We start from the raw sequence: 51,265 nt of genomic DNA on the forward strand, positions 1-51,265 counted from the left end.
CCTATCCATTAAATCGGCCAGATTGGCGACGGCGGTTTTGAGCGAGTCCATCGCAAAGGCGATATGGCCGCCGTAAAAATGGCCGCCATGCAGGACGCGTTCGCGTTCGGCATCGATGATCGGGTTGTCGTTGGCGCTGTTTAATTCATTTTCGATAAACTGCCGCAGCCAGGGCAAGGAATCTTCCAGCACGCCGATGATATGCGGCGCACACCGCAATGAATACCGATCCTGCAAGCGGGTATCGTGGCGCGGCGCGCTGTGCTTCAACTGCAAATCCTCACGTATCCGCTCGGCGACGCGGTTTTGGCCGGGATGCGGCTTGACCGAAAACAGCTGCTCGTCAAAGTGGTAGGCGTTGCCGTTCAAGGCGACCGAAGCCAGGCTGGTGATGCGCGTAGCCAAGCGGGACAAATATTCGGCGCGTTGGTAGGCCAAGCAGGCGATGCCGGTCATGGCCGCCGTGCCGTTCATAATCGCCAGGCCTTCCTTGGGTTTTAAGGTCAGCGCTTCGATGTTGAGCCCGGCAAAAACCGTTTGCGTGGATTGACGCTGACCCTGATAAAGCACGTCCCGTTCGCCGGCAAGCACAGCAGCAACATAGGACAGCGGCGTCAAATCGCCGCTGGCACCGACCGAACCTTCCTGCGGGATCATCGGCAAAATGTCCAGCTTTAATAACTTCGTCAGCTGTTGCAACAACTTGTAGCGAACGCCCGAGTAACCGCGCGCCAGACTGGTCAGGCGCGCGGCCAGTATGGCCCGGGTTTGCTGGGCATCAAAATGGTTGCCCAATCCGCAGCCGTGAAAGGTATAGAGCTGCTTGGGCAATTGTTCGACCAGATTCAGCGGTATCGAGACTGTGCAGGACTCGCCGTAACCGGTGGTTACGCCGTAGACAAAGCCTTCTTCCTTTAACAAGGTATCGATAAACCGGGCGCCTTTGTTAATGCGCTCAATAAATTTCGGCTGCCTGCCCAATTCAACCTGCGCTTGTTGGTTGGCTATTTGGCAAACCGCTTCAATCGTCAACGGCTTACCATCAAAAACCACGGTATTTTTACTCTTCATGCACTCGCCAAAAATCGAAAAAGTTAAACCATTGTAACGGTTCCATTAAGCAGTAATGCTCCAATCGCCGGGCATAACGCTGTATTGTTTGCTGCATGGCCTGCTCGCGGGTTTTCCTGGGAAACGTCAAGCTGTCACTGAAATGGTCAAAATAGATCACCTGCCTGCCCTGTTGTTTCAGGCAAAACAGCGTGTAAACCGGGCATTTAAGCAGCGAGGCCAGGATAAACGGGCCTTGCGGAAACGAAGCGTCGGCGCCCATGAAGCTGGCCCGGCAAACGCGCGGATTATGGCCGACCGACGTTCTGTCCGCGGTAATAATGACCAACTCGCCGTTGTCGATTTTATCGCTCAACAGCATGGCCGTGGCGGCGCTGATGTCGGTCACCTGGATCAGGTTTAAGCCGCTGTTCTGGTTGGTTTGCCTGAGCAGGCGGTTGAATTTTTCGGCATGCTTGGTGTGTACCAGCACGTTAATGCGCGCCGTCTCGTCCAGATCGGCAATCACCCGGCAGACTTCAAGATTGCCCAGATGCGAGCCCAGCAGGATTGCGCCCCTTCCGGTCTTGACATGAGCCAGCACGCTGTCGCGCCCTCGATAGTCGACTTCCGCAAGCGACAATGCGCCGGACCAGGCCGCCAGTTTGTCGATAATGGCGTTGGCGAAACTGATGAAGTGCCGGTAACTGTCCCGGAGGCTACCGCTTAAATTCGATGACGGCGAAAGCTTCGCAACGCGCTTTAGATAGGCCTGACTGGCCTCCCTGCCCGGCTTGTTCGCCAGCCAGTAATAACTCACCACCGGATATAAAAACCACTGCAACACGGTACGCCCGAGCAGCAGATAAACGCGCAACAAAAAACGCATGCCCCAGACCATGCTCCACTCACCCATATCCGCCCAATGCGACGTTTTCTTCATGGCCTTTGCCTGCTAAGCAGTTGCGGAATACGCATCAGCATGCCGAAAAACAGTTTGGCATGGGTTTTCGAGATCATCAGGTTGTCCCGCCATAACTTAAAATGCGACACGCCGTCATAAGGATAATTCACCCCGGTCGGTATGTTGACGACATCAGCGCCCTGCCAGTACAGGCGCACCAGGATGTCGATATCAAAATCCATGCCTCTGGCTATGGCTGTGCCAGCGGATAACTTCTCGACCGCGGCCAACGGGTACAAGCGAAAACCGCACATGCTGTCTGCAATCGCAAGCGACAAGGTGTTGATCCATACCCACAGATTGGCAATGATTCGGCCGTAAACCCGGCTTTTGGGCGCAGTCTTATCAAACAGAGGCTGGCCCAAAATCAGCGCTTCAGGATGGTGTTTTCCAGCCTCAAGAAACGCGGGAATGTCATTAACGCCATGCTGTCCGTCGGCATCGATCTGGATTGCGTGGCTAAATCCCAAGGCTTGTGCTGCCTTAAAACCGTCCAGTACGGCAGCGCCTTTGCCGCCGTTTTCTGGTCGGTTGATTAAGATAAGCCAATCCGGTTCGCGCTCGGCGCAGTCAGCCAAAATCCGTGAACACAACATTGAACTTCCGTCGTTGATCAGAAAAGTCGGGATTGCGAAGCTTTTTAACCTGGCAAGCACATGGGGAATTGCGGCTTCGTGGTTGTAAACCGGGATGACGATGCAGGGTTTCATTGACTATGAAACCCCAAAAGCAATGTTCACCACGAAGAACACAGACGACTGCATGGATGCAGGAGGTACGACTCCACGGATGGAGGAGGTAGAGCAATGCACGGAGCAATTGCCGAGAGCACCAACAGTAGGCGCTTTAGGCGACGCAGGAGCAGTTGCCGAGAACACGAAGTTTTTAACACATTTCTCTTCGTGTCCTTCGTGCTCTTCGTGGTTATTCATTCTTATGTTGAGTACTTTCATTGGCTTTTACCTTCATAAACCATGCGCCCTGAACTGTATGCGCCGCGCTCCGAGCTGAAATTGAAGTACAGCTTATCGGTTGCCGCTTTCCACTCGATAGCGAGCGTTAATTCAGCGCCGGGCTGGATGACTTTCATAAATTTAATGACTTCCATATGCGAAAACGGTCTATCGATAGCAAAAAACAGCTTGCTGAAATGCTCCACCCAAGCCAGTTGCACTACTCCCGGCAAGACCGGATAGTCGGCAAAATGATCCGGAAAATACAGCAAATTTTCGGGCACTCTAAGACCCAGCCGGACATGGTCGGGAGCCATTTCAAGACTGAGTGTTTGCGGCAATTTTCGATTATCAAAATCCAACAGTGTTTTTAACAGTTGCTGGTCGATTTTACCCTGAGCCGTTAGCGGCATCGTGTTGACAAACAGCCATTTTCTCGGCAACACCACTGGCTCAAACCATGGCTTGAGCGTTATGCGCAGTTGCCTGATCAGCCAGTTTCTGCCCTGGATCGCCAACAGCTCAAAACCCTGTTGGTTTAGCATCACAACCGCTACGACGACATCCCGGCTTCTGGCTATCACCAGCGCGAGGGCTTCATCGACCCACGGTTCGGTCATCAAGCGTTGTTCCAGTTCGGTCAAGGACAGGCGTTTTTCTTCGATCTTGACGATGCGATCCGAACGCCCATGCAGCGTAAAGCGGCCATCAACCAATAAGGTGATTTGATCGTCCAGTTGGAAAGCCCCTGCCCCGGTTTGCAAATAAGGTGAATACAGCAACCACTTTCCGTCAACGCAGCTTAAGCGCATGCCCGTAAATAATGTCCAAGCCTGTTCCTGCTGCCGCCAGGCAATGCCGCCGGTCTCGGAGCTGCCATAGACTTCAATCACCGCCTGCGCGCCGCTGCTTAAAATCTGTTGAGCCGCGCTCTCCGGCAACGCGCCGCCGGAGCTAAAAATCGTTTTTAAAGCGCTAATGCCGTCCCACGGCGACTGCTGATCCAAACGCTTTAAATGCGCAGGGCTGGCGATCCAGTAAGCAGGTTTCTGATGAACCGCATTAACCAGCGTTTCAGGATTGATATAAGCCTGGCTATGAAAACGCCGCCCTGCCGACAACGGCCATAACACGCGAAACAGCAAGCCATAGATATGCTGGTGGCTGACTGTCGCCAACGCCTCGGCATTGCCGAGTTGCTCGCCCCAGCGCTGTTCCAACGTGGCGATTTCAAGCTGAAACTGATTCAGGCATTTGGCTATCGGCTTGGCCTGACCCGTCGAACCGGAGGTAAAAATGACCAGTTGGTTGTCCAAGGGGTTTAGCGGCGATAAAGACCTGCCGGAACACGCCGGCGCATCCAGGTTGTAATCGAAACACTCGCCTTTCTGCCAATCGCCGAGCAACTGACAGTCTAGCGATAACTGCCGTGCTGTGCCGGGGCAATTATTGCCGGGTATCCAGATTTGTTTACCGGCATGCAATAACGCAAACAGCAGCACTGCAAACGGATAGGCGTCTTCAGTGTATAAGGCGTAATGCTGAAATGGCTGCGCTTGCAGCTTGTCGACCCAGTATTTAACCGCGCTCGCAAACTGCCCCGCCGAATAGTGCTGCCCGGCATGATAGGCGACAGGCGTATCAGTCGGCCTGGCATCCATTAAACAGTGCGACAGCGGCAGCAGCTTATCGGACATGCTTTTGGGTTCTCATCCTGACCAGATATTCGGCGGCAAATAATACGCCCATCAGCACGTAGGCGATCAGGCCATTGTATAAACTCCAGACTTCCAGGCTGCACCAAAAGGCCGTTACCCAGGCCAGAACGCCGTTAATAATAAAAAAACCGCACCAGACTTGCGTCACCCGGCGGGTATAAATAACGCCTTCCGGCGGCAAATCGGGGTGCTGTATGCGCGCCAGACGCTCGACCAAACTGGGCGGCGAAAACAGGCTCCAGCCGAAAATCAGCAGCATCAAGCCATTGACCAGAATCGGGTAAACCAGCAATGTGCCGAATTGATTGCTCCACATCGCAAACAGGCAATAGCCGATGCCGGCAACCAATAACGGCGTGCTCCAGTGCTTAACGGAATAGCTGGCTGCCAGTCTGACCAGCAATAATACAATCAATAGCGCGGCTATTTTCCAGGGCTCAAAATAATCTTTGCCGAAAAAAACCGCCAGCGGGTATAACAAGGTTGATAAACCCATCACGCCGTTTATGAACAAGCGCATATTTATCTCGCTCCCACGCGCTGCGTCCAGTGTTTGTAAGGCTGGTATTGATGCACTTTTACGGCTCGCGGCGCAGCGCGCCTTACACGGCATTCCCACGCAGCGCGTGGGAACGAGAAGAAACGGAGAACATAAACCAAGCAACCGGCAGATCAGTCATTAAGCATCTTATAAACGGCTTCGACCACATCGCCAATGGTACGGGCGGTTTTAAAATCTTCCGCTTTGATCGCTTTGCCGGTCATTTCCTTAAGCCTGACTATCATGTCTACCGCGTCGATACTGTCGAAATCCAGGTCTTCGTACAGCTTCGCTTCCAGCGTAATAGCCTGCTCATCCATTTCGAACATTTCGACCATAATCTCTCTGATGGCCGCCAGGATTTCTTCGCGCTCTTTTATCATAAGCACCTCAACCGCGCGCAGATTGAATGTAATCGGCCAACGTTGAAACCGAGGCAAAAATCTTCACCACGTCTTCTTTTTCGGCATCGATTTTTACATTGTATTTCTTGCGGATCGCCAAGCCCAATTCCAGGGCATCAATGGAATCCAGTCCCAAACCGTCGTTAAACAACGGTGCCTGACTGTCTATATCCGCCACGCTGATATCTTCCAGATCCAGCGTATCAATAATGAGTTGTTTTAATTCGTTTTCCATCGTGCTTATAAAGCTCTCTCTGTTGGGTAAAATAATCTTGCTGATAGTGTGTAAAGCGACGTACGGCTACCGATTTTGGGCTGATATCATTAAATTGATCGAGCGCAATATCGTCGCCAACGTGCATGGTCAGATGAAAGCGGCGCTCGGGAATTTGATACCAGCGCTCGGCTTTGGTTAAGGTGCTCGGATTGCAGGTCAGCGTCACCGGGGTCACTATGGCATTCGCCTGCAAAGCAATGGCCGCCGCGCCGCGTTGAAAGTGATACGGTTTGCCCGGCATCGACCGCGTCCCTTCCGGAAAAATAATCATCGATCCGCCTGAGCGCAGCCAGGCAACGCACTCGGCTATCATCTGCTCAGGGTCGCCGTTGCTGATGTATCCGGCATTGAGTATCGGGCCGCGCATGAACGGGTTATGCCACAGCCGGGCTTTGACAATACAACTGGCCTGTTCGATTCGGCTGATCAAAAACACAATATCGACCAGCGTCGGATGGTTGGCGATGATCAACTGGCCGGGACGGTTAAGTTTGTCCAGGCCGGTGATGTCGTAAGTCATCACCCCAAGTCTGTGCATCAAACCAATAAAGACATAAAAACTGTAATGCACCGTTTTTTGGCCGCGGCTGACTTTTTGCCGCGGATTGCCGGGCCACAAAGACAGTACCGGAAATACCAATAGCCACAGCAATATACCGCCGAAACCAAAACTAAAAAAACTTAATCCTGTTGCCAGAAGGCGCCAGCCATAGCTTAATTTTGCTGTTATTTTTTGTGCCATTCCCAGCTATGTCTATGATTGCCCAGTGCCAACGTTTTTCTGTCGGCAACAAGAAACTTGATAAAAGAGAATATCTGCAACGCGTGCTCTCCGTCGTCGCGGTGCGCAGATGATCTGTTAAATTGCAACGCCAAACCGCTCCCGGTTAAAGAAATTTTCAAAGCTAATGCACAAATGGCGGGAGCGTTGAGCGCAAACGGTAACGACGGATAAAAATCCGATAACGGTTCATCATACAAAACCAGCAGCACCTCGTCGGCATGGCGTTCCTGCAAAAGCCCCAGTGCTTCAATAAATGCCGGGGCAATACCGTCCTGGCCCGGCGCAATCACGGTAATTTCCTGATGACAGCCATAGGCCATGGAAAACAATCCCGATATGGCGTTATGCACTGACAGGCTAAAGGCTGTCGGCGAAACATCCTCACCTTTCTGCATGCTTGTAAGCATTTCCAAGGACTTGTTCACTTCGCCATGGGCAGAGCTGAAAATAATCGGCAATGGCTTATCACTATCGATGCAACCGTCCGCGGCATAAAAAACCGCTCTGGCTAACGGGCTTAATCTGCGCTGAAGTGTCTTGGGCACCTTAACAGGTATGGCCGTTTTTTCCGATTGGACAAAGGTCTGATGGTCGAGCCACTTTTGCCAGTCCTCATAATTATTCAATCCCGGCGCCCAGGCATTCCAGCCTCGGACTACAAATTCAGCAGTCATTATATCAATCCGGCTGATCGTTTACACTTGGCGGACAATAAAAAATCAGAAGCCGTTGAATTCATAAGATAAAGGAATTTTTGCAAGTTTAAGGATGGAGTTTATTGAAGATGAATGAAAACTGTCAAAGTAGCGGCATAACGCCCAGCACCGGAGCGTTACTTTTAAATATTGCCCATACTTTCATACCGGGCACAAGCGTCAGGCTTTGAGCGCTTTCCGATGTAATCAAGGCGACCAGCGTTTCGCCGCCGGGCAATAAGACGATCACCTCCGCGTTCACCTCGTCCTGTTGAACGCGAATCACGCTACAGGACAAGCGATTGCATGCCGCATAGCGATTTGGATCGGAATCCATTGATAGCGTTATGTCGGCACTATTGATTAACAATACCGCATCGGCACCGATCTGCAAACCAAGATTACTGAGCGAGGCCTGAGTAATGTTGGTAATGACCTGTTCGCCGCCTTTCAATTTCACGGCAACCTCCGCATTCACCATATCGGCATGAATCTCGGTAATGCTGCCAAAAATCTGGTTGCGAGCGCTGGTTTTCACCACCAATTGCTGCAACAGCAAGACCGTATCGGGATCATCGGCCAAGTTACGGTTGAGCTGTTCAAGAAACTGTCGATGTTGTTGCTCCAGGCGAGTGAACAGCGCCAGCAAAGCTCGCCCTGCCTCGGTCAAGCAAGTACCGCCGCCTTTGCTACCGCCGGTAGCGGTGCTGACCAATGTTTTCGGCGCATTGTTATTAGCTCTTTCAATGACTTGCCAAGCGCCTTTATAGCTCAACCCCACCTGTTTGGCGGCTTGGTTGATCGAACCACTCTGGTCTATCGCCCTCAGCAAGACGATCATGCGCCTGTCCAGGCCGGCTAAACGTAATTCTCCATCGACCCATGCTGTTGAAGTGGTGTTACGGTCAGAACTGTCAGTCATACGTGATTATGGATATTGTAGGGATTGAGCTGAGCGTTATTTCCATTTTTCTTTATTCACCCAACTACATAACGAATTAAAATGAACTCGCTCTCATCCAGAATAAAAGCGCCTAAATCCGACAAACATCAATATGCTGGGTAATGTTCACGATTATAGGCCATTCATAACTATTGATGATAAACATACCTGAATATAAATTTCAAAGCCGGAGTGCGGGCCTTGCCCGCATGAACCTAAAAACGGCAGTTGTCCACGAAAACCAAAAACAGACGCCTCCAGGCGACAGTTAAATATCCGCAATGTCGCCAAGCCTACAAAATCCATCGAAAATGTTCGAAACACGACGTTATTTACCTTTTGACATAACGCTAATAATTTATATAATCGCTACGTGCAATCGCCTAGTCAATAGCTGGCATGGCATTTGCTGTTAAAAAAATAGTCAGTCTTATGTATCTGACTATATAACGAGGCAAACCGGAATCGCTCTTTGCTTTCAGTTATCCCGAATAAGTTCCGTAGCCTCGCTTAAGCGGCGTCGATGCGAACGGCATAATTTTATAGGTCAATGATGATGAAAAAAGCGCTTAGCGACATCACTGCTAGCCATGCACTCAGTCTGCTTGTCGCCGCCAATATTGTTACCGGCATCGCCACTGCTGCCGCGGCGGAAGACAAAAAAACCAGCGCGGCTCCGCCTAAAACCCACACCAGGCCGCCGCTCGCGGCTTTCGAAAGCCAAATGCCCGATGCGCTGTTAGGGGCCGACAAATACGAAAAACCAGTCTGGAATCTGCACGATGCCCTGAACTTGCCGAAATGGCTGTCGCTGTCGGCAGAACAGCGCACGCGCTACGAAACCCTGGACGGCAGTTTCAAAGCGGGCGGCAAAGGCGGCGATCAACAAATTCCGTTGCAAACCGATGTGTTCCTTGAGGCGCGCTTCAATCACCTACGCGCCGGCGCCGAGTTTTTGGATGCCCGGCAGTTCGGCTCCGATAGCGGATCCGGGATCAATAACACCCACGTCGACGAGGCCGATTTTATCCAGGGTTATCTGGCCTGGGCCGATCAGAACGTCGCCTACAGCGGTCTGGGCGCGGAAGTTATCGTCGGTCGTCAATCGCTCAATTTCGGCAGCCGCCGCTTGATTGCCCGGAACGCGATGCGCAACACCATTAATAGTTTCGACGGCGTGCGGCTGCGTTTGCTCGATTATAACAACTGGCAATTCAATGCTTTTGTGACCAAGCCGGTCGGCCGCTATCCGAATAACTCGCAGCAACTGCTCGACGGCTTCCACAGTTTCGACGAACCCGAATACCAAACCTGGTTTTCCGGCGGATTTTTGGAAAGCTATAACATCGCCTGGGGCATTAACGCCGAACTGTATTTGTACCATTTGGACGAAGGCGACCGCAAACGCAACCAGACCGCCAACCGCCGCTATTTTACGCCCGGCATGCGCTTTTACATGAAACCGGCCAAGGGCACATTCGATTTTCAAACCGAAACCATCGGCCAATTCGGCACGGTGCGTTCATCGACCGCCGCCAACAATGGTACGGATTTGGATCACTCCGCCTGGTATCAACACCTGGACGTCGGTTACACCTTCGATATTCCCTGGTCGCCGCGTTTGGCGCTGGAATACGATTACGCCAGCGGCGATCACGATCCCAATGATAAGAAAAACCAGCGTTTCGATACTTTGTATGGCGCGCGGCGCTTCGAGTTCGGTCCGACCGGCATATACGGCGCTTTTGCCCGCAGCAATATCAATACGCCGGGGTTACGGGTTACCGCCGCGCCGCGAAGCGATGTGCAGCTTGGCCTCAGTCACCGGCTCTACTGGCTCGTGGAAGACAAGGATAGTTGGACCTCGGCCAATCTGCGCGATGCCACGGGCAGAACCGATAACTTTATCGGCCAACAACTCGAACTGATGGCGCGCTGGGATGTCAACAGCAGCCTGAATTTCGAAACCGGCTTGGCCCATCTGTTCAAAGACACTTTCGCCAGGGAGACCGCCAATGCGCCGAGTGACAAGGATGACGTCAATTACTTCTATGTGCAAAGCATGTTGCGCTTTTGACGGAACATTGCGTTACGCCCGGAACGATGCGAGTAAGACCTTCCAGGTTTTTAAAACCTGGAAGGTCTATCGTAGCTAATCGGATGACTGACAGGATTTATCAAATCGAAATAGCATCCCACCATTAAATTATTGGAGAATTTTATGTTAGATAATCACTTTTTCCGCTCTCTGTTCGCCGCAGGGCTGCTTTTAATCGCTCCTGCAACCTGGGCCGAAACGGTGCTGGTTGCGGTCGCGGCCAACTTCACCAAGCCGATGGCCGAAATTGCCGCCGCTTTTGAAAAATCCACCGGTCACAGCGCCAGCTTGGCGTTCGGTTCCTCCGGTAAGTTCGTTTCACAATTTGAAAACGGCGGGCCGTTTGAGGTGTTTTTATCAGCCGATGACAAAAGCCCGATCAAGCTTGAGCAAGAGGGCTTGGCGGTGGCCGGCACCCGTTTCACTTACTCGCTGGGCAAATTGGTACTCTGGTCGGCCACGCCGGGTTTAGTCGATGATCAGGGGCAAATCCTGAATAAAGGCGGTTTCAAGCATATCGCGCTGGCCGATCCGAAACTGGCGCCCTACGGCGCGGCGGCGATTGAAGTATTAAAAAAACAGGGCGTGTTCGACAAACTGCAACCGTTGTTCGTACAAGGGGAGAACATCGCGCAAACCCACCAGTTCATCAGCACTGGCAATGCCGAACTGGGTTTTTTAGCGCTGTCGCAAGTGATAGACAACGGCAAGATAGCCGCGGGCTCAGGTTGGATCATTCCTACGGATCGTTATCAGCCGATCCGTCAGGATGCAATACTGATGAAAACCGGCGCCGAAAACCCAGCCGCACCGGCATTGTTGAAATTTTTGAAATCGCCGGAAGCGCTCGCGATTATCAAAAAATACGGTTACGACTTGGCGGAATAGAACTATGTTAAACGCCGCCGATATAGTCACTCTCTCAATAGTTCCCACGCTCCGTCGTGACGCACATTTCGACGCAGGCCGGAATAAGCCGGTCCGCGCCTTAAGCGCAGGACAGGCGTTTCCGGCATTTCTGCGCATCGGGATGCCGGAAACACCCGCTCTTGCAGTCGCCGGGCGGGCTTATTTCGGCCTACATTCTGCGTTCCCATTTATGCCCCAGAGGGTACGCCGGAGCATCGGAACGATAAAACAGGAGTGCAAGCTTTGCTTGCGCTGGCAGGCGAAGCCTGCACTCCAGATTTTTCAGCTGGAAATTTGGCAATCCTCAGGCGGGACATTACCATGCTAACCCCTTCCGATCTCGGCGCATTGTTTTTAACCTTCAAAGTCGCCACCATCGCAACCGTGTTGATGCTGCTGCTCGGCACGCCGCTGGCCTGGTGGCTGGCCCGGACGCGCTCCGCCTGGAAAGGCATTATCAATGCCGTCGTCGCGCTGCCGCTGGTGCTGCCGCCGACTGTCTTGGGCTTTTATTTGCTGGTGCTGATGGGCCCGGCCGGAGCGGTTGGTAAATTCACTACTTGGCTGGGTTTGAGCACATTGCCATTTACTTTTGCCGGCTTGGTGATCGCATCGGTGCTGTATTCATTGCCGTTTGTCGTGCAGCCGTTGCAAGCCTCATTCACGTCTATCGGCGAACAGCCTTTGGAAGCCGCCGCGACTTTGCGCGCGAGTCCGTTGGATACTTTTTTTAGCGTGGTCATGCCGCTGGCGAAGCCCGGTTTTTTGACCGCGGCTATTTTAGGCTTTGCGCATACGGTCGGCGAATTCGGCGTGGTGCTGATGGTCGGCGGCAATATTCCGGACAAAACCCGCGTGGTGTCGGTGCAAATCTATAACCATGTCGAAGCGCTGGAATACGCCGAAGCGCACTGGCTGGCCGGTGGCTTGCTGTTGTTCTCATTCAGCGTGCTGCTGGTGCTGTACACCGCGCTGAAAACACAGCCCGTCGCGCATCCGCTTAAATGATTTTTTTTGTCAATTTATAGCCACGGATCAATACGGATAAGACGAAAGACGAAAGGCGAAAAAAAGAGCGTCGGACACACTGCCGCCCTTCGCCCTCAATGCCGTTGACTTAAGAGTACGAGCTCCTTCTCCCTGAGGGAGAAGGTTGGGATGAGGGGGATAAAATAAGCTTTTTTCCTTATTTTGCTTTCCCCTCGGCAACTGCTCCCTGCGTTGCTCTACCTCCTGCATCCTTGCAGTCGTCACCCAACCCTCTCCCTCTGGAGAGGGCTTTGTACCGCTTAAGTCAACAGTATTACCCTTTGTCTTGTGCCTTGCACCAATCTGTAGCTGAATAATTAATATGTAGATAACCCAAAATGACAACAATCCAAGCCCGCTTCCAACTCGACTACGGCGACTTTAAACTGGACGTCGATTTAAAACTGCCCGGCACCGGCATTACCGTATTGTTCGGCCACTCCGGCTCAGGCAAAACCACGCTGCTGCGCTGCATCGCCGGGCTGCAACATGCGCCGCAAGGTTTACTGACAATCAACGGCCATATCTGGCAGGACAGCGAACGCAATATCTTTTTATCCACCCATCAACGATCGCTCGGCTATGTGTTTCAGGAAGCCAACCTGTTTCCGCATTTGACGGTGCGGGACAACCTGAATTACGGCCTGAAACGGATCAAACAAAACTCGGGCGCGGTCAAGCTGAAGCAAACTATTGAATTGCTCGGCATCGGCCACTTGATGGAGCGTATGCCCGGCCACTTGTCCGGCGGCGAACGGCAACGGGTCGCCATCGCTCGATCCTTGGCGCTTAATCCCGAAGTCCTGCTGATGGACGAACCGCTGGCATCGCTGGATTTCAAGCGCAAACAGGAAATTCTGCCGTTTTTAAGCCGATTGCATCAGCAACTGGACATTCCGGTGCTGTATGTCACCCACTCCCAGCAGGAGGTCACTCAGCTGGCCGACACGCTGGTGATTATGGAAGACGGCCGGGCGCTGGCATCGGGGCCGCTGTCGGAAACGCAAAGCCGTCTCGACGTGCCGCTGGCGCAAGACCGGGAGGCCGCCACGGTTTGGCAAGCGACGGTCGCCGAACATGAACCCGACTACCATCTGACTCGCGTCGATTTTGCCGGAGGCTCGCTGAGCCTGCCGGCGGTCGATGCCCCGGCCGGTGCGCCATTGCGGGTACAGATTTACGCCCGTGATGTCAGCATCGCCCTTCAAGCCCCAACCGCCACCAGCATTCTGAATGTGCTGCCCGCAACCGTCACCGGCATTGCCGATGGCCGCGACAGCCAGAGCATTGTAAGGTTGCAAGTCGGCGGTCAGGCGCTGCTGGCGCACATCACCCGCAAATCGGCAATGATGCTGGGTTTGCAAATCGGCATGGCGGTTTATGCGCAGATCAAGGGTACATCGATATTAAATTAATCCAGGAGTTCATCATGAAAGCAAGCGCACGCAATCAATTTATCGGTACCGTCAGCAAGGTGCTTATCGGCGCGGTCAATGCCGAAGTCCATGTCGGCTTGAAAGGCGGGGAAACCATCGTCGCTTCGATTACCAAGGAATCTGTCGAAACGTTGGGCATCAAGAACGGCATTGAGGTCATCGCCCTAGTCAAGGCTCCGCAAATCATCATCGTCACCGATTTCGGCGGCTACCGGCTGTCGGCGCGCAACCAGTTGCAAGGCACGGTCACCGAGGTAAAACCGGGCACGGTCAACGCCGAAGTCGATATCGAGTTAAAAGGCGGCGAGCAGGTTGCCGCGACCGTCACCAACGACAGCGTCGATGCGTTGGGCCTGAGCGAAGGCCAGCCTGCTACGGCGGTGTTTAAAGCCGGCGCGGTGATGCTGGCGGTTGCGGATTAAACTACCCCGCCAGACTCAGGCTCTCAGGGGCCTCGACGGCGTATAGCGGCGAAGGAACCACAGGTAACCTCGCTTTTGCAGCTTACTATAAAAAAGCTTGGATCAAGTTTCCGCTATTTAAAAAATAGCGATATACAAAAAATTCAAAATTGCTACAATCGGATTTTTGGAATTTTGGCACAGGCACTCCGGCATGGGTGTCAATAGCATTAAAAATCTACCAATAGATCCATCTAATTACCTGTATTTTTGAATATGTCCTTTAAAAACGAACAAATATCAAATTCATGGTCCTGCGAGGGTGATTCTGTGTGTCAGGTTAATCATCAGGTTGCATTTGATTTCGCCGAGCGGAGTTTCCCAGCCGGGATGCACATCTGCCATTTGTACACTAATGAGAACGAGCGGCAGAGCACAACTGCTAAATTTTTGCGAAGCGGGCTGTTAGCCAGCGAAAAGGTTGGCTACTTTGCCGATGTCATGCCTCCGATGAATGGCATGGATAGCTATCTCTCCCAACTGGGAATTATTCCCTCCTGCCAAGCTAAGCCAGAGCAGCTGGTTCTGACCCAGGCAGAGGCCGCTTATTGCCCCGACGGCACTTTCATCCCGGAACGCATGCTTGACTATTTGCGCTCCTTTTATAATCGAGCCCAGAGTGAGCGCTTTGCGGGAGCACGCATGACAGGAGATACTAATTGGATATCCAAAAGCATACCCGGTGTTGAACGCTGGATCGAATACGAAGCGATGATTAACAGTCTGATGGAAGAGGTTCCTATCCACGGTGTTATGTGCCAATATGACGTCAGCAAATTGGATGGTGCCATGCTTTTCGATGTGCTGAGCGTTCATCCGATGATGATTGTGGCCGGTCAAATTGTACATAATCCTTATTTTTCAATGCCTGATAAACCAACAGCTTTTTTACAAGAATAATCATGCCGGTTATGCCAATATCCTTTAGCACATATTTGTTAATCTCTGATGGCCGCTCAGTGTAAAGCCGAAGTTCTAGGCAAATTATTTGTTATCCCCGGAACCTTGTGTGCTCTTCCTGATCATCAGACTATTGTCGATTTTGTGAGTACAGCGATCAACCAGACAGTGCCCGGCATTGCTTCGGTATCTTTCTGTTTGGAAGGCGCTATCAGCGCAACCTCTCCAGATCCTCACTCCGATTGCTCGGACTGCACCGCCAGGCGGGACGGGTCGTCCGACGCTTCCGGCCCCAGCGCGCTGAATCAAGCCAACTCATACCGCTTACCGCTACGCACGGCATCAAAGCTATACGGCTTTCTAAGCTACTCGGTTCTGAGCTCTGAGGAGTTTTTGCCTTACGAGCCCTATATCGCGAATCTTGCCAATATCGTTGCAACGGAACTGGAGAGGCGCTTGTTAGAACTGACAAGACGGACCGTCCAGGATCAACTTCATCAGGTGTTGCAGGAACTCGAATCCGAGGTCGCCGAACGTACGGCCGAGTTAGCTCGGCGCAATGCCGAGCTTCAGCAAGAAATCCAGTTCCGCACAAGCCTGGAAAAAGCGTTCCGGCTCAGCGAGGAGCGTTACCGATCCTTGACCATTGCCACTACCCAGATCGTATGGATCACCAACCCGTCCGGTGAAATCGTCGAGGATATACCCAGTTGGCGCGCGTTCACAGGGCAATCCAAGGAGGCGATGAAAGACCTTGGATGGAGTAATGCCGTGCATCCCGAAGATCGCCTGAACGCTATGACGCATTGGCAGCGGGCCGTGACGGCCGGCTCTATCTATGAAACAGAATACCGCCTGCATCGGCATGATGGGAAATATCGCCATATCGTTGCTCGCGGGGTACCGGTATTGGAAGCGGATGGAACGGTCCGGGAATGGGTAGGCACCTGTACGGACATTACCGAGCGCAAGCGGGCGGAAGAAGCGCTTCAGAAATCTCATGAAGAGCTGGAAAGTCATGTACGGGAAAGGACTTCGGAGCTGGCGCATACTAACCAGGCATTAAGCAAAGAGATTGCCGAAAGAAAACGCATGGAATTGGCGCTACGCGAAAACGATCGCCATAAGGACGAATTTTTGGCCATGCTCGCCCACGAACTGCGCAATCCGCTCGCCCCCATTCTCCATGCCCTGCACATATTAAAAAAGCATGATTTTTCCGACCCTACGCTGACATGGGGTCATGCTCTGATTGAACGGCAAGTCAATCATACCGCACGTCTGCTTGACGACTTGCTCGATGTAGCGCGCATCATACAGGGCAAGATCCGCTTGAAAATGGAACGTTGCGATTTAACCCGAATTATCACTCACGCCGTAGAAAACTGCCGCCCCCTGATTGAGGCGCGGAAACACCGCCTCGTCCTTTCGGTGCCGGATGAACCAAGATGGCTGGAAGGCGATGCGACACGGCTGGAGCAGATCATTACCAATCTGCTGAACAATGCCGCCAAATATACCGACGAAGGCGGAAAAATCACGCTAAGTGCGATGCGAGCGGGCAATTATGCGCTGGTACGCGTCGAGGATAACGGCGTCGGTATCGCCCCGGACCTGCTGGCGCATGTCTTTGATCTTTTTACCCAGGCCGACCGTTCCCTGGCCCATTCTCAGGGCGGCCTGGGGCTTGGACTGACATTGGTGCGCCAACTGGTCGATAAGCACGACGGCACGGTTACGGCCTCAAGCGCCGGTATCGGCCAAGGCAGTTCGTTTACAATACAACTGCCGCTCTTGCCGGCCGCTCAACCTGCCATCGAGCCCGATCATGCAGTGCCTGATTCCCGGGCCTCCTTATCGCCGACCCTTCGCATCATGGTCGTCGATGACTATGTCGATGCGGCCGAAAGCCTGGCGTTACTGCTGCAAATGGAAGGGCATGAAGTCAGAACTGCCCACTGCGGCCTGCAAGCGCTAGAATTGGCGCAAGTTTTCCAGCCGCAGGTCGCCCTGCTCGACATCGGCCTTCCCGGACTTAACGGCTATGAGGTTGCGAACCGGCTACGTGAGTTACCGGAGACCCAGGGGGCGATGTTGATCGCGCTGACTGGTTACGGGCAGACCGAAGACCGCAACCGGTCACAGGTTGCGGGATTCGACCATCACTTACTCAAGCCGGTAAACTTCCAGATGTTATCGGAGTTGCTTCGCTAGGCCATTCAAATACTGTTGTTGATCCAGCGGACGATATCCGCAGTGCTCATAGCGCCGGACATACGGGCTGTTTCGCGACCGGCTTTGAAGATTACCAGCGTCGGAATGCTACGAATATTAAACTGAGCGGCAATGCCCTGCTCCTGTTCAGTGTTGAGTTTAGCCAGGCGCACCTGCGGTTCAAGCGCAACAGCCGCTTGGGCATAGGCTGGCGCCATCATTTTGCATGGCCCGCACCAGGACGCCCAGAAATCGACAACCACAGGAATGTCATTTCGTGTAATGTGCTGTTGAAAATTCTGACCGGTTAATTCCAGTGGATGTCCGGTAAACACAGCCTCTTTGCATTGGCCGCAACGGGGATGTTGGCTCAAACGCTCGGATGCCATACGGTTTACCGCATCGCAGTGAGGACAAACAATATGCAGTGTACTCATGGGGTGACCTTATTGTTGAAGTTTAGTTATTAAAGATATGAGGCCATTACGCCTAAAACTCAACTTTTAAATCAATCCGTTCGCTTAATCCTGCAAAAACCGGCTGAATTCTTCTGTCAACTGAGGCATTGCGCTTAGCATCCGGTGATCAGTGTCATAGAGGTTCAACCGTATTCGGTGTTTTTGGCAAAACCGCCAGGCATTCTCCGGCGGTACAATATCGTCCTGCCAACCATGGAAGACCCTGATATCTTCAGCCGTTGGCTTAAACTCCGCCTGCCGGTAGCCGGGCAGATAAAACGCAGGCGCCAACAAAAAAAGCCCTTGCGGCTTAATCGATTCCGAGGCCACTGTTGCGACATAAGCGCCCATGCTGGAGCCGATTAATACGACTTTATCGTAGCCGGATAAATCCATTGCCAGCAGTTGTTCGGCCCGTTTATCAGGATCCGAATGCGCTTGATAATCCGGACTTTCAAATAAATAGCCGTGGCGTTTGGCAACCTCGGCAAATTGAAAAGTTTTTTCGCCCCACGGCATGCTGTCTTTGCCATGATTGTAAATAACCAGTTTTTTCATATCGTTAACCGCCAAGATAAATAGATTGTCCATGAATGGTATTACAATCAGCCATTCTTGTTACAAAATTCTATAAACCATGTTTATCAAAAAAACATTCAAGCCCGCCTGGTGGCTAAGCAACAGTCACTTGCAGACTATTTATCCGGCCTTATTAAGAAAAGCGCCTGATCCGCCCGATTATCGCCGCGAACGATTAACAACTCCCGACTACGATTTTATCGACATCGATTACTGCGGAACCGGCAACCAGCCATTGATTATCCTGATACACGGCTTAACCGGCAGCTCCCAATCGGATTATATTAAAGGCTTGCAAAGCGCCTTGCTCAAACAAGGCTTTCGCAGCGCCGCGCTTAATCTCCGCGGCTGTAGCGGCCAATCTAATAACAGGGCGCGCAGTTACCATTCAGGCGAAACAGAAGACATTCATTTTCTCTATCAAACCCTGCGTGAACGAGAACCTGACACACCTTTAGGCGCCGTGGGTTTTTCATTGGGCGGCAATGTACTTTTAAAGTGGCTGGGCGAACAAGGCGATCGGTTGAATCTGTTTGCCGCTGTCGCGGTTTCTGTGCCTTTGTTGTTGGGACTCTGCGCGACAAAACTAGATAACGGCTTTGCAAAATGCTATCGCGGCAGGTTACTGAAAGCGTTAAAAGTCTACATGCGCAATAAATTACAACACCTGGAAAGCATCGGTCAGTCTCAAGAAGCTCTGAAGATCAAGGAATTGGGCGACTTATCGGCGATCAATTCGTTCTGGCAATACGACGATCGAGTCGTTGCCAAATTGCATGGCTTTAACGATGTACACGACTATTACCGGCGTTCCAGTTCCAGGCAATATCTCAAATCCATCTCGGTGCCCACGCTGGTGATTCAAGCGGTTGACGATCCTTTTATGACCAAAGAAGTGCTACCCGGCCTGGATGAAATATCGCCCCATGTGCATTTGGAGTTGACTCAACGCGGCGGTCATGTCGGCTTCGTATCGGGATCAATCCCTTTTAAACCGAAGTATTGGCTGGAACAACGGATACCGGAGTTTTTGCGGAATGCTTTGTGGTCTGCTAAAGCTTCGTAATAAATAGATGGATTTAACTTGGGTAGGGTACGCAGTGCGTACCTTTATCGAGAGTGGGGAGATGATTAGAAATAGTACGCACTGCGTACCCTACCCTATTTCAAAAAAAACCAGTTATCGCTTGTCGACAGCTTCCAGGCAAGCGATCATCGTATGGCGGGTTATAAAAAAAGTCATCGCAATCGGGTAAAGCGTGTAATGCCGGGTAATTAGCAAACTAACCAGCACAAACGCCACAATCATACTGATGTTAAAGCGGTTGTTTTTTTCCAGATAACGCAAGTTCCGGATGGATTCCTGATCGAAATCCTCACTCCGGTTAATCAGGGTAAGCGTCACGATCGACGTTAACATTGCGTAATATATAGGAAAGAAAAAGAACATGGGCGCATCGTCGTCGAACTGCGGCGCCCAATAGGCATACCAGACAAATAGGCAGCTGGTCGCAAAGCCGTCGTGCCAGATAACAGCGGGAACTTTTTTTAGGTAACCTGCCAGCAGACTGATAGCCAGCACTGCCAGACTGACCCCCAAAGCCACGGGAGTGGCGAGTAACTGTAAAAGCTCGCTTTGCTTCTGCACCAGGGCCGCCAACAACAGGCTGCAAAGAATAAATCCGATCATGATTAAATATCGCGTAGTTTTCTCAGACTATAACACCGCGGGCGAAGGAACAGAAGCTTCCAACGCCCGTTAAGGAACAATATGAATGCAGAGGGTATGTTGTATAGCGCCAACCGTCTTGTACGAACTTGTTTGCAACAACAGATATAAGCGGCTCTTTTACTTAATCACTATTAAGGGCTTCAGCCAGATTTACCCAAGCACGAATGATCTCCGCTACGCTCCATGCCTGAGCGATGCAGCCACGCGGAGTAAACGAGCCTTCAGCGTCAAAAATTTCGCTTATGGAACCGATACAGGCTTCATGCAACTGTCTCTCTAATAACTGATCAATATAGTCGCGCGCATCTTTGCGCTGCTCGGGATGAACGCGTAACCAGGCATCCACGTAAGGACCCAGCAGCCAAGGCCAAACCGTGCCTTGGTGATAAGCCGCATCGCGGGTGCGAAGATCGCCATGGTAATCGGGTTTATAATCGGGATGATCCGAGGACAGCGTTCGCAGGCCGACAGGCGTCAACAGGCGATCCCTAACCTGCTGAAGCACGGGTTGCCAATGCTGCCGATCCAATACCGGATGGGGTAACGATAGGGAGAATAACTGATTGGGCCGGCACGCCGGATCGTCTTTGCCATTTTCGCCGTCGACGATATCGTACAGATAGCCTGTCTGTGCATTCCAGAACCGTTGATTAAAACTAAGCCGGGCGGCATCGGCGAGCTTTGTAATTTCGCTTGCGCCTGAGAGTTGGTCATCCTCCTTCATCCATTTTTCCATAACGCGCAGTGCGTTGTACCACAAGGCATTGATCTCAACCGCTTTGCCGCGACGCGGCGTTACCACCCAATCGTCTAACCGGGCATCCATCCAGGTCAGCGCATAACGCGGATCGCCCTGGACAAGCAGACTATCGGAAGGATCACAGTAAATACCGAAGCGAGTGCCCTGAATGTGGTGATCAATGATGTCCAACAGCTTGTGCAGCAGTTCCTTGAATATGTCCTTATCTCCGGTAATCTCGATATAACGGTCCAGCGCATGAAAAAACCACAGCGTGGCGTCGGCCGTGTAATACACGCCCTCGCTCTCACCTTCCGGAAACATATTGGGAATGAGACCGTCCCGTAGATGATAGGCAAAAGTACGCAAAATATGTCCCGCCTCGACATGTCGGCCAGCTAATAAGGTTAAGCCTTCCAGGCTGATCATCGTGTCCCGTCCCCAATCGGTAAACCAGTGGTAACCGGCAATGACGGTGCGCACATCGCCGCCGGATGCACGGATCCGCGTCGTTTCGACAACCCGCTTGGTCGGCGCGACAATAAACTGATCGGCGGCCAACACTAACTGCTGAGCCAGGCCTTGCTGCAATTGTGGAGCGGCTATGGCCAATAAACGTTGACGCCGCTCCATTTCAGCCTTAAATACCTCTTGAGGAGACAATGCCAGGATGCTGTCCCAGTTTTCAGCAGAGGCGATAAAAGTCACATCCTTGCCTTGAATAAGATCCACGCGAAAATAGCCCGGACTCCACAGGTCGCCCTGGGCGCCGTAGCCTCTTTGCTGCTCTATACGGTAGAGAATATCGGTAAAGCGTTTGGGTTCAATCGTAAATGCCGAGCCACCGCCATCCATGTACAGGCGCAAAGGCGGAATCGAAACCCCATGAATTTCCAGCCGTCCAATAGATGAGGCTTGAAGGTCATAACAATCTGCGGGCAGCCCTTGGTCCAAAGCGGCATTATGGGGACGGAAATGAACGGCTACACGAATCTTAAGCCGCACCGGCCCCGCCCCTGAAAGCAATCGATACCCTATATGAACCGTATTGCTCATGTAGGGCATCAGTATCCATTTTTCAATGACATGGCCTGCCAGTTCATAACGCCACACCGGCATTCCGCAGTCCAAACGAAATTCGCGCAGGCTGGACATGCCATACAGTTCCATATCCTTGCTCGCCCATTCGATGCCGCCAATTTTTTGGATGCTGCCGTCAGGAAGCCGAACCAACTCACTCAGCTGGTTAAGCATCACGTAGCGCCCCAAAGGATCAGGATGCGCAACGGTTAAAAAACTGTGGAAACGACGAGTCGGCACACCCGCGATCGTCCCGGTCGCATAGCTGCCAAGACCATTGGTGACTAACCATTCGTTTTTTATTAACGTTTCCTGTTCAGTTGGGTCACCAGTCCATTGGGTTCGGATAACAATATCATTGTTCATGATTAACGGTACCTTTTGGTGGGTTAACAGGATTTAGCACAACGGCAGATTCGCCCTGGATATACCAGTTGCCTTTTGTAGGCCAGGGCGGCATGCCTAAACCGCCATATTGAGGATCTTCGCTGGACCATACGGTATCCCAAACACAATCTTCAGGCGGAGCCAATAGCGGCTCCGGAGCCGGAACCAGATGAAGATCCCGGCTCAGGTTAACCACCAAAAGACGGTCATCCCCCGGATTTTCCCCGAAAAAACGCATCACCAGCGCATCCGGACTTAACACGGCGCCATCAATGCGATTGCTTTGTTGGCTAGACTGAAACACAGGATCATCACGGCGCAGGCGTAATAAATCGCGGTGTAAGGCATATTCTTCTTTATGCAGGTTGCGGTCGTTCAAATTCAGTTTTGAATGGGTAAAGGTTAGCGGATCGCCGGGGTCCGGCATCCGGGCCTGCATTTCGGGTGTTGCCAGAGAGCGAAATTGGGCCAGAAAATCAGAGCGCCCTCGCGCCACCAGATAGGCAATTTCCTCGTTATGATCGGCAAAATAAAAGAACGGACTGGTGGCTGCAAACTCCTGGCCTTGAAACAGCATCGGCGTCTGCGGAGCCAATAAGAACAGCGCGGTCAAGGCGCGATAGCGGTTAGGACTGGTCAATAAGTGGACACGTTTGCCGCTGCCGGAATTGGCCAATTGATCGTGATTTTGGATGAAGTTGACATACTTGGCCGGGGCTATATCCAGCGCCAGGGTTCCACGGGGTTTGTTTTGCCAAGAGTACCATTGACCTTGATATAAAAACCCCCGCTTCAGTGTCGATACAAATTCCTGGGCGGTACCCCGGTAATCGCTGTAATAGGCATCTGCCCGCCCTGTCATTGCTACCATTGCGGTATGGTGGAAATCGTCGTTCCACAAGGCATCTATGCCGTAGCCTCCGCGTTCGTGAGGCAAAAACAATTTAGTATCCTGCGGCTCATTCTCGCCGACAATCAGGACTTTGCGCGGAGCCCCTGCGCTACGCGCAGCCTGTACCACGGCGGCAATAATATGTTCAGGCGAGCTGTCGAAAATCTGCTGGGTTGCATCAATACGCAGGCCGTCAAGGTGAAACTCTTTAATCCAATACGCGGCGTTGGCGAGCACATAATCCCGCACCCCATCAGAGTTCGGCCCGTCGAAATTCAGGGCATCGCCCCACTCGCACTCATAGTGGCTTGAAAAGTAATCGTTTGAGAATTTCCCCAGATAATTGCCATCCGGACCGAAATGATTGAACACTACATCCAGAATAACACCAAGCCCCACGGTATGAGCCTGGTTAACGAATTGGCGGAATTCGTCCGGAGTCCCGTAAAGCCGTGTCGGCGCAAACAAATTGACGCCGTCATAACCCCAGCCGAACCGTCCCGGAAAATCGGCCACCGGCATGATCTCCAGAACAGTCACGCCCAACTTGGCCAGTTCAGGCAGTTCTTTGGTTGCTTCGACCCAATTGCCTTCATGGGTAAAGGTGCCGATATGCATCTCATAGATAACCTGCCCCTGGAGTTCAATTCCCAGCCAGGCAGCGTCCGTCCAGTCAAAGGTTGAAGCGTCGATCACTTGCGATGGCCCGTGCGGGCCTTGGGGTTGAAAACGCGAGGCGGGATCCGGATAGGATTGCGGATCATCATCCAGCAGATAGCGATATAACGTCCCTACGCCAACATCCGGCAAAAGCGCCGAAAAATAGCCGTTTCCTTCGGCTTGCAGTTCAACTTCAATTGATGGGGGAACACGGGCAAGATCTTCATTCCTGGAACTCATGACCAGCCTTACTGTTTTTCTTTCAGGCGCCCAAACACGAAAATGCATACCTTTTTCAAGCCGCTCTACCCCAACCGGAAACCGACGGACATTGACTGAATCGATAGTTATCTGCTCGCTCATGATCATTGTCCCAAGTTAGTTACTAAAAGTTCAAAATCAAAATATCGCTACTTCGATTTTCACTACAGCTCAGAAACTCAAAAGCCAATCAACTTGCTGATAAACAAATAAAGCTTGGTCCTAAAGTAACATAATGTTAACCGGCTTTAAATTATATTAACCTTAAATAAAGTACACATGAAATACGCATTCATACCGGCCGCCTGACGGTTTGTCCCTGGACAAAAAAGGCGTATCGCGCAACAAGGTTTTGGCAGATTCAGGGAAAGCCAAGTCCGAAAACACATAGCATCACCACAAATTTATCGATTATGCCGATACCCTTGGTAACCGGTTTAAAGCTTGGCGTTGCGGTAAAAAAGTCAAGTCATGGCGAACATCAACGAGCCATGTCATAAAGCCGTCATCTATGTACGTTAGAGTTAACTATCAAATTAAGACTCATATACCTGAGGTGAATCATGCTGAGACAACTAACACATGACGCTTGGAGCTTGTATTTAACAATCTTAAAACTTAGGCAGTACGCTCCGGACTTTTTAACCAATGGCATGGATAAGCAGTATAAATTAGCAGAACGTGCCTATCGCAGATACGAGCGCCGGAGGGATGCTTGGGAGCGTTCCGGTTTTGCTTGAGTCATTTGCAATGGGTTTGGTACTTTCTGAGCAGGACGCTAGCGAATATTGAAGTCCCCGACACATCAGCATAAGTAACGGCACCTATATCGCACTTGTAAGCCTGCGGCATAGAATATGCTTTCTAAATCGCCAAGTTCGGTTACATAAAGCACAACTTGGCGGCTAAAGCTCAGATACAGCAACAAGCCTGAGCTTTTGCTCGGGAAGAGCAAAATTTTCGTATAACTTTTCAAACTAAAGAACAATTTATGTTGGGCAATTTTAAAATATCACTAGCGTCTTATCTCAAAGCTTTCCGTCAAGCAAAGTTTCCTTCAACAACACCTAGACCGGAAAAGCCAGTCGTGCAGCCCCTGAAAGGATATTATTACTCATCCCCCGGAATTATAAAATCAGTCCAAATATCCTAAACTACCTGACAGGAACCGAGTAGTTACAGAAGCGCGCTTGTCGGCCTGAGCCAACCTAATATGGGGGCTTAGCCGACTACGTTGGAGTCTCGGATTAATTTTCCAATGGCCGGACTTCAATCTCATATTTGCGTTTATTTCGGATTAAAGTTTCATTAAACCACTGTATTTCGTACGAAATTACGCTTCAATACTTATTAACTCATCCTTCGTAACGGGCTACACTTCGATCCGCATAAGATAAAATCTGTCGAGTGCAGCCGGAATAAAGCCATGCTCCGAACACGTTCCCAGCGGGCTTTATTCCGGCGACAAGTAATCTCTGCTTTTGGTCAATAGTAATAAATGATTTCAGACGCGTTTATATTGAAATAGCAGTTCTGCTCAGGGCCATTAACCAGTCACCCTCTTATTGAAGCCCATAAAGGAGCTTTAATTTTCAATAGCAAACTCGGAAAAGGCAGAACGTGTTGTTTTTTCTCTACCGATTCAGATCGACGGAGAAAATGAGTGTTAACAACCTAGTCAGTCATGCTCAAACGACGCGATGAAGTGACGTATGGGTATGAGCATTGACTTTCACTCAGCGAGGTTCAGTCATGATAGCCAAATATAAAGTCAATTTGACCGACGAAGAAAAATGTCAGTTGGAAGCCTTGGTCCATAAAGGCAAAAGCGCGGCCCGTAGCCAAACGCGAGCCCGCATTCTATTAAAAGCAGCGGCCGGTGTTCACGATAAAGACATTATCCAGGCACTGGACGTGTCTCCTTCCATGGTGGCAAAAATCCGGCAACGATGCGCGGAAGAAGGCCCGGAAGCGGCACTGAAAGATCGTGATCGTCCCGGACAAGCCCCAAAGCTAACGGAAGAACAAGTCGCCCACATCATTGCCATCGCCTGCAGCGAAGCGCCGGAAGGACACGCGCACTGGACATTGCGGCTGCTGGCAAGCAAAGTGGTGGAACTGGACTATGCACCCTCCTGTAGCCATGAAATGATACGTCAGCTTTTAAAAAAACATTCCGAAACCCTGGCAGAAGCAGGCATGTTGTATTCCAGAAACCAGTACGGAGTGCGCGGCATCTATAAACGTACCTGATCATTACGAAGAACTCTAAAATCCGGCGCATCCATTGCGGATTTCGACGAAATCCCCGACAGCTGATTGCTGAAGTGCCCATGCTGCCGATTCCTGAGCAATGTTTCAACACAGACAGGGCGGAAATAGCCCTGTCTGTTCAAAATCAGCTATACAGCATAATCCAATAAGCTAATGCAAACCCAGCCAAAGCCTATTGTTGTGATAATAAAACTGATAGCCGAGTAGACTTTCCAGACTGTCTTTTCCCAAAAAGCAGGATCAAACGCCGCAACGACAAACACGCAAGGATTAGTAATGCCGCCAATCACCACCAGCCAGCAAGCCGTAACCGATAAAGGCACTTTAACGGCATAAAACCCCAGACAAAACAAAGCCATTAACGCAAAGTCGATATGCGCCCTGATCAGGGTTTTGTAATCGGCAAGGAATTCGCCATCAATGCCTTTGACAGGAAACCATCTTGCAAAAGTCATCAGCCACGCTGAAACCAACACAGCAAAAATCATCAACACAGCGCCAATTAATAATATTTCCATCGAATTATCTCATTTGTTATTTTATAAAAAATATACTGACTGCTCGGTATATTGACATCAAAGTATACCGACCGGTATAGTGACAATCAACCTGTTTTCTACGCCCTTCCCTATGTCGCTAACTCTTCAAGAAAAAATCCTGCAAGCCGCATCAGAGCTGTTTTATAGCCAAGGCATCCGGGCGACCGGCGTCGATGCGATTGCCAAAGCGGCGAACACCACCAAAATGAGCCTGTACAAATACTTCCCTTCCAAGGACGATTTGGTGCTTGCCTTTCTGCGCAAGCGCGATGAGGATTTCCGGGTCTGGTTTGCCGACCAGGTTAACGGCAGGGCCGACACGCCCAAGGCTAAGTTACTGGCGGTTTTCGACGTGATTGGCGAATGGATGGCTATTCCCGAATTTCGAGGTTGCGCTTTTATTAATGCCGCCGCCGAATTTTCGCTGGATGGCAACCCTGTGCATCAGGTGTCTGCCGAGTTTTATGAGCATTTTAGAAGCTATATTGCCGATCTGGCCGAACAATCCGGCTCAAGATCGCCGAAAACTCTGGCGCTGCAATTAAGCCTGCTGATCGAAGGCGCGATCGTTTCGGAACAGATGAAGCGCCATTCAGGCTCCGCCGAGCAAGCCAAGCAGGCCGCAATTATTCTTATCGAAAATAGCTTGAGAGATATTTCCTATACATCATCAACCCATAACTCCGGAGAGAAACAATGAGCGAATTTTTCCATGAAGGCAGCCGACAGCTGCAAGACCGTTTCGAGACCAGGCCGATGGCCGACCGTCTCGTCGAAGCCATAATCAACAACCAAATCAGCCCGGAAGACAAGGCGTTTATCGAAGAACAGAACATGTTTTTCTTCGCGACCGTCGATCGTGAAGGACGCCCGAGCTGTTCCTACAAAGGCGGCAGCGTCGGCTTGGTCAAGGTTATCGACGAACAGACCCTGGCTTTTCCGCTGTACGACGGCAGCGGCATGTATCTGTCGGCCGGCAATGTGCTGGTTAACGAGCAGGTCAGCCTGTTGTTCGTCGATTTTCAGCGCCAAGCCCGCCTGCGTTTCAACGGCAGCGCTTTTATACAGGACGATGATCCTTTGCAAAATCACTGGCCCGAAGCCCAAATGGTGTTGCGGATAAAATTGCGCGAAATGTTCCCCAACTGTCCGCGTTATATCCACAAAATGACGTTGGTCGAAGAATCGGCATTCGTTCCCAAGGAGCATTGCGAAACGCCGGTGCCTGCCTGGAAACGCCTGGAAGCCGTCGCAGACGTATTGCCGCCGCGCGACGCGCATCTGGCCGGTAACGAGCAGGATGCTGCCGCTGCTTTAAACCGCAATTAGGTTGAAACATTAAAAAACGGCTAAAAATAACAGTCTTGGAGACGCTTTAATCGTTTCTGATTCCGGTTTGTTCCATCAAGACTGTTTGTAGCCGCCTAAATTGCCATGATTTGAAGTGTTACATCTGGCGATGCATTCTTGCCATTTCCAGATTTTCCTCGGCGGCTTTTTCGTAGACGTCAACCAGCCTTTCACAATGCGCTTTAAAGTCCTGCGCCTGCTTACCGTAGCGATAGCTTTTTGATTGATAGTGACTAAACAGTTTCTTGTGTTCCTCCGCTTTAGCCCGCATTTCTCCCGCCACTTCCTCATAGTGTTTCGCCAATGCCTCATGATCTGCCTTGGTTTCCGCATTTTGCACGGCCATATCCATATTCATCGGATGCGGGTCCATTTCGGCGCATGCGGACACTAACCCAAAAATTAAAAGCAAGGTAAGCAGTAATTTTGTTTTCATGAGCTTATTCCCAAGTAGTTAAAACATTTAAGACATTATTTTTCAGTTAGTTAACTAAAAGATCAATAGGCATTGCTACCTATCAGGTTATTTAACTGAAGGCCTTATCACTAAAAACCAAACATTTTTGGGATTTATAACTCAGGGATTGGTAAACACCGGCCCCAACCAGCGATTTATTAACTCACGAACAGTACCATTTATATCCAATCAATAACTTAAACATTGTTTTTCACCCTTCATTCAATTTTACTTGCACAATGTGTATTAACATCTGATGTTACGCAGTTGTTCGGATTTAGACTGCATTAGCCTTTTGATTATTAAAGTGTCGCTACCGCGACGATTATTTGAATCGGGTTCTCGCACCCGAGGGCGAGATACTTTTCTTTGCTCCGCCAAAGAAAAGTATCCAAAAGAAAGGCGGCCCGGTTGCCGCTTGTGTCCTGCGCTCCTCGCTTTTGCCGAGGGTCGGCAGAAGGGGCTCCTGCCCCTCTGCCAACGTGCGGCCTCCCTGCCGCACCCCTAACGGGCTATTCCCGGCAAAAGCTCCGGTGCTCGGCGCGGCATACGGGGCAAAAAAAAACATCCGTGCGTAACATCAGTTAACATCTTGCTTTCGCTGTTCTTGAAACTGCAAAACCAGACTGTAGATGACCGGAAATACCAAAAGGCTCAATATCAACACAGTCAGCATGCCGCCCAACGCCGGGGCGGCGATGCGTTGGGTGACATCAGCCCCGGCGCCGGTGGCCCACATAATCGGAATCAAGCCGACGATATTGGCCAGCGAGGTAATCGCGACAGGCCGCACGCGCAAAGCTGTGGCGGCCTCGGTGGCGGCCCTGATTTCTGCGCCGGTCAAGAGCGCCTGTTTTTGCTGCCGCAGTTTATCAATTTCAATATCGATAAAACTCAACACCATAACGCCGGTTTCGGCCGCCGTACCGGCGAGCGCGATAAAGCCGACATAGACGCCAATCGACAGATTGAAGCCGAGCCAGTACACCAGCCAAATGCCGCCGATCAAGCTAAACGGGATGGCCAGCATGACAATGGCCGGTTCGGTGATATTGCGAAACGTGCTATACAACAACACAAAAATCAGCAGCAAGGTCAGCGGCAGAACCATTTGCAAGCGCTCTGCCGCGCGTTCCATATACTCAAACTGGCCTGACCAGGTGACGGCATAACCGGCGGGAATGGTGACGCGCTCCGCCAGTTTTTGTTTCGCCAGCGTAACAAAGCCGCCGATATCCGAGGTCTTGATATCGACATAGACCCAGGCATTGGGGCTGGCGTCTTCGGTTTTAATCACGTCCGTACCACGGGTAAAATTAATGTCGGCGACCAGCGTCAACGGTACCTGATTACCGGTCGGCGTGGGGATTAACACGCGCCGTAACGCCTCCAGGTTGTCGCGCATATCGCGCGGATAACGCAGGTTGACCGGATAACGCTCCCGCCCTTCAACAGTTTCGGTGATATTCATGCCGCCGATTGCGCTTTGAATAACATCCTGCACATCGCCGGTGGTCAAGCCGTAACGCGCCGCCGCTTCCCGGTTAATGTCAAAATCCAGGAAATAGCCGCCGACGGCCCGGTCCGCATAGGCCGACAGCGTTTCCGGCAGGGTTTTCATGGACTGCTCGATTTGCAGCGCCAGAGACTGCAAGACTTTCAGGTCGGGGCCGGAAACCTTGATGCCGACCGGCGTTTTGATGCCGGTAGACAGCATATCGATGCGGTTTTTGATCGGCATGGTCCAGGTATTGGCCAAGCCTGGAAAACGAACGGCCCTGTCCATTTCATCCATCAGTTGCCGGGTGGTTTTGTCCGGATCAGGCCACTGCGCTTGCGGCTTTAGCTGTACGGTGGTTTCCACCATCATCAGCGGAGCCGCGTCGGTTGCCGTTTCCGCCCTGCCGATCTTGCCGAACACCTGCTGCACTTCAGGAAATGTTTTCAAAATCTTGTCGGTCTGTTGCAAGAGTTCCTTGGCTTTGGTGATTGAAATGCCCGGAAACGTGGTCGGCATATATAAAAGATCGCCTTCATACAGCGGCGGCATGAATTCGCTGCCAATATTGGACAATGGATATAGTGTTGACGCCATTAACAGCGCAGCCAGTATTATCGTCATCGCCCGCCAGCGCATCGCCAGCCTTAAAACGGGCGCGTGAAGAAAATGCAAAAAGCGGTTGATCGGATTTTTGTGTTCGGGAATGATCTTGCCGCGGATAAAGTACCCCATCAACACCGGCACCAGCGTGACAGTCAATATTGCAGCCGCCGCCATTGCGTAGGATTTGGTAAACGCCAGCGGACTGAACAGGCGGCCTTCTTGCGCCTGCATGGTGATGATCGGCAGGAAAGAAACGGTAATGACCAGCAGCGAAAAAAACAGGCCGGGACCCACTTCCCTGGACGCGTTGCCAATGGCTTGCCAGCGTTCTTTTGCAGTTAGCTCCACGGAAGCTCCTTCTCCCTCAGGGAGAAGGTTGGGATGAGGGGCGTTAAACAAGCTTTTTCCCTTATTTGAATTTTCCCTCGGCAACTGCTCCCTGCGTTGCTCTACCTCCTGCATCCTTGCAGTCGTCACCCAACCCTCTCCCTCTGGAGAGGGCTCTAAGCTGTCTAGGACGCTCTTGCGCTTTTTCTCAATAGCCTCAGCCAAATGCTTATGGGCATTTTCAACCATCACCACCGCCCCGTCGACCATATCGCCTATCGCCAGCGCAATGCCGCCCAGCGACATGATATTGGCGTTGATGCCCTGCCATTTCATGACAATAAAAGCCATTAAAACACCCAGCGGCAAGGTGATGATAATCACCAACGACGAGCGCAAATGCAGCAGAAACAAGGCGACCAGGGCGCAGACAATGACCAGTTCCTGGATCAGCGCGGAATTGAGCGTGTCGACGGCGCGTTCGATCAAGCTGCCCCGGTCGTAAACGGTGACGATCTCCACCCCTTCCGGCAAACCTTTTTTTAGTTCATCCAGCTTTTTCCGCACATCCTTGATAGTCTGCTGGGCATTTTCGCCAAAGCGCATGATTACTACGCCGCCTGCCACTTCGCCTTCGCCATTCAGTTCGGTCACGCCCCGGCGCAGTTCCGGGCCGATCTGGATATGGGCGACATCCTGCAAGCGTATCGGTGTGCCGTTGACATCGACGCCGACCGGGATGGTTTTCAGGTCGGCGACGGATTTGATATAGCCCAGGCCCCTGACCATATATTCGGTTTCGCCCATTTCGAACAAACGGCCGCCGACATCGTTATTGGATCGTTTGATCGCGTTGATAACGGTAGACAAGGGAATCTGGTACGCCTGCAACACATTAGGATCGACCTCCACCTGGTATTGCTTGACGTAGCCGCCCATGGAAGCGACTTCGGACACCCCGGAAACGGTTTGCAGCGGATAGCGCAAATACCAGTCCTGAATCGAGCGCAGCTGCGCCAGATCGTGCTTGCCGCTTTTGTCCACCAGCGCATATTCGTAAATCCAGCCTACGCCGGTGGCGTCTGGGCCTAAGGTCGGCGTGATGCCTTGCGGCAACCGGCCTTTTACATAATTGAGATATTCCAGCACCCGCGACCTGGCCCAGTAGATATCGGTGCCGTCTTCAAAAATGACATAGACGAACGACAGGCCGAAGAAAGAATAGCCGCGCACCACTTTGGCATGAGGCACGGCCAGCATCGCGGTGGTTAACGGATAGGTGACCTGGTCTTCGACAACCTGCGGCGACTGGTCCGCATAATCGGTGAACACGATGACCTGCACATCGGACAAATCCGGTATCGCATCCAGCGGCATGGTTTTAAAGGACCAAAACCCGGCTACAGCAATAATAATAGCGCCCAGCAGCACCATGAAACGGTCTTTCAATGAACTGTCGATGATCGCGCTAATCATGTTGATGCTCCCCCTGCTCCATGATCAGGCGGCTCGGCTCCGGCTGTTGCGGCGTTGAGGGTTCCATCATCTTTGCAGTGGCTTCGCGCAGCTTCGATTCGGAATCGATTAAAAACTGCGCGGAGGTGACGACCTCTTCGCCTTCTTTCAGTCCTTCAAGCACGGCAATCTCGTCATTGGATGCTAAGCCGGTGGTAATCGGGCGGGGCTCAAACTTGCCCGCATCGCGCACGACAAAGACCTGGCTTTTCGCGCCTGAGCGTATGACCGCTTCGGACGGAATCACCAGCGCATCGACCTGTTTACCGGCATAGATGGTTACTTGGGCAAACAGTTCGGGCTTTAACAATAATTCTGCGTTATCAAATACCAGCCGCACCTTGATGGTTCGGGTTTTTGCTTCGGCATAAGGGTAAATAAAAGCCAGGTGGCCGTGAAAAATGCGTCCCGGAACGCCGGCCAGTTGCATTTCAACCGGGTCGCCCACTTTGACCCAAGGCAGTTCGTATTCGTAAATATCCGCGTAAACCCAAACTTTGGATAAATCGGCGATCATGTACAGCTCGGTTTCGGGCGTCACATATTGCCCTTCGCGAGCGCCGATCTGTATGACAATGCCGTCCGTCGGCGTATGAATATGCAGGCTTTTTCTGACGTTTTGGCTATGGGTCAGATCGTGCAATTGATGTGCGGGGACATCCAGCAGTTTTAAGCGTTCACGCGCGCTGTTGACCAGTTCTTCCGCACCGTGGCGGATGTCTTCAATCGGGCTTTTTTCCAGCACTTTAAGATTGTTTAAGGCCAGAATATATTCCTGCTGGGTCGCAACCAGTTGCGGCGAATAAATGCTCAGTAAATCCTCATCTTTCTTGACCCGCTCACCGGTTTTATCGACGCGCAGGGTTTCAATCCAGCCTTCGGTTTTGGGATGCAAGCGTACGATACGTTCTTCGTCATAAGCCACACGGCCGACGGCTCGAACGGTATGGGAAAGCAGGGTCTTTTTTGCCGTAGCGGTGCGCACCCCCATGTTTTGCACAGTAACGGCATCGATTTTAACGCTGCCTGCGGTTTCATCAGCACCGGCATTATCCTCTGCATAAACCGGCACGTAGTCCATGCCCATCTCATCTTTAGCCGGAACCGGCGAGGTAACAGCCGGATTCATCGGGCTTCGGTAAAACAGCGGCTTTTTATCGTCGGGTAAAACGGGCCGGGACTGCTCTTTAATCGCTGGCTCCGGCTTGGATGCAAGCAGATAGCCTAAGCCGGCACCTAAAACCAGCATTAACACTGAGGTAATGATTAACTGCCTATTCATAAATTTCCTCCTTACCGACAGCCGAACTTAACTGAGCCAACGCTTGATTGGCTTCGGTAAAGGCTTTCCAATACTGGGTCTCGTATTCGAACAAGGTAATCTGGCTGCGCACCAGGTTCAGGAAATCGACCTTGTTGACCTGATAACCGGCCAGCATCGAAGCAACGGTTTGCCTGGCTTGCGGCACGATGCCGGTCTCAAACAGCACAACCTGGTCTTTGGCGCGCCGGTAGTCGTTATAGCCTTGCGAAATTTGCGCGCGGACCTTGTTCCACTGATCTTGCAGGGCGTATTTTTCCTGCATTAACTCGCTGGTACGCTGATCAACTGCCTTGGCCTGTTTTTGCGCGGCGAAGATCGGCACATTCATGCTCAGGTTCAAACTTAACAGATCGGCCCGCCTGTCGCCGGAAGGCATATCGTCTCTGGCACCGTATGAAGCGCCCAGATTAAAATCAGGCAGCACGTCTTTTTTGGCCAGTTCCAAGCGGGATTGCGCGGCATTGATGCCTTGGCGGTTGCCTTCCAGTACGGCTCTCGAAGCTTCCGCCTGTTGATAAAGCTGGGTTTCCTGCTGAATGGCCGGCAGTTGCGAGTCAATCTTGTCCGGTAAACGGACCTCTTCGTTGGCCGGTTTATCCAGCAGCGCGTTCAGGCTGGCGGCGGCGTTACGGCGCGAAGCTTTCAGCATCAATTGCTGATCCAGCAATTTGGATAATTCCAGTTGCGCCAGCAAGACATCCTGCTGCAAGCCTTCGCCGACTTCATACTTGCTTCTTGCGATCTGAACAAACTGCTGCAACAGCGCATGGTTGTTGTCAACAATCCCGAGCGCCCTGTCCAGGTAAAAGATCAGCCACCAGGTCGATTTAACTTCGCTCAGCAGCCGCCAGCGTACTTCGGTAGCGTTTTGCGTTGCGGCTTCCGCTTCAAAAGCCGCGGCTTGTTCACGCAAACCGAGCTTGCCCGGAAAGGGGAAGGATTGCGAGATACCGACGCCCAATTGCGTCATATCTTCCTGCCGGGTATTAAAGGTATTAACCGGCAGGCTCATCGCATTGATGCTGATTTCAGGGTCGGGCAAAGCGCCCATTTGCGACGGAATGGCAGCCATCGCTTGAGCCCTGGCCTGCATCTGCGCCAAGTCGGGATTATCCCGAACGGCCTGTTCGATTGCAGATTTTAATGTTAATACCTCCTTGATTACCGGCTGTTCATCTGCAAATACGCAGACGGAAAGCAGCAGCATGCTCAAGCAAAAGCACTTGAAAATAATTTGTGGTGACATAGGTCCTCCAACACTCGTTATAAAGTCCGTAAAACGGAGATGTTATGTTGAGTCCGCGTAGGGCGTTTCCCGAGGATGCTTGCGTCCTCAGCGTTTAAAAGGGCAAAAAACTTACCTGCCTTACGACGGTTAGAGTGCGATTAAATAGGCGCGGCCAGGAAAGTAAGTAGCTACCCTGTAAACCGAGCGTTCATCACACCCTAGATTTAGAGGCTATTAATAGGCGGCCTTATTTCCGGGGAAAATGAGAGGGAACGGGAAACGGACTTTTCCCAATGTTCATAGCGATGCGCGCTATAGGCCTGGGTCAATACAAAAGCGGCGGCAACTCCTCCGTCGCCACAAACGTGAAAAGTACAACTCCCGCTTGCATGGCATTCTGCTTTAAATTCGTCCTGATGACGGCAATGATCGGAATCATCCGCGTCATTGACTGTGTCGTTTTGTCCCAAAGACAGTTCCGCAGACAGTGAACCCGAATAATAGCCAAGCGCCGACCAAACCGGCGTAATGACCATTATGAGTATTAACAATAATAAAAATCGCTGTCTAAGCATTATCTGGCTGTGCCGGGGTTTACTGTTTACTGGCATTCATCGTAATTATTAAAGCGGATAAAAACAAGCCCTGCATTAATGTTATTAAGCGCCGCTTGCGTCTGACCGGCTCCGTTCGACAACATTCCGGCCGGGCGGTGTTGCCGAAAAATGTTGAAGACTCGGCGTCAGCGAAGCGGCGCCAAGGCCTGTGGCATTACCCAGCCAAGTCGCGAATATGCGTTTACAGTAGACTTGCGGCGCCGAAGCTGGATAATACAGATATGGCTCGTTCCCAAGCTCAAGCATTGGAAGTGCAGAATAAGCTCGCATGTCGGGAAGCGGGAGCTTCCAAGAGGGTGTTCCCATGCCGAAACTTGGGAACCAGCAGATAAATAAAATTAGCTGATGGTCGTGCCACCAACTTTGGAGATTGATCAAATGACCGATAAATTAACAGAACTGCCCCCGGCCCTATTGACGCTGGGCGATAAAAGCTACTCATTGCCTGCTTTCATTGGCGTTGAGGGCGAAAAAGCCATCGATATCTCCAAACTGCGCAGTCAAAGCCATTACGTGACTTTGGATGAAGGCTATGGCAACACCGCCAGCTGCGAGAGCGCCATTACCTATATTGATGGCGAAAAAGGCATACTTCGCTATCGCGGTTATCCGATTGAGGAATTGGCCGAGCATTCGCGTTTTGTTGAAGTCGCTTATTTACTGCTGAACGGCGAACTGCCCAACAGCCGGCAATTATTGGATTTTTCGACCAGCCTGAACGAGTCTTCGATTATTCACGAAGACATGCACCATTTTTTCAACGGTTTTCCGCGCGGCTCGCATCCCATGGGTATTTTGGCGACCATGGTGGCATCACTATCTACGTTCTACCCTATTCCCGATCGGCTCGATGCTGCGACAGAGCAGCAAATTGTTGTCAATTTGATCTCCCAGGTACGCACTATCGCGGCTTTCTCCTACAAGAAATCGATTGGCGAACCGCTCATTTACCCGTCCTACAAGCTTAAGTATGTGCGCAATTTCCTGAATATGATGTTTTCGTCGCCGGTGCGCGATTACCAGTTGGATGAAGATATCGTCAGAGCCATCGATATATTCCTCATCCTGCATGCCGATCATGAGCAAAATTGCAGCACCTCTTCGGTGCGCACCGCAGGCTCAAGCATGGCGAATGTGTATGCGGTCGCTTCGGCAGGCATTTCGGCGCTGTGGGGACCGCGTCATGGCGGGGCCAATCAGCAAGTGATACAGATGCTTGAACAAATCCATGCCGACGGCGGTGACGGCACTGAATTTATCAATCAGGCAAAAGATAAAAACTCACCCAGCCGGCTGATGGGTTTCGGCCATCGCGTCTATAAGAACTTTGATCCCCGCGCGATGATATTAAAAAAGCAGTGCGACAAATTGCTCGATAAGTCCGGGGCCAAAGATCCCCTGTTCGATATTGCCCGGAGACTGGAAGAAATTGCCTTAAAGGACGACTATTTCATCTCCCGGAAACTGTATCCCAATGTCGATTTTTATTCCGGGCTGATTCTCCGCGCCGCAGGCATCCCCACCAATATGTTCACGGTATTATTTGCTATCGGCCGAATGCCCGGCTGGATGGCGCACTGGCGGGAAATGCTGCACAGCAAGCAGGTGATTATCGCCCGCCCTCGTCAGATTTATGTGGGTGAACCCTTGCGCCACTATGTGGATGTGGAGCAACGGAACGGCCTTGATGCCGCGGATAAATGATGAGAATCAACCGGCGGTAATTTACGTCGTCGATATTAACTGTTTTTACAGATCAAAATAGTTAATAGCGCCGATTAAAGGCGTACGCGGATTTAATGACAATTTCACCGAAATCTTATCGAGCAACGGAAGAAAACGGCCTTTTGCTTTAAATGAGCGGATAAAATTGCCGTCCTGCATAGCGGGCAATATTTTTGGGCTTATCCCTCCGCCGATAAAAACGCCACCGATGGCAAGCGACTTTAACGCCAGGTTGCCTGTTTCAGCGCCATAGAGTTCAACAAAAAGCCGGACGACTTCGACGCATAACGGATCTTTACCGGAGACCCCGAGTTCGGAAATCACGGCATTCCGGTCGACAACGTCGCTGCTGATATCGGGAACCTCCGGGCAAGGCGGCGCAAAACCCTGCTCGCAGAGAAAATCGTACAAGTGGCTGAAACCGATACCCGACAGGATGCGCTCGTAACTGACATGATCGGGGTAGATTTTTCTTAGATACGCCAACAGTTGGTCATGCTGGGCATTTTGGGCCGCAAGATCGCTGTGTCCGCCTTCGGTAGCCATTGGATAATGTTTATTGCCGTCCCAATAAAGAATCGCTTCGCCCAAACCGGTTCCTGCCGCTATGACAGCAATATTGCCTGACTGAACTTCCGCATTAGGGTTGAGCTCTACCAGATCCTGTTCGGGCAGATATAGCATGCCCAGCGCCATAGCTTCCAGATCATTAAGAAGCTTTACTTTAGAGGTGCCCAGTTTTATTTTCAGTGCGGCCCCATCCAGCAGCCACGGCAAATTTGTGGTGTGGCAACGTTGGTTGACGACCGGGCCGGCAATACCAAAACACGCTGCCTGAATATTGGCGCCAGCGGGTAAAAAGTCCGTTAAAACGTCATCAAATTCCGGGAATAACTGGCTTGAATAGGTTTGCTCCTGCAAGCATACCAGCGAGCCGTTAGCATCTCTGGTTAAAATGGACAATACCGTTTTTGTTCCGCCTATATCTCCGGCTAATATCATAATTTTCCCTCTCATTGGTGTTAAGCGGATACGCCAAAGCATCGATAATGCCAGGCTAATGAAACCCTTTCATGACTGTTAATTGCAGCCAGCCAATTATTACTGCGCCCCAATGATATCCGTTAACAAACTATCGTCAATATGTAGGGATGCGTTTTCATGAAAAATAGATACGCTTGCTTTTAAAGCTTTCACCGTTAATCGGCGCAATGATTGATGTGTTGCTTGAAACTTTGCTTACCCTGGGTTGTAACCGAGTGCCTCGGCAGCAGGGCTGTTTTTATTTTGGAGATGATGCTGACTTCGATATTTCATCGATTTGGCTTGGGCTTGAATGATCGGGTTCAATGCGAGACGGCTTAAAGTGCAAAGCCCCGTAACCGTATTCTTGGTCAATGTTCCGGCGAATTGCGGTTCCTGGTTTATCTTGTGAAGTCTTTCGGTTATAAAAAACACCCGGATATCATCAGCAGCTGGCGGTTAAGGCATTACTAATGCGCGTAATGCCAGGGAGACTTCTCACCACGAACTTAACCTTGCCGCGGGAAATGCCGATGATAGTTTTGCTGGAAAAACAGGCTATTTGCCAGTAACACAAAAAGCTGGAAAAACGCCGCGCCCGCTATCGCCAAAAAAGAAACCAGTAAGATTAATATTCTGATAATTTTCATAATTATTGACTCCACTGTTTAATTAATTTGAACGCAAATAGTCCTCCCGATAAATAAGCAAAACAAGTGATTTGACCATTAATTAACCCTAAAGAAGTTAATCTTTTCAGTATCTTGGACCGTAACCCAACCTGTCAGTTGTTAGTCTGCAACAAGTAGTTTGCTGTTGGCTTTAGCCGTCAGGGAGGTGCTGGGTATTAGCTTTGCATAGCGTTAAACAAACAGCTGAATTTCGGCAGCTTGGCATGCCTTTTTGTGTAAAAGCAACAGAATAACCGGCCGCTGATCAGCAAGAAATTTTTTGCTTGAATACGATCATGTCGCCGGCAATAACCGCAACGACTGCCGATTGGCTTATAGCCAATGAAACCCAACGGCGCTGATTACACAGCGCCGTACAGGGCAATAATCGTGATGAGCGGCATTGCTCATGCCGGTGTCGACAAAAAAGCATCGGCGTAAATATCGGCTGATGCGGCGCCTTTGAGGAAGGTCATTTTTTTCATTTGATTGACCATTTCCGGATGACCGCAGAGAAATACGCGCCAGCCTTTTAGGTCGTTAAGCGAAGCCAACGCAACCTCGTTGACGCGCCCGCAAGAAAATTCTTCAGGAACATGGTGGCCTGAGATGCAAGGGATATAATGAAAGTTTTCGTGCTCTTTGCTAAGTTGGCGCATCTCATCGATCCGGTAGAGATCTTCAACTTCACGGCTGCCATGAAACAGATAAATGGGGCCGCTATGACCATGCGCAAGTGCATCGGTCAGAATACCCGCCAGTGGCGCCAAGCCTGTTCCGGTCCCTACCAGAAGGATGCCTTGGTCGCGCCTTTCGGGCAGGTAAAAACAATGCCCGCGCGGTTCTGATACGGCAATGCTATCCCCTACCTTGATTTCATCATGTAGCCACTCGCTAAACCTGCCGTTTGGCAAGCGGCGAATATGAAATTCCACAGTATTGGATTCTTTAGGGGTGTTGGCAATCGAATAGCTGCGCGTTAATCCATCCGGCCTTTGTAAATTAACATATTGCCCGGCGTTAAATTCGAATGCATCCTTAAAAGCTATGATCAGTAGCAGCGTATTTCTATTGAGCATTTCGTTGGCAACAACCTTTCCTTCGGTATAAAACTCCGATTGATCCGGCAGCTTAACGATCATGTCCTGTTCCGGACGGCACAGGCAAGCCAAAAAATAATTCTGCTTTTTCAGGGTATTCTTTAACCCGGCCTGAGCGGCTTCCGGCGGGAGAGCATCGAGACTGCGCACCATGCAGCTATGACAGGTGCCTTTTTTACAGGCATAGGGAATATTAATCTCTTCGCGCAATAACGTCTCAAGCACTGTTTCATCCGGCTGGCAAGCATACGCGTGGTCTTCAATCGTTAGTTTATACATGGCTCTACCGTTAAGTCCGGCTCCATGATGTTTGCGTAAAAACAAACATCATGGAGTCATGTGATTATATTTATCTGCCCAGGACATCGTTACGCGTGGTTTCACAAATTGCCACCACTTCGGCAATCTGTTCTTGCGGGACGTTTAACTCTTCCAACGTTGCGCCCAGATTTTCCACAACCGCGTCGAAGTGGCTATCATCCAGGCCCATCTTCACAAGATGCGCATGGCCTTTACGCATGTCTTCCCCGGTATAGTTGTGAGGACCGCCAAATGCCATAGTCAAAAAAGCTTTTTGTTTCGCCGCTTGTTTTTCCATGTCAACGTTGTCGAAAAAGCGGTTGATGCGGTTGTCATTCAGAACCTTGCGGTAAAAAATATCAACGGCGGCATTGACTGCCGGTTCTCCGCCTATTCTTTCGTAAAGAGATGTGCTCATGCTTGCTTCCCATTGTTTATAAGTTTTATTGCTGCCTTCGTTGTTACAAGGCCGGTTTGTAGCCAATACGGTTGGCGACGGGAAAAGCATAGCAATTTAATGTGACTTATACAACTTAAATGCGTTAAAACTTATCTTTGTTGCGCCTGCTAACCAAGAATAACTGTCTGTGCTTTAGAAAGCATCAGCAATCTATGTTCCACTAAAAGCGAATTTTGGGATTCAAGTTTATTTTTCATAAGTCCGTAACACGATTTGGAATAATATATACGTGGCTCGCTGTTTACATCGCTGATAATTTCGCCAGGGTTGAGCTGCTGGAAACTTAAGCTTGCAGACAATCCGGCTCAACATAAAATACCGGTCATAGCCGCTGCAATACTAATTGCTATTTTTGCGTTTTCTAAAGAAAACTGCGTTCCTTAACTCGATGAGATAGCCGGATCCATTAACAACATCATGATAAAGAGCAAATCAATGACTCAGCAAGATCGAATTTTTCAACAAATCAATCAGGTGGAAGATTTCACCTTTGATGAACGCGTTGCCTCCGTATTTGATAACATGGTCGCCAGGAGCGTGCCTTTTTATAGTGAAATTCAGCGCCTACAGTCAGATTTAATCATGGCGTTTTTACCGGAACAGGACGGTGTGGTCTGTGATCTCGGCTGCTCAACGGGAACCACCCTCGAACACATTATAAATCACCCTCAATGCCCCAAAACGGCCAAGTTTGTCGGTTATGATAATTCCGAAGCCATGCTGGACAAGGCGCGCGCCAAATTATCAACCGCTCTTGCAGAAGAAAGAGTGTCTCTGCTGACCGCTGACTTGAGTGATTTACCCGCGTTACCGGCCTGTAACGTGGTGATTCTAAACTGGACCTTGCAGTTTGTGCGTCCGATTGACCGGGAACATTTGCTTAAAAATATTCATACTGCACTGAAGCCGGGCGGCGTACTGCTTTTATCGGAAAAGATTTTAAGCAATGATGCCGGCTTGAATCGTCTTTATATTGATCATTATCTGCAATTTAAAAAGTCGCAAAGCGGATATACCGACGCTGAAAATCAGCGCAAACGCGAAGCGCTGGAAAATGTGCTGATTCCTTACCGGCTGGATGAAAACTACCTTTTACTGGAGCGGGCCGGTTTCAAGCGTATCGATACTTACTTTCGCTGGCTTAACTTTGCCTGCCTGATTGCCGTCAAATAATTTTATTTTCAGGAACAACACGATGAACTGGCGCAACAACACAGACCGTTACGGGTCAATTTCTATCAGTCTTCATTGGATAATGCTGCTACTGCTCATAGCTGTATTTGCATGCATTGAATTGCGCGGAATTTTCCCCAAAGGGAGCGATCCTCGCGAAGCAATGAAAATCTGGCACTACATGCTTGGCTTATCCGTGCTTGCTCTGGTCTCGCTACGCCTGGCAGTGCACATCATTGGCCCCAGTCCTGATATTGAGCCGAATCCGCCAAAGTGGCAGAAGCTATTCGCCAGAGTCATGCATTTGGCGCTCTACGTATTCATGATCGGAATGCCGTTGGCAGGATGGCTGATGCTCAGCGCTGCGGGGAAGCCGATACCGTTTTTCGGATTGCATCTACCGGCGCTCATCAGCGAAAACGAGCCCTTGGCGAAATTGATCAAAGAGGTACATAAAACCGCCGGCACAGTCGGTTACTTTCTCATCGGCTTGCATGCCGCTGCCGCACTGTTTCATCATTACATTGTAAAAGACAATACGCTCCGGCGGATGCTTCCCGGCCAGGATTGATTTATAAGATTGCACGAACCAGCGGCTCAATGGCCAGTCTTTAGACGTGATGAATGGAGAAAGAAAATGAATAAAGAAACAATGCAAAACCAACTGATTGCTTTGGTCAATTATCAACAGGGAGCGGTGGTCAGCAAAACCATCATCGACAAAGATACAGGGACGGTGACTTTATTTGCGTTTGCCATGGGCCAAGGGCTAAGTGAACATACAGCGCCTTTTGACGCTTTGGTTCAGGTTCTTGATGGCGAGGTGGAAATCAAGATTTCCGGGACACCATTCCATCTGAAGCAAGGCGAAATAATTATAATACCGGCCCATGAACCGCACGCCTTAAAAGCCGTCAGTGATTTTAAAATGTTGCTGACCATGATCAGATCATAGGGCACCGTCCAGTCGCTTAACTGCCTTAAGTTAAATCCGGTTACCATTCCTTTGGTGACTCAATAAGTCGGCAAAATTTTTCGCCGGCAAGGGTGGGCTTGCGATAAACCCCTGATAAATGTCGCAACCGGTTTGACGTAAAAAATCCAACTGTTCCGTGGTTTCCACGCCTTCTGCCAGCACTTTGAAACCTAAGGTATGCCCCATCGCCACGATAGTCGCGGCAATTTCCATATCGTCAGTATTAAAGGGAATCTCAGTAATGAAGCTCTTGTCGATTTTCAGCACATCCAGCGAAAATCGTTTGAGATAAGCCAACGACGAATACCCTGTGCCAAAATCGTCAATGGCAAGATGTATGCCTTGTTCATGCAAGTTGTTGAGAATAGCCATCGTTTTGTCCTGATTTTCCATCAATCCGCTTTCGGTTATTTCCAGTTCCAGTTGCCCTGCCGGAAAATGGGTTTCGGCCAGCACCTTTGCAGCCAAGGCGCTGATGTCGCTACGTTGGAACTGGTGTGGGGAAACATTGACCGCCATGGTTAACAACGGCAACTCCATATCCAGCCACAACCGGCCTTGCCGGCAGGCTTCCCGCAGCACCCATTCGCCAATCTCTACAATCAAACTGGTTTCTTCGGCGATAGGGATAAAGCAGGAGGGTCGAATGAGGCCATCAATAGGATCTTGCCAATGCACTAATGCCTCGGCACCGATAATACGGCCGCTGACAATGTCAATTTGCGGCTGGTAAAATACGCGCAGTTCCTGTTGCTGAACCGCCCGGCGTAAGCGGTTTTCCATTTCAATGCGCCTACGGGCGGAAGTCGTCAGGTCTTCGGAAAAATAGGCAAAACAGCCACGCCCGTTATCTTTGGCGTGATACAACGCGGTGTCAGCGTAATCCAATAATATTTCATAGCTGTCGCCGTGCTGAGGATACAGGCTGATGCCAATGCTGGCGCCTATCCGTACATCGTCACTTTGAGTCAGTTTAAAAGGTTTGCTTAAATCCTTGATAATTTTTTCAGCGACCCGCGCGGCATCGTCCGGGTGGGGAATATCTTCCAGCAACACGATAAACTCATCGCCTCCCAAACGGGCCACCATGTCGACATCGCGCAACCGGTTTTTGATTCTTTCAGCGACCTGCTGAAGCAACTCGTCACCCGCTAAATGTCCCAAGTTGTCGTTGACGGCTTTAAAACGGTCCAGATCGAGCATCAGCAAGGCCAATTGTTTGCCTTCGCGGCGTTCCACGTCAATGCTGTGCTTCAAGCGTTCCTGTAACAGCCGACGGTTAGGAAGCTTGGTAAGCAAATCATAAAAGGCCAGTTGTTTGATCTCCTCTTCTGCTGACTTGCGTTCGGTAATGTCGCGCAGGGCGATGACGTAGCCGGGGCGTCCGTCCCATTCCAGCGGCGCAGAACGCATTTCCGCCCAGGCGATTCCTTGCGGACGGATCAGGTTAATGTCCTGATAATTGTTTTTATCAGGATTAACCGGAATTGCCAACGATTGACCCGTTAGCGGGCTGCGTGCCAGCAGGGTTTCGGCTGCTTGGTTGGCATACAGTACGACGCCCTGACTATCGACCACCAAAACGCCGTCGGTGATCGTGTTGAGGATAAGGTCAAGCTTGGAAAGTTGGGTAGCCATAATCGGCAGGTCTGCTTAAATGATGAAGTTTTGCATGCCGATTCCTTCCGCTTGGGTGACAAGGGCTGCGATGACGGAAGGCATCCGAGACCGATCGCCGAGCAGTTTCAGTACCGGTTCCGGCGTATCGTTCACTGGCATCGGCAGCGCAAGCTCATATTTCCAAAGCGCTTTCCCGGCATGCCCAAACGCCGACAACACCGAAAATCCAAGGCGCGGACTCGCAAAAGTTGGCGAACAAAGCAATAATCTGCCCGCCTTGGCTGCGGGTTTCGCTGTTCAACGACACCTCATGAGCTAGAACCCATTTATACGGCGTTTCATGGTATCGCTAAAGTAGTCCTCATCCGCATGCGCCACAACCCGCTTTATTCTTAACCTGTTGGCGAGGTACCCACGCACGACACTGGGCTGGCTTGAGTTTGTTGGAGGCGGTGTATTCATCATTAGGAAAGGTCATAATGAGTCTCCACAGTGTTGAGCTTAAGTGATTATCAGACGCGGAGGACTGTGAGTCTGTGCGCTACCGCACATTGAAAAGCTCGGCCAAAAGATCATCACTGACTGGCATTATCGCTTTGCAAATCGCGGAAAGCAGGATGCCCTGGTTTGTCAGCTAGACTTCCCTGATTCCTGACTACTAAATGGGTAAATAATCGTTCGAGACGATTTTTCTCGACAACCGCGCCTCTATTCCGTTCAAATAGATATTGTACCGTTTCACCATCCGCACTATGTCGAAAACAGACAGCCCAATTACAGCCCAGTGTTATCCTGCTTCAGCTTCTGTTCAGCAAGTACAGCGCATTTTGACCATGGCTTGCATAATTAATGCTCCTCATGCCGGAAAGTTTATTTGTAATGCACTAAATTTGTATATCAGTCTGCGAGACAGGAAGGTGAAAGATGGTTAACCAAAATTTCGATTCGGATAGTGATATTTTCGCGCCCATGAATCAGGCTTTTGACAACGGTAATTTTTATGGCCTGGAATATGTTCTTGACGAGTTGGTTAGTGAAAAACCGACCTCTGCAAATAAAACTGCGATGGATTGGTTTGGCGCTACCGATTATTTCTCTTAAAGCTTTTAAGTTTCTAAGTCATGCTCCAATCCGTGATTCAAGCAGTTTTAGAGTTGATAATTTTTGGAGTGTAAACTAGCGCTCGAAATTTGCCGCTTCAGTTATCTGCATAAGCTTAAAAATAAGGCTCTTTATAGTGAATTTTGGCGCTTTTTGCTGGAAATTTTTCAATGCTTTTTGACACACTACCCAGCCTTTAAAGTTTGAACAAGGGTGCGCAAAAAACGCACCCTAACAAAGATTACCTTAACACCCCCGCCGGACTGGAATAACTATCCAGCACCTGCACATAATTAGCACGCTCATAAGCACTGGGATCGATGGCGTGCTGCTGGCTGACGCTGCCTTTTAGCTGGCTGACCGATGCATATTCATGCTCGGCCAGCCATTGCTCCATTTCAGCCAGTATGACAGCTAAACGGCCTGTGCCATGCTGTAGCAATACGCTGCAAAGATGCACCACATCGGCTCCGGCTAACAGCGCTTTCAGCACATCCTGCGACTGATGAAAACCGCCGGTTACCGCAAGCGATAGTTTGGTCCGTCCGTACAGCAACGCTGTCCAGCGTATGCGCAATAAAGCTTCCGCTGAAGATGACAGTTCCAGTTTCGGCACCACTTCCAGCGTTTCCAAATCAATATCGGGCTGGTAAAAACGGTTGAATAACGCTATGCCATTAGCTCCGGCGGCTTCCAGGCGTTTGGCAAAATGGATCGGCGAACTGAACTGCGAAGAAAGCTTCATGACAATCGGTACGCTGACCTGTTCTTTCAATTCCTGCAAGATGTCCAGGTAACGGTTTTCGACAGTCTCGCCGCTTTCATCGCTATTGGCCGCCAGATGATAGATATTCAGCTCCAACGCGTCGGCGCCCGCCTGTTGCAGTTGCTTGCCGTACTCGACCCAGCCGCTTAATGACGTGCCGTTCAAGCTGGCGATGACCGGAATCGCCAGCGCGGACTTGAGTGCTTGCAGATGTTCCAGATACGTTTCCTGATAAGTCTGTATGTTATCCGGCATCGGATGAAACGAATCCGATTCATTATGGCCTATCGACTGGTTATAAAAAAAACGTTCCATTTGATGCTCTTCGGTTTCGATCTTTTCCTCGAACAACGAATACATCACCAGCGCCGATGCGCCTGCGTCTTCCAGCCTGCGCGCGGTGTCCATATCCCTGCTCAAAGGCGACGCCGACGGCACCAAGGGATTAGCCAGTTTCAGTCCTAAGTAATCAGTCGTTAAATCAACCATTGTCGGTCTCCTTGGCGCTTTCGCTTTTAAGTTGGGCTTTCACCGCTGAAACACTGGTCGACTCATTCCATTCCAGCTCAGACAGTTGCTTGTAATAGTGATAGCGGTTTTTCACATCCTGCTGCGCTTGTTCCAAAAAGCGTTCTGCGTCTTCAGGATGCGTTTGCCACAACATGCTGAAGCGGGTTTCGGTTTTGACGAAATCGCGGTAAGGAATCGACGGTTCCGCAGAGTCCAGATGCATCGGGTTCTTGCCCTGTTTGATTTTGTCGGGACTGAACCTGAATAACGGCCAGTGGCCGCTTTTCACCGCCAGGCTTTGCTGCCTGTGATTGTTGGACATATCCACGCCGTGCGCGATACAAGGCGCATAAGCGATGATAATGGACGGACCGTCATGGGCTTCAGCTTCCAAAAATGCACTCAGGGTTTGGGTATCTTTACCGGCATAAGCGACATGGGCGACATACACATTGTTGTAATCCATCGCCAGCAATGCCAAGTCTTTTTTAGCCGTCGCTTTGCCGCTTGCAGAGAACTTTGCCACGGCGCCTAACGGGGTCGCTTTTGAGGTTTGACCGCCGGTATTAGAGTAAACCTCGGTATCCAGAACCAGGATGTTGACGTTACGCCCACTCGCCAGGACATGGTCGAGACCGCCATAACCGATATCGTAAGCCCAGCCGTCGCCGCCGATAATCCAGACGCTTTTCTTGCACAAGCTGTCCGCTAACTGCTGCAATGTTTTGGCTGCCTGCCCGGCCAAAGACGGAAGTTGTTCCTTGAGTGCGGCAACCCGCTCGCGCTGTTCGTAAATTCCCGCTTCGTCAGACTGGTCGGCGTTCAGAATCGCATCGACCAATTCGCCGTCTAACTGATCGCGCAATGAAGCCAGCAATTCCTTGGCGTATTCGTTCTGCTTGTCGAGAGCGATGCGCATGCCCAAACCAAATTCGGCATTGTCCTCGAACAATGAATTGCTCCATGCAGGCCCGCGGCCTTCGGCGTTTTTGGTCCACGGCGTGGTCGGCAAATTGCCGCCGTAGATCGAGGAACATCCGGTCGCATTGGCGACCACCATGCGGTCGCCGAACAATTGCGACGCCAGCTTGATGTACGGCGTTTCGCCGCAACCCACGCAAGCGCCGGAAAACTCGAACAACGGCTGCAATACCATCGAACCTTTGATGGTGTTGGTTTTCAACAGCCTGCGGTCGTATTCGGGGATAGCCAGGAAGAAATCCCAGTTTTCGCGCTCCGCTTCGCGCAGCGGCGCTTGAGGGTGCATATTGACAGCTTTGCGGCTAACGTTGGATTTGTCCCGGCTCGGGCAGATATCGACGCACAGCGTACAGCCGGTGCAGTCTTCCGGCGCAACCTGATAGGTGATTTCAAGACCTTGCGGAAAATCCTTGCCCAGCATCGGCGCATGCTTGAAAGCGGCTGGCGCGTTTGCCAACGCTTCGGTCGGATAAATTTTACTGCGAATGACCGAATGCGGACAAACCATGACGCATTTGCCGCATTGAATGCACAAGTCGGCTTCCCAAACCGGGATTTCCAGCGCCAGATTGCGTTTTTCATAAGCCGCCGTGCCGGTTGGGAAGGTGCCGTCAACCGGCATTGCACTGACCGGCAAGGCATCGCCTCGACCGGCAATAATTTCGCCGGTTACCCGTTTAATGAAATCGGGTGCGGCGTTGGGCATCCGCGATTGAATAACGGATGCGGCGGCGACTTCAGTCGCCGATTGTTCCGCAAGGTGACTGAAGTCGCCGCCGCATTGAGGGACTGCCTGTAAATTAGCCAAGGTTTCATCGATAGCCTTGAAATTCAGCTCGACGATATGGCGGCCTTTTTTGCCGTAGGTTTTTTCGACCGCATGTTTAATCGCGTCAATCGCCTGCTCTTGCGGCAACACGCCGGAAATCGCAAAAAAACAGGTCTGCATAATGGTGTTGATGCGCCTGCCCATGCCGCTTTTTTCGGCGACCGCATAACCGTCGATCACATAAAAACGGATTTTTTTGGCTATCATTTGCTGCTGCATTCTGGCGGGCAGCGATTCCCAAACCTTGTCGGCTGGCTCCGGCGAGTTCAGTAAAAATACCGCGTTTTCCGCCGCGTTGGCGAGCATGTCGTAGCGTTCCAGAAAGATGGTCTGGTGGCAGCCGATGAAGTTGGCGTCGTTTTCGGCAATCAGGTAAGTCGAGCGTATCGGCTTAGGCCCGAAGCGCAAATGCGAGACGGTGATCGCGCCGGATTTTTTCGAATCGTAAACGAAATAACCCTGGGCGTACCAATCGGTCGCTTCGCCGATAATTTTGATGGTGTTTTTATTGGCGCTGACCGTGCCGTCGCTGCCCAAGCCGTAAAACATGGCTTGAAAGGTATCGGCATGGGCATCGGTGCGATAAGCCGAATCCCACTCCAGGCTGGTGTGGGTGACATCGTCGTGGATGCCAATGGTGAAATGGTTTTTCGGTTGCGGTTTTTTCAACTCATCATAAACCGCCTTGATCATGCCGGGCGTAAACTCCTTGGAAGACAATCCGTATCGGCCGCCAACCACTTTCGGCATTTGCGAAAACCTGGCCGCATCGCTGCTAAAATCCTGCGCCAGCGCGCCAAGCACGTCCTTATACAGCGGCTCGCCATCCGAGCCCGGCTCTTTGGTGCGGTCCAGCACCGCTATTTTGCGGCAGGCCGAAGGCAGCGCCGCCAACAAGCTGGCAGCATCGAAAGGCCGGTATAAGCGCACTTTAAGCAAGCCGACCGACTCGCCCTGACGGTTGAGATAATCGATCGTTTCGGCGACGGCCTCTGCGCCCGATCCCATCATGACGATGACGCGCTCGGCTTCCGGCGAACCGATATATTCAAACAGGCGATAACTGCGGCCGGTCAGCGTGGCAAACCGGTCCATTGCGCCCTGCACTATCTGGGGCATCGCCTGATAATAGGCATTGACCGATTCCCTGGCCTGGAAATACACATCGGGATTCTGCGCCGTGCCGCGCAGTACCGGGTTATCGGGCGACAAGGCTCTGCGCCGGTGCGCCAGCACCCACTCTTCATCGATCATTGCCCGTAGGATGTCATCGTCCAGCATAAAGATTTTGTCAATTTCATGCGAAGTCCTGAAGCCGTCGAAAAAATGCATCAGCGGAATGCGGCCTTCCAGCGCTGCGGCATGGGCGATCAGCGCAAAGTCCATGACTTCCTGCGGCGAATTGGAACACAGCATACCGAAACCAGTCATGCGCGCCGACATCACATCGCTGTGGTCGCCGAAAATCGACAAGCCCTGGCAAGCCAGTGAGCGGGCGGCGATATGGAACACCGTCGGCGTCAATTCACCGGCGATTTTGTACATATTGGGCAGCATCAGCAGCAAGCCCTGGGAGGCAGTAAATGTCGTCGCCATCGATCCGGCCTGCAATGCGCCGTGAATGGCTCCGGCGGCGCCTGCCTCGCTTTGCATTTCGATAACCTGCGGCACCGTACCCCATAAATTAACCTGTCCGCGCGACGACCATTCATCCGCCCATTCGCCCATGTTAGACGACGGCGTTATCGGGTAAATCGCGATGACTTCGTTGAGCTTATGGGCTACCGTGGCGGCAGCCTGGTTTCCATCGATTGTAAGTGCTTGCTGGTTTTGCATTAGAAACCCTCAGGAAAAAAATTTAACCGCCATAGCTTGGAGGTTGCGTATTGACTGACAGTACAGAATATAAGGATTGAAAACAACCCCAATCAATTGTGATAACAAAAACAAGCGGTGAATGGACGGCTTGTTTTTGTTATACATCCCATACCCGTCAATTACTGATACTTAGTGCCTGAAAGAAAACTCGCTTTTTTTCATGATTCTGCCAACTCACTGAGCCTAACTCCAGCCATTTTTCGGCGCAGGTCAGTCAATTTCCTCTTTTGGTGGTGCTCAATGGTGCAAATCC

At 51.1% G+C, this 51,265-nt stretch carries 46 protein-coding genes; 16 read left to right on the forward strand and 30 right to left on the reverse strand.

The genetic code is table 11. The features are described 5' to 3' along the window. The 10 genes from M0R47_RS12965 to M0R47_RS13010 form a co-directional block, all read right to left on the reverse strand. A partial coding sequence (locus M0R47_RS12965; protein ID WP_292555476.1) for an aromatic amino acid ammonia-lyase occupies positions 1 to 1,071 on the reverse strand: 1,071 nt, incomplete at its 3' end. Next, positions 1,061 to 1,993, reverse strand: a complete 933-nt coding sequence (locus M0R47_RS12970) for a hypothetical protein (protein ID WP_292555479.1) — start codon at positions 1,991 to 1,993, stop codon at positions 1,061 to 1,063. The genes M0R47_RS12970 and M0R47_RS12965, both read right to left, overlap by 11 nt. Then, positions 1,990 to 2,724: a glycosyltransferase family 2 protein gene (locus M0R47_RS12975; protein ID WP_292555482.1), complete on the reverse strand. Its 735-nt coding sequence runs from the start codon at positions 2,722 to 2,724 to the stop codon at positions 1,990 to 1,992. The genes M0R47_RS12970 and M0R47_RS12975 overlap by 4 nt, the downstream gene beginning before the upstream one ends. Positions 2,725 to 2,963: 239 nt before the next feature. Next, entirely contained in the window at positions 2,964 to 4,664 is a 1,701-nt protein-coding gene (locus tag M0R47_RS12980; protein ID WP_292555484.1) for an AMP-binding protein, read from the reverse strand. Continuing rightward, positions 4,654 to 5,205: a hypothetical protein gene (locus tag M0R47_RS12985; RefSeq protein ID WP_292555486.1), complete on the reverse strand. Its 552-nt coding sequence runs from the start codon at positions 5,203 to 5,205 to the stop codon at positions 4,654 to 4,656. Before M0R47_RS12985 ends, M0R47_RS12980 begins: the two co-directional genes overlap by 11 nt. A gap of 152 nt (positions 5,206 to 5,357) precedes the next feature. After that, positions 5,358 to 5,606: an acyl carrier protein gene (locus tag M0R47_RS12990; RefSeq protein WP_292555593.1), complete on the reverse strand. Its 249-nt coding sequence runs from the start codon at positions 5,604 to 5,606 to the stop codon at positions 5,358 to 5,360. A gap of 10 nt (positions 5,607 to 5,616) precedes the next feature. Next, positions 5,617 to 5,865: a phosphopantetheine-binding protein gene (locus M0R47_RS12995; RefSeq protein ID WP_366513218.1), complete on the reverse strand. Its 249-nt coding sequence runs from the start codon at positions 5,863 to 5,865 to the stop codon at positions 5,617 to 5,619. After that, positions 5,834 to 6,649, reverse strand: a complete 816-nt coding sequence (locus M0R47_RS13000) for a lysophospholipid acyltransferase family protein (protein ID WP_292555489.1) — start codon at positions 6,647 to 6,649, stop codon at positions 5,834 to 5,836. The genes M0R47_RS12995 and M0R47_RS13000 overlap by 32 nt, the downstream gene beginning before the upstream one ends. After that, positions 6,634 to 7,365, reverse strand: coding sequence for a beta-ketoacyl synthase chain length factor (locus tag M0R47_RS13005; RefSeq protein ID WP_292555491.1), 732 nt, complete (start codon positions 7,363 to 7,365; stop codon positions 6,634 to 6,636). Before M0R47_RS13005 ends, M0R47_RS13000 begins: the two co-directional genes overlap by 16 nt. Positions 7,366 to 7,489: 124 nt before the next feature. Beyond that, the gene (locus M0R47_RS13010; protein WP_292555494.1) at positions 7,490 to 8,308 is read right to left on the reverse strand and encodes a TOBE domain-containing protein; all 819 of its coding nucleotides are present in this window, start codon (positions 8,306 to 8,308) and stop codon (positions 7,490 to 7,492) included. 574 nt (positions 8,309 to 8,882) lie between these two features. Here M0R47_RS13010 and M0R47_RS13015 point away from each other — a divergent pair. Further along, complete coding sequence (locus tag M0R47_RS13015) at positions 8,883 to 10,406, forward strand: alginate export family protein (protein WP_292555597.1); 1,524 nt, start codon at positions 8,883 to 8,885, stop codon at positions 10,404 to 10,406. A gap of 144 nt (positions 10,407 to 10,550) precedes the next feature. After that, on the forward strand, positions 10,551 to 11,315 hold the full coding sequence (gene modA, locus M0R47_RS13020; protein ID WP_292555496.1) for a molybdate ABC transporter substrate-binding protein: 765 nt from the start codon (positions 10,551 to 10,553) through the stop codon (positions 11,313 to 11,315). A gap of 26 nt (positions 11,316 to 11,341) precedes the next feature. Here the strand turns inward: modA and M0R47_RS13025 are convergent, their stop codons facing one another. Then, on the reverse strand, positions 11,342 to 11,524 hold the full coding sequence (locus M0R47_RS13025) for a hypothetical protein (protein WP_292555498.1): 183 nt from the start codon (positions 11,522 to 11,524) through the stop codon (positions 11,342 to 11,344). A 133-nt stretch (positions 11,525 to 11,657) separates the two neighbouring features. On the opposite strand from M0R47_RS13025, the gene modB reads away from it, so the two are divergent. The 5 genes from modB to M0R47_RS13050 all read left to right on the forward strand — a co-directional run bounded on the left by modB (position 11,658) and on the right by M0R47_RS13050 (position 17,376). Then, a complete protein-coding gene (modB, locus tag M0R47_RS13030) occupies positions 11,658 to 12,344 on the forward strand; it encodes a molybdate ABC transporter permease subunit (RefSeq protein WP_292555599.1) in 687 nt (228 codons plus the stop codon). A 359-nt stretch (positions 12,345 to 12,703) separates the two neighbouring features. Then, the gene (gene modC / locus M0R47_RS13035; RefSeq protein WP_292555500.1) at positions 12,704 to 13,780 is read left to right on the forward strand and encodes a molybdenum ABC transporter ATP-binding protein; all 1,077 of its coding nucleotides are present in this window, start codon (positions 12,704 to 12,706) and stop codon (positions 13,778 to 13,780) included. Positions 13,781 to 13,794: 14 nt separating this feature from the next. Continuing rightward, on the forward strand, positions 13,795 to 14,223 hold the full coding sequence (locus M0R47_RS13040) for a TOBE domain-containing protein (protein WP_292555503.1): 429 nt from the start codon (positions 13,795 to 13,797) through the stop codon (positions 14,221 to 14,223). Positions 14,224 to 14,478: 255 nt separating this feature from the next. Continuing rightward, complete coding sequence (locus M0R47_RS13045) at positions 14,479 to 15,162, forward strand: MEDS domain-containing protein (RefSeq protein ID WP_292555506.1); 684 nt, start codon at positions 14,479 to 14,481, stop codon at positions 15,160 to 15,162. A 48-nt stretch (positions 15,163 to 15,210) separates the two neighbouring features. After that, positions 15,211 to 17,376: an ATP-binding protein gene (locus tag M0R47_RS13050; protein WP_292555509.1), complete on the forward strand. Its 2,166-nt coding sequence runs from the start codon at positions 15,211 to 15,213 to the stop codon at positions 17,374 to 17,376. A gap of 5 nt (positions 17,377 to 17,381) precedes the next feature. On the opposite strand, the gene trxC is transcribed toward M0R47_RS13050, so the two are convergent. Both trxC and M0R47_RS13060 read right to left on the reverse strand, forming a co-directional pair. After that, positions 17,382 to 17,813: a thioredoxin TrxC gene (gene trxC / locus M0R47_RS13055; RefSeq protein WP_292555513.1), complete on the reverse strand. Its 432-nt coding sequence runs from the start codon at positions 17,811 to 17,813 to the stop codon at positions 17,382 to 17,384. Between the two features lie 84 nt (positions 17,814 to 17,897). After that, positions 17,898 to 18,392, reverse strand: a complete 495-nt coding sequence (locus tag M0R47_RS13060; protein WP_292555516.1) for an alpha/beta hydrolase — start codon at positions 18,390 to 18,392, stop codon at positions 17,898 to 17,900. Between the two features lie 79 nt (positions 18,393 to 18,471). Here M0R47_RS13060 and M0R47_RS13065 point away from each other — a divergent pair, with 79 nt between their 5' ends. Continuing rightward, positions 18,472 to 19,479: a hydrolase gene (locus M0R47_RS13065; RefSeq protein WP_292555519.1), complete on the forward strand. Its 1,008-nt coding sequence runs from the start codon at positions 18,472 to 18,474 to the stop codon at positions 19,477 to 19,479. Between the two features lie 114 nt (positions 19,480 to 19,593). On the opposite strand, the gene M0R47_RS13070 is transcribed toward M0R47_RS13065, so the two are convergent. From M0R47_RS13070 to treZ, 3 genes are all read right to left on the reverse strand, one after another. Then, positions 19,594 to 20,103, reverse strand: coding sequence for a hypothetical protein (locus M0R47_RS13070; RefSeq protein WP_292555522.1), 510 nt, complete (start codon positions 20,101 to 20,103; stop codon positions 19,594 to 19,596). 163 nt (positions 20,104 to 20,266) lie between these two features. After that, positions 20,267 to 22,330 carry an amylo-alpha-1,6-glucosidase gene (locus M0R47_RS13075; protein ID WP_292555524.1) on the reverse strand — a complete coding sequence of 688 codons (2,064 nt, stop codon included), beginning with the start codon at positions 22,328 to 22,330 and terminating at the stop codon, positions 20,267 to 20,269. Beyond that, positions 22,320 to 24,266: a malto-oligosyltrehalose trehalohydrolase gene (treZ, locus tag M0R47_RS13080; RefSeq protein ID WP_292555527.1), complete on the reverse strand. Its 1,947-nt coding sequence runs from the start codon at positions 24,264 to 24,266 to the stop codon at positions 22,320 to 22,322. The genes M0R47_RS13075 and treZ overlap by 11 nt, the downstream gene beginning before the upstream one ends. A 1,650-nt stretch (positions 24,267 to 25,916) precedes the next feature. Between treZ and M0R47_RS13085 the strand changes: the two genes are divergently transcribed. After that, the gene (locus M0R47_RS13085; RefSeq protein ID WP_292555530.1) at positions 25,917 to 26,417 is read left to right on the forward strand and encodes a helix-turn-helix domain-containing protein; all 501 of its coding nucleotides are present in this window, start codon (positions 25,917 to 25,919) and stop codon (positions 26,415 to 26,417) included. A gap of 149 nt (positions 26,418 to 26,566) precedes the next feature. Here the strand turns inward: M0R47_RS13085 and M0R47_RS13090 are convergent, their stop codons facing one another. Beyond that, on the reverse strand, positions 26,567 to 26,956 hold the full coding sequence (locus tag M0R47_RS13090; protein ID WP_292555533.1) for a hypothetical protein: 390 nt from the start codon (positions 26,954 to 26,956) through the stop codon (positions 26,567 to 26,569). Positions 26,957 to 27,068: 112 nt separating this feature from the next. Between M0R47_RS13090 and M0R47_RS13095 the strand changes: the two genes are divergently transcribed. Next, the gene (locus tag M0R47_RS13095; protein ID WP_292555536.1) at positions 27,069 to 27,677 is read left to right on the forward strand and encodes a TetR/AcrR family transcriptional regulator; all 609 of its coding nucleotides are present in this window, start codon (positions 27,069 to 27,071) and stop codon (positions 27,675 to 27,677) included. Then, entirely contained in the window at positions 27,674 to 28,306 is a 633-nt protein-coding gene (locus M0R47_RS13100) for a pyridoxamine 5'-phosphate oxidase family protein (RefSeq protein WP_292555539.1), read from the forward strand. Before M0R47_RS13095 ends, M0R47_RS13100 begins: the two co-directional genes overlap by 4 nt. A gap of 118 nt (positions 28,307 to 28,424) precedes the next feature. Here the strand turns inward: M0R47_RS13100 and M0R47_RS13105 are convergent, their stop codons facing one another. The 5 genes from M0R47_RS13105 to M0R47_RS13125 all read right to left on the reverse strand — a co-directional run bounded on the left by M0R47_RS13105 (position 28,425) and on the right by M0R47_RS13125 (position 35,833). Next, on the reverse strand, positions 28,425 to 28,763 hold the full coding sequence (locus M0R47_RS13105) for a hypothetical protein (RefSeq protein ID WP_292555542.1): 339 nt from the start codon (positions 28,761 to 28,763) through the stop codon (positions 28,425 to 28,427). A 601-nt stretch (positions 28,764 to 29,364) separates the two neighbouring features. Continuing rightward, positions 29,365 to 32,691: an efflux RND transporter permease subunit gene (locus tag M0R47_RS13110; protein ID WP_292555545.1), complete on the reverse strand. Its 3,327-nt coding sequence runs from the start codon at positions 32,689 to 32,691 to the stop codon at positions 29,365 to 29,367. Then, entirely contained in the window at positions 32,684 to 34,012 is a 1,329-nt protein-coding gene (locus M0R47_RS13115) for an efflux RND transporter periplasmic adaptor subunit (protein ID WP_292555547.1), read from the reverse strand. The genes M0R47_RS13110 and M0R47_RS13115 overlap by 8 nt, the downstream gene beginning before the upstream one ends. Further along, entirely contained in the window at positions 34,005 to 35,300 is a 1,296-nt protein-coding gene (locus M0R47_RS13120) for a TolC family protein (RefSeq protein WP_292555550.1), read from the reverse strand. The genes M0R47_RS13115 and M0R47_RS13120 overlap by 8 nt, the downstream gene beginning before the upstream one ends. 206 nt (positions 35,301 to 35,506) lie before the next feature. Next, on the reverse strand, positions 35,507 to 35,833 hold the full coding sequence (locus M0R47_RS13125) for a hypothetical protein (RefSeq protein ID WP_292555553.1): 327 nt from the start codon (positions 35,831 to 35,833) through the stop codon (positions 35,507 to 35,509). A 444-nt stretch (positions 35,834 to 36,277) separates the two neighbouring features. Between M0R47_RS13125 and M0R47_RS13130 the strand changes: the two genes are divergently transcribed. After that, a complete protein-coding gene (locus tag M0R47_RS13130; RefSeq protein ID WP_292555556.1) occupies positions 36,278 to 37,603 on the forward strand; it encodes a citrate synthase in 1,326 nt (441 codons plus the stop codon). A 45-nt stretch (positions 37,604 to 37,648) separates the two neighbouring features. Here M0R47_RS13130 and glk read toward each other — a convergent pair whose 3' ends face one another. From glk to M0R47_RS13150, 4 genes are all read right to left on the reverse strand, one after another. Beyond that, positions 37,649 to 38,626, reverse strand: coding sequence for a glucokinase (glk, locus tag M0R47_RS13135; RefSeq protein WP_292555559.1), 978 nt, complete (start codon positions 38,624 to 38,626; stop codon positions 37,649 to 37,651). Between the two features lie 530 nt (positions 38,627 to 39,156). Further along, positions 39,157 to 39,297, reverse strand: a complete 141-nt coding sequence (locus M0R47_RS13140; protein WP_292555562.1) for a hypothetical protein — start codon at positions 39,295 to 39,297, stop codon at positions 39,157 to 39,159. A gap of 428 nt (positions 39,298 to 39,725) precedes the next feature. Continuing rightward, on the reverse strand, positions 39,726 to 40,697 hold the full coding sequence (locus M0R47_RS13145) for an FAD-binding oxidoreductase (RefSeq protein WP_292555565.1): 972 nt from the start codon (positions 40,695 to 40,697) through the stop codon (positions 39,726 to 39,728). Between the two features lie 70 nt (positions 40,698 to 40,767). After that, positions 40,768 to 41,136 carry a group 1 truncated hemoglobin gene (locus tag M0R47_RS13150; protein ID WP_292555568.1) on the reverse strand — a complete coding sequence of 123 codons (369 nt, stop codon included), beginning with the start codon at positions 41,134 to 41,136 and terminating at the stop codon, positions 40,768 to 40,770. A gap of 477 nt (positions 41,137 to 41,613) precedes the next feature. Between M0R47_RS13150 and cmoA the strand changes: the two genes are divergently transcribed. From cmoA to M0R47_RS13165, 3 genes are all read left to right on the forward strand, one after another. Continuing rightward, positions 41,614 to 42,351, forward strand: coding sequence for a carboxy-S-adenosyl-L-methionine synthase CmoA (gene cmoA, locus M0R47_RS13155; protein ID WP_292555571.1), 738 nt, complete (start codon positions 41,614 to 41,616; stop codon positions 42,349 to 42,351). Positions 42,352 to 42,373: 22 nt separating this feature from the next. After that, positions 42,374 to 42,922, forward strand: a complete 549-nt coding sequence (locus M0R47_RS13160; protein ID WP_292555574.1) for a cytochrome b — start codon at positions 42,374 to 42,376, stop codon at positions 42,920 to 42,922. A 66-nt stretch (positions 42,923 to 42,988) separates the two neighbouring features. Further along, positions 42,989 to 43,306, forward strand: a complete 318-nt coding sequence (locus M0R47_RS13165; RefSeq protein WP_292555580.1) for a cupin domain-containing protein — start codon at positions 42,989 to 42,991, stop codon at positions 43,304 to 43,306. Between the two features lie 30 nt (positions 43,307 to 43,336). On the opposite strand, the gene M0R47_RS13170 is transcribed toward M0R47_RS13165, so the two are convergent. Both M0R47_RS13170 and M0R47_RS13175 read right to left on the reverse strand, forming a co-directional pair. Continuing rightward, positions 43,337 to 44,965: an EAL domain-containing protein gene (locus M0R47_RS13170; protein WP_292555582.1), complete on the reverse strand. Its 1,629-nt coding sequence runs from the start codon at positions 44,963 to 44,965 to the stop codon at positions 43,337 to 43,339. A gap of 15 nt (positions 44,966 to 44,980) precedes the next feature. Further along, positions 44,981 to 45,211, reverse strand: coding sequence for a hypothetical protein (locus M0R47_RS13175; protein WP_292555585.1), 231 nt, complete (start codon positions 45,209 to 45,211; stop codon positions 44,981 to 44,983). A 660-nt stretch (positions 45,212 to 45,871) separates the two neighbouring features. Between M0R47_RS13175 and M0R47_RS13180 the strand changes: the two genes are divergently transcribed. Beyond that, positions 45,872 to 46,048, forward strand: coding sequence for a hypothetical protein (locus tag M0R47_RS13180; RefSeq protein ID WP_292555588.1), 177 nt, complete (start codon positions 45,872 to 45,874; stop codon positions 46,046 to 46,048). 241 nt (positions 46,049 to 46,289) lie between these two features. On the opposite strand, the gene M0R47_RS13185 is transcribed toward M0R47_RS13180, so the two are convergent. Next, positions 46,290 to 47,303, reverse strand: coding sequence for a dihydroorotate dehydrogenase-like protein (locus M0R47_RS13185; RefSeq protein WP_292555590.1), 1,014 nt, complete (start codon positions 47,301 to 47,303; stop codon positions 46,290 to 46,292). Then, positions 47,296 to 50,970 (reverse strand): pyruvate:ferredoxin (flavodoxin) oxidoreductase, encoded by a 3,675-nt coding sequence (nifJ, locus tag M0R47_RS13190; protein WP_292555592.1) that lies wholly within the window; start codon positions 50,968 to 50,970, stop codon positions 47,296 to 47,298. The genes M0R47_RS13185 and nifJ overlap by 8 nt, the downstream gene beginning before the upstream one ends. Positions 50,971 to 51,265: the final 295 nt, after the last annotated feature.

Origin of the sequence: Methylobacter sp., from assembly GCF_023227905.1 — a bacterium.
In the GTDB taxonomy this organism is placed as follows: domain Bacteria; phylum Pseudomonadota; class Gammaproteobacteria; order Methylococcales; family Methylomonadaceae; genus Methylobacter_A.

Coding starts and splice junctions, on each gene's coding strand:
- nifJ (WP_292555592.1), bottom strand. CDS start 50,970: ATGCAAAACCAGCAAGCACTTACAATCGATGGAAACCAGGCTGCCGCC.
- M0R47_RS12980 (WP_292555484.1), bottom strand. CDS start 4,664: ATGTCCGATAAGCTGCTGCCGCTGTCGCACTGTTTAATGGATGCCAGG.
- cmoA (WP_292555571.1), top strand. CDS start 41,614: ATGACTCAGCAAGATCGAATTTTTCAACAAATCAATCAGGTGGAAGAT.
- M0R47_RS13010 (WP_292555494.1), bottom strand. CDS start 8,308: ATGACTGACAGTTCTGACCGTAACACCACTTCAACAGCATGGGTCGAT.
- modB (WP_292555599.1), top strand. CDS start 11,658: ATGCTAACCCCTTCCGATCTCGGCGCATTGTTTTTAACCTTCAAAGTC.
- M0R47_RS12975 (WP_292555482.1), bottom strand. CDS start 2,724: ATGAAACCCTGCATCGTCATCCCGGTTTACAACCACGAAGCCGCAATT.
- M0R47_RS13015 (WP_292555597.1), top strand. CDS start 8,883: ATGATGAAAAAAGCGCTTAGCGACATCACTGCTAGCCATGCACTCAGT.
- M0R47_RS13115 (WP_292555547.1), bottom strand. CDS start 34,012: ATGAATAGGCAGTTAATCATTACCTCAGTGTTAATGCTGGTTTTAGGT.
- M0R47_RS13185 (WP_292555590.1), bottom strand. CDS start 47,303: ATGGTTGATTTAACGACTGATTACTTAGGACTGAAACTGGCTAATCCC.
- M0R47_RS13045 (WP_292555506.1), top strand. CDS start 14,479: ATGTCCTTTAAAAACGAACAAATATCAAATTCATGGTCCTGCGAGGGT.
- M0R47_RS13150 (WP_292555568.1), bottom strand. CDS start 41,136: ATGAGCACATCTCTTTACGAAAGAATAGGCGGAGAACCGGCAGTCAAT.
- M0R47_RS13110 (WP_292555545.1), bottom strand. CDS start 32,691: ATGATTAGCGCGATCATCGACAGTTCATTGAAAGACCGTTTCATGGTG.
- M0R47_RS13050 (WP_292555509.1), top strand. CDS start 15,211: ATGGCCGCTCAGTGTAAAGCCGAAGTTCTAGGCAAATTATTTGTTATC.
- M0R47_RS13075 (WP_292555524.1), bottom strand. CDS start 22,330: ATGAACAATGATATTGTTATCCGAACCCAATGGACTGGTGACCCAACT.
- treZ (WP_292555527.1), bottom strand. CDS start 24,266: ATGAGCGAGCAGATAACTATCGATTCAGTCAATGTCCGTCGGTTTCCG.
- M0R47_RS13145 (WP_292555565.1), bottom strand. CDS start 40,697: ATGTATAAACTAACGATTGAAGACCACGCGTATGCTTGCCAGCCGGAT.
- M0R47_RS13000 (WP_292555489.1), bottom strand. CDS start 6,649: ATGGCACAAAAAATAACAGCAAAATTAAGCTATGGCTGGCGCCTTCTG.
- M0R47_RS13070 (WP_292555522.1), bottom strand. CDS start 20,103: ATGATCGGATTTATTCTTTGCAGCCTGTTGTTGGCGGCCCTGGTGCAG.
- M0R47_RS13170 (WP_292555582.1), bottom strand. CDS start 44,965: ATGGCTACCCAACTTTCCAAGCTTGACCTTATCCTCAACACGATCACC.
- M0R47_RS12995 (WP_366513218.1), bottom strand. CDS start 5,865: ATGGAAAACGAATTAAAACAACTCATTATTGATACGCTGGATCTGGAA.
- M0R47_RS13130 (WP_292555556.1), top strand. CDS start 36,278: ATGACCGATAAATTAACAGAACTGCCCCCGGCCCTATTGACGCTGGGC.
- M0R47_RS13100 (WP_292555539.1), top strand. CDS start 27,674: ATGAGCGAATTTTTCCATGAAGGCAGCCGACAGCTGCAAGACCGTTTC.
- M0R47_RS13095 (WP_292555536.1), top strand. CDS start 27,069: ATGTCGCTAACTCTTCAAGAAAAAATCCTGCAAGCCGCATCAGAGCTG.
- M0R47_RS12970 (WP_292555479.1), bottom strand. CDS start 1,993: ATGAAGAAAACGTCGCATTGGGCGGATATGGGTGAGTGGAGCATGGTC.
- M0R47_RS13160 (WP_292555574.1), top strand. CDS start 42,374: ATGAACTGGCGCAACAACACAGACCGTTACGGGTCAATTTCTATCAGT.
- M0R47_RS13120 (WP_292555550.1), bottom strand. CDS start 35,300: ATGTCACCACAAATTATTTTCAAGTGCTTTTGCTTGAGCATGCTGCTG.
- M0R47_RS13085 (WP_292555530.1), top strand. CDS start 25,917: ATGATAGCCAAATATAAAGTCAATTTGACCGACGAAGAAAAATGTCAG.
- M0R47_RS13165 (WP_292555580.1), top strand. CDS start 42,989: ATGAATAAAGAAACAATGCAAAACCAACTGATTGCTTTGGTCAATTAT.
- M0R47_RS13180 (WP_292555588.1), top strand. CDS start 45,872: ATGGTTAACCAAAATTTCGATTCGGATAGTGATATTTTCGCGCCCATG.
- M0R47_RS13060 (WP_292555516.1), bottom strand. CDS start 18,392: ATGAAAAAACTGGTTATTTACAATCATGGCAAAGACAGCATGCCGTGG.
- M0R47_RS13025 (WP_292555498.1), bottom strand. CDS start 11,524: ATGGGAACGCAGAATGTAGGCCGAAATAAGCCCGCCCGGCGACTGCAA.
- glk (WP_292555559.1), bottom strand. CDS start 38,626: ATGATATTAGCCGGAGATATAGGCGGAACAAAAACGGTATTGTCCATT.
- M0R47_RS13040 (WP_292555503.1), top strand. CDS start 13,795: ATGAAAGCAAGCGCACGCAATCAATTTATCGGTACCGTCAGCAAGGTG.
- trxC (WP_292555513.1), bottom strand. CDS start 17,813: ATGAGTACACTGCATATTGTTTGTCCTCACTGCGATGCGGTAAACCGT.
- M0R47_RS13140 (WP_292555562.1), bottom strand. CDS start 39,297: ATGAAAATTATCAGAATATTAATCTTACTGGTTTCTTTTTTGGCGATA.
- M0R47_RS13090 (WP_292555533.1), bottom strand. CDS start 26,956: ATGGAAATATTATTAATTGGCGCTGTGTTGATGATTTTTGCTGTGTTG.
- M0R47_RS13005 (WP_292555491.1), bottom strand. CDS start 7,365: ATGACTGCTGAATTTGTAGTCCGAGGCTGGAATGCCTGGGCGCCGGGA.
- M0R47_RS13105 (WP_292555542.1), bottom strand. CDS start 28,763: ATGAAAACAAAATTACTGCTTACCTTGCTTTTAATTTTTGGGTTAGTG.
- M0R47_RS13065 (WP_292555519.1), top strand. CDS start 18,472: ATGTTTATCAAAAAAACATTCAAGCCCGCCTGGTGGCTAAGCAACAGT.
- M0R47_RS12985 (WP_292555486.1), bottom strand. CDS start 5,205: ATGCGCTTGTTCATAAACGGCGTGATGGGTTTATCAACCTTGTTATAC.
- modA (WP_292555496.1), top strand. CDS start 10,551: ATGTTAGATAATCACTTTTTCCGCTCTCTGTTCGCCGCAGGGCTGCTT.
- modC (WP_292555500.1), top strand. CDS start 12,704: ATGACAACAATCCAAGCCCGCTTCCAACTCGACTACGGCGACTTTAAA.